This window comes from Pseudoalteromonas sp. Angola-30 (assembly GCF_028599215.1).
Taxonomy (GTDB): domain Bacteria; phylum Pseudomonadota; class Gammaproteobacteria; order Enterobacterales; family Alteromonadaceae; genus Pseudoalteromonas; species Pseudoalteromonas atlantica.
In genome coordinates this window covers 1-48,766 of sequence record NZ_JAQREI010000025.1, presented here as the reverse complement: position 1 = coordinate 48,766, position 48,766 = coordinate 1, and the positions used below count along the sequence as shown (strand labels likewise).

Below are 48,766 nucleotides of genomic sequence, written 5' to 3'. Positions count from 1 at the left end.
GCATCACCCCATGCACATACCACTGCGGAGTGGTAGTTCAGTTGGTTAGAATACCGGCCTGTCACGCCGGGGGTCGCGGGTTCGAGTCCCGTCCACTCCGCCACTTGTTATTTCCTCAATAGCAAGCTTATAAAATCTTTGGTTAAATCACTTTATAAATTACCCTTTGGCTATCAGCTATCAGCTATCAGCTATCAGCTATCAGCTATCAGCTATCAGCTATCAGCTAAATAATCGACTACTTAATGCTAACCTGCTAATATTCCTGCCTATTCTTTAATATTCAGCTTCTTATATCTGCATGAATAGCCAAGAATCTAGTCTCACTTTAAAAAAGGAAGCACTAAAATGAGCACACTAGGTCAACAAGTAAAGCAGCTAAGAAATAATAAAAAATTGAGCCAACCTGAATTTGCCCAGCAAGTAGGGATAGAGCAAAATCATACCCAAACTACCTCAAGATGCGAGTTTCAGTTGGAATTAAAAGCGATTTAGGCAAGGCATTGATTGCAATTAATAGTGGTTCTATTGTTAAAATCAATAACGCAGTATCAATCGCTTTTAAACCAACCCTTTGGGCGTTTCACAGGCACTTACTCTCATCGTTGTTACTTCTTAAAAGGGACTGCCATTGTTGCAAAGTAACGCCTTGATATTAAGCCCCTGTGAGACGCTGAATTCTGCATCTTGAGGTGGTTTGGGTATATATCAAAACTTGAAAACGATAAATCAATTCCCTCGAATGAAATATTTAGAGCCTTATTGATTGCATTAGATCTTTCAATTGATGAGTTTATGAAGCCGCTTGTATCAAGTCATGATAAAACCAGGCTTATGCAGATACCGGATGTTGAGCAGTGGTATAAAAATAAAGCTGTGAGCATTTCAGTAACTCAGCGTAAATTGATTTATTTAGCAATGTTTTTAATTTCGTTTGGGTGTGCACTATTTTATGCAGGCCATAAAAATTATGTGTTTAACGAACATTTTTATGAGTATCGCTCAATTGGAATTATTAAAAATGATGAACCACTCAATGTTTTCAATCATTGGAAAGATTATATAATAGATCCCAGTGCTGAAAAGCGTACAGCAAAACTTAAAGAGATGCTTGCTAGGCGTGTTGAACTTTTTAAATTAATGGATGAGTATATCGGTGAATCATTTGTCGAAGAAGTGACGGGTGGTAAACGTGTTTATACAACAGATGCTGTCCCACGCTACATATCACATGCAGGTAATACCTGGCTTGAGTTTATTGGATTATTTGCAGCTGTTTTAGGTTTAGCTCTGGCGGTATTAGAACCAAAATTAACGCGTCACGCATAAAAAGCTGTATGCGAACAAGCACACAGCTTTTATCTTAAATTTAGCCCATAGTCGTATGGGCTTAAGCGCTATTTTAGATAGGTGTCTAAAAATTTTAAGTAAGCGTTAGAGGCTGTTATACGGTTTTCTTTTTTAGTAAAACCATGCCCTTCATCATCAAACAATACATACTCTACTGGCACGTCATTGGCTTTGACTGCGGCAACGAGCTCATCGCTTTCAACTTGTAAAACGCGCGGATCGTTAGCGCCTTGTATTACCATTAAAGGTTTTGTAATGTTTTTAGCATGAAATAATGGCGATATAGCACGATGACGCTCACCGTCTGTCGCAGGATCGCCCATTTCATCGTATAAGGCTTTTTTAAAACTCTCCCACCATGGTGGAATTGAGTTAAGTGTTCTTACCCAGTTAGTCACCCCAAAAATATTAATACCGACTTTGAATTCTTCTGGTTCAAAGGCAAGTGCAGCTGCGGTCATAAACCCGCCGTAACTACCTCCCATAATGCCAATTTTTTCGCTATCGACCCAATCTAAACTTTGAAGATGCTTTTTACCGTACACAATATCTTGTAAGTCATCTGTGCCGTGCTTTTTATCATCCAAATGAAAAAATGTTTTACCGTATCCTGAACTACCACGGTTGTTAACGGCAAAAATAGCATAGCCATGATTAATTAAGTGCTGCTGTGTCGCGCTGTAACCAGTACGGCTTTGTCCACCAGGGCCACCATGCACCCAAATTAGTGCTGGCACTTTATTAGTGCTACTTGCTTGTTTGGGCTTGTACAAAACACCAGGTACCTCTAGCCCATCAAAACTTTTAAAGCGTACAATTGTGCTTTGTACTAAATTACTTTGATTTATTTCTTTGCTAAGTGAATTAGTTAGTTGTTTGGCGCTAATACCACCGACTTGCCATACAAATAAATTACTTGGGGATGTGTCAGAGTTCAAATAAAACGCCATGGTTTTCTCGTCACTTGAGAAATTTACACTGCGTAAATTACCATTGGGTAGGGTGGGCATAGCGACTTGTTTACCTGTACGAGTATCTAAAATAGTTACTTTAGTACTGGCATCGGCATTTACTCCACTTACTTGGTAGCGTCCAGATTTAGAAAAATAGATAAAGTTTACGTCCCATTCGTCTTCTAAAGCCGGGCTATGTTTCTCTGTCGCTAACTCATAGCGCCACACTTGTGAAAACTCACCTTTTGCGTCTGTAGAGTAGTATAAATATTTACCGTCAGTAGAGAAGGTTTCAGGTGTATATTGTGCGGGATCATCATGCTTAGATATAAGTTGTGGTTTAAGGGATCTTTTATAAGTGTCGAGAATGTATGTATCACTGTCTTTATTGGTATTATTTTTAGATAAAGCAATAAAGCGTCCATCAGGGCTAATGGCGCCAACATCTAATCCGAGTTCATTTTGATAAACAGGAGACATTTCATAGGTTTCACTATCTACGCGATATAAATCCATAAATTTGGCATCACGCTGATTGCTGGTGATAAAAAACTGGCTGCCATCTTTGGTAAAACCTGCAAAGCCAGCTCGTGTTTCAGCGCCAGGGGTTAAATCTTTGATTGAACCGTCAACTTCACGCACGTAGACATGATATCGCTCGTTACCGCCTGAGTCTTTGGTAAATAATACGCGCTCATCATTAGGGAAGTAGCGTACAGGGTAGGTACTGTCTTCAAAATTGGTTAAGCGTTCTTTACTGCCTGTTCTAACATCGACCTCATATAAACTATAAATACCGCTTTCATCGCTACTAACGAGAATTTTTTCACCAGAAGGTGAAAAACTACTACCTATAAAGGATGTAGTATCAAAAAAAGTGTTTGCACTGTATGTCTGTATCGCTTGTGCTGCTGAGGTTTGTTCAGCAATAACATGTGTTGTATTGCTCGATTGGCTACAGCCAGCGAGTGCAATTGCACATGCTAGTACGCCAAACTTAAGTGTTTTTTTCATTAATACAGTCCTTGAATTATTATTAGCGTATTTGAGTGTTGCTCGTACATTTTTTAAACGCAAGCTTTGGAGCTTATTCAAGGCTTAATAAAGTGTTACAAAGCGTGTATTAGATGAGTGATTAGTAAGTTTTATAATATATTGGTAGGTTTTATATTTTTTGATACTGATCGAGCTTAAAGTATTGCTTTAAGCTAATTAAAATTGAGTACAAAAAAGCCAGCGCTAGAGCGCTGGCTTTTGCTATTCAGATGCTTAGCTTGGTTGATTAAGCTGCATCTGCCTTTTTGTCTTCGCTTTTACGTGCGGCTTTGCCTGCTAATAAATCAGCTGGGTCAAAGTCATCAACGTTAATCACATCTAAGCGGGCTTTTTCAACAGCGGCTAATTTATCAGCTTCTGCTTGGCTTAATATGCCAGCTTCAAGGCCCATTTGCGCTACTTTATCAAGTTGGAAGAATGGCAGTTTAAGGCCTTTTTCTTTACATACTCGTTCAAATAACGGCTCTACAGCCAGTACGTCTTTAAGTGTTTGCTCTTGACGGCCAACTAGGTTTAGTGGCTCATCTTTTAAGTAAACATAACTTGCTAAACGGTTACGCGTTTCGCTAGGTACTTGAAGTAGTTGTGCTAGTTTATGCTCAAGTTTGTCGGTAGGTTTACGAACCGGGCGACCAAACGGGAATAACAATACTTTTAATACACCACGTAATGGGGCAGACGGCATGTTATTAATTAAATCAGCAAGGGCACGTTGGCAGTGGTAAAGATGATCCTGACAGCTCCATTTTACTAGGGCTAAATCTTCTTGTTTACGGCCTTCGTCGTTATAGCGTTTAAGCGTTGCAGACACTAAATATAAGTAGCTTAGTAAGTCACCTAAACGTGCTGAAATGCGCTCTTTACGTTTAAGCGAGCCACCAAATACCGCCATGCTAATGTCAGACATAAGCGCAAGCGATGCACTAAAGCGTGATGCTATACGGTAAAACTCTGCGGTGTCGTCTTTGTACGGTACGCTAGTAAAACGTGCACCAGTAAGCGCAAGCCACTTAGTACGTACAAGGTTCGACATTGTAAAGCCAATGTGGCCCATTAGCGCTTTATCAAATACGTTAAGCGCTTCTTCGCGGTCTTCAATTTCACAAGCACCAAGCTCGGTTAGTACAAATGGATGACAGCGAATTGCACCTTGACCATAAATAATCATATTACGGGTCAAGATGTTGGCACCTTCTACTGTTATAGCAATAGGGGCACCTTGATAGCCACGACCTAAATAGTTATTTGGCCCAAGCATTATCCCTTTACCGCCAAGTACGTCCATTGCATGAATGGTCGACTCGCGCATTTGCTCGGTTAGGTGGTATTTAATAATAGCTGAAACAACCGATGGCTTTTCACCTAAATCTACCGCACCCGTTGACATACTAACCGCTGCATCTGAGCTGTAAGCGTAACCTGCAAGTTTAGCCAGTGACTCTTCAACACCTTCCATTTTACCAATTGGTAAACGGAACTGACGACGAATACGGCTATATGCACCTGTTGCTACGGCAATTGTTTTAATGCCACCGGCAGAGTTTGACGGCAATGTAATTGCACGGCCAACCGATAAACATTCAACCAGCATGCGCCAGCCTTGGCCAGCCATTTCTGGGCCACCAATAATGTAATCAAGGGGTACAAAAATATCTTTACCGCGAGTCGGGCCATTTTGAAATGGTACGTTAAGCGGGAAGTGGCGACGACCAATTTCAACACCTGGCGTGTTAGTTGGAATAAGTGCACAGGTAATGCCTGGCTCTTTGTTGTCGCTTAGTAAACCATCTGGATCTTGTAGTTTAAAGGCAAGACCAAGTACTGTAGCCACTGGTGCAAGAGTAATGTAACGCTTGTTCCAGGTAAGGCTGATACCTACTACTTCTTCACCGTTCCATTGCCCTTTACACACAACACCGTAATCAGGAATTGAGCTTGCGTCAGAGCCTGCTTCTGGCGAGGTTAATGCAAAACATGGAATTTCTTGGCCTTGGGCTAAGCGCGGTAAATAATGATTTTTTTGATCTTCAGTACCGTAGTGCTGTAGTAATTCACCTGGGCCTAACGAGTTAGGTACACCTACAATTGATGATAGTAAGGTCGATTTACTGGTTAACTTTTGCAGAACACATGATTGTGCAAACGCAGAAAACTCTAAACCGCCGTATTCTTTTTTGATGATCATGGCAAAGAATTTATTATCTTTTAGATATTGCCATACATCTTGCGGTAAATCGGTAAGCTCGTGTGTTGCTTCCCAATCATCTAGCATGCTACATACTACTTCTACAGGGCCATCAATAAAGGCTTGCTCTTCAATAGTCAGCTTTGGTACTGGGTATTGGTGTAGCTTTTTCCAATCTGGGTTACCACAAAATAAATCAGCTTCCCACCACGTAGTACCGGCATCGATTGCTGACTTTTCAGTGTCAGACATGCTTGGCGTTACTTTTTTAAAGGTAGTAAAAATCGGCTTGATTATATATTGCTGACGAATGCCAGTAACAGAAAGAGGAACTGCGATGATCAAAAAGATCAACCAGCTAATTAAACCAAAAGCACCTGCAAAGGTACCAATTAATAATGTTGCGGCAGAAACACCAAGTGCTGTGTTCCAACTCGCTCTGTGGTAAACCGCGATGCTGAGCAGTGCGATTAAACCGAGTGTAAATATGAGTGTCATTGCTTATTCCTTAATAGAGGTCAGACCACCTCAGTTAGAGTAGCGCTAGTGAGCGTAAGTTTCAAGTACATTACAGCGTTAAATTAACGACAAACTAGCTATTATGCTTATCATTATTCCCTTTTTAAGGAACAAGCATGCACCACTGCTGTGTTTAATTCAATCGCAGCGATTATTTAAGCGCTAAAAATCAGTAAATCAGCTAGCCAAAAAAGTTTTTTTAAGTAAGTATGTCTGTTGTAGCGCACAGCAAAGTACAGCGCTATTTATACGTTTTTTTTAAGGGTTAGTTTATTAATGTGTGAATTACTTGGCATGTCAGCCAACGTACCTACGGATATTTGTTTTAGTTTTTCAGGTCTATTAGAGCGCGGTGGAAATACCGGCCCGCATAAAGATGGCTGGGGTATTACGTTTTACGAGGGTAAAGGGTGTAGAACCTTTAAAGATCCTGAGCCAAGCTATCAATCAGAAATCGCCAAGCTAGTAAAAGCTTACCCCATTAAAAGCGTGTCGGTAATTAGCCATATTCGCCAAGGAAACCGTGGCCGAGTGTGCCTTGAAAATACCCACCCGTTTACTCGTGAGCTTTGGGGGCGCGAAATTACCTATGCACATAATGGCCAGTTATCTAACTATCACGATTTAAAACCACAATATTATCGCCCTGTGGGCAACACCGACAGTGAGCTGGCGTTTTGTTGGTTGCTAGATAAAATTCGTGAAAAATACCCAAAACGCCCCTCTAATATGGCCTCTGTATTTAGATACGCGGCTAAGCTTTCGCATACGCTACGTGAAAAGGGCGTATTTAATATGTTATTGACCGATGGCGTATTTGTATTGGCGTACTGCACGAATAACTTACACTACATAACGCGCCGAGCACCATTTGGTAAAGCAACGTTAATTGATGCCGATATGGTAGTTGATTTTAACGAAGAAACCACCCCAAACGATGTAGTAACAGTAATAGCTACACGGCCATTAACCAACGACGAACGCTGGCAAAAAATGCAGCCAGGGGAGTTTGCGTTATTTAAAATGGGCGAACTAATTTAGTTAAATAGCCTAAAAGCAAACACAAAAAAACGCGATATAAAATCGCGTTTTTTTGTGTTTGCTATCACCGTGTTTACGGCGCTTCTGATCTTACTTCGCTGCTTTCGCTTACTGGAGTAGAAACAGGCTGGGTAACGGTAAATGAATTCATTTGTACTTCAAACTGCTCCATGCCTTTTTCGCCTTTCCACATACGTACTAGCATGTAGTCCATTTCTGGTGCAAACCAGGCAAGGGCTTGGCGTTTATCGTTATCGTATAAACGTTTTACTTTTATAGCTTCTACGTTACCAATTGGCAGCGAAATCATTTCTTTGCCAACCACTTCAAAGTTGTAGTCGCGGCGATTGCCTTTTTTATCAATAAGCGGAAACGAAAAATAAGTTTCGCCTTTTTTTAAGCCTTCGCGTACTTGTACTTGATACGAAATAGCATCTTGAAATTCGTCAGTCCATTCGCACTTTAGTGGGTATTCGCTAGTGCTGCTGGTGACCACTTTATTTTGTGTATCAAAGTCTATTTTATAATCTTTATCTGGGCCGGTGCCGGTACGCACCATATTGTAATGATGAGGAGTGACTTTGTTATCTAAAAAAGTAAATACAGAGGTTTCTTCTCGCTTGTCAGAGAAAATCATCCACTCAATATTGCTGTGGTAAGTAAGTTGATACGTTTGCTCGCCAACTTTTTTAAGTTCGCGTACTGCCTCGCCATGATTTTTACCTTTGCGTAAAATATCGTAGCTGGCTTGATACTCTGTTAGTTCGCCTGCAATTAGGCTAGTAGGAAGTAAAGCGCCCACACATAACAGCAGGGCACTTATTTTTTTATTGTGGGTAGTGCGCGCCGTGTGCAGGAAGTTGTTTTTCGTCAAGAACTGCATAATCTGCTTCCATAGTAAGTCTGTGTTCACTGAACCACTTGACCACCAAAGGATAAATTACATGCTCTTGTTCGTGCACGCGTTTAGCTAATGTTTCTGCTGTATCATCCTTGAGTACAGGTATTTGCGCCTGAAGAATAACGGGACCGCCGTCTAACTCTTCAGTTACAAAATGAACACTTACGCCATGAACATCGTCTTTTGCATCAATTGCTCTTTGGTGGGTATTCAGCCCCTGATACTTAGGCAACAAAGATGGATGAATGTTCAACATTTTTCCAACATATTTTTGCACTAAGCTAGGAGTAAGAATACGCATAAACCCAGCTAATACAACTAGATTTGGCATAAAAGAGTCAATAACGTTCATTAATTGCGCATCATAGGCCTCGCGCGAGTCAAAATCTTTGTGACTGAGCACTTTTGTAGCAATACCTGCTTGTTTTGCACGCTCAAGGCCGTAAGCGTCTGCTTTGTTACTTATAACAGCCGCTATGTGTCCGTTTATTTCGCCGCGTTCGCAGGCATCAATAATGGCTTGTAAATTAGAACCACTACCCGATATTAATACCACTAAGCGAATGGGTGCCATTACTTAGCACCACCTACAATTTCTACTTGCTCTTCGCCGGCAACAGCATCTTGAATTTCACCAAGGTGCCATGCGTTTTCGCCAAGCTCTTTTAAAATGCTTAAGCTTTGCTCTAGCGCATCGCCTGGTACTACTAATACCATGCCTACACCACAGTTAAATGTACGGTACATTTCGTGCGTAGTAATATTGCCGTTTTCTTGTAACCAGTTAAAAACGGTTGGCCACTGCCAGCTATCGCCTTTAACTACTGCTTTTGCAGAATCGGGTAATACACGCGGAATGTTTTCCCAAAAGCCGCCGCCAGTAATATGCGATAGGGCATGCACGTCTACTTGCTTAAATAACTCAAGTAAAGGTTTAACGTAAATACGGGTTGGCTCTAGTAAGTGCTCGCCTAGAGTTTTTCCGTCAATAACTTGGTTCGTATCGGCGTTTGATACTTCAAGTACTTTACGAATTAAAGAAAAGCCGTTTGAGTGCGGACCGCTAGAAGCAAGGGCAATAAGTTGATCGCCGGCTGCTACTTTTGTGCCATCAATAATTTTAGATTTTTCTACTACGCCGGTACAAAAACCGGCCATGTCGTAGTCTTCACCATCGTACATACCTGGCATTTCAGCTGTTTCGCCGCCAATCAGGGCACAGCCAGAAATCTCACAGCCTTTACCAATACCGGTTACTACATCGGCCGCTGTGTCTACATCTAGTTTACCTGTTGCATAGTAATCTAGAAAAAACAGGGGTTCAGCGCCTTGTACTATTAAATCGTTTACACACATTGCAACTAAATCAATACCTACAGTGTCGTGTTTTTTTAAGTCGATAGCTAAACGTAGTTTAGTACCTACACCGTCAGTACCTGCTACTAGTACTGGCTGTTTGTAACCTTCTGGAATTTCGCAAAGAGCGCCAAAACCACCAATTCCGCCCATTACTTCTGGACGACGCGTTTTTTTAACTACGCCTTTAATACGCTCAACAAGTGCATTACCAGCGTCGATATCTACGCCCGCGTCTTTATAGCTTAATGACTGTTTTTGTTCGCTCACAGGTTTTCCTCAAATAATTGCTTGGGGTTGCTTTTCGATAGCTTAGAAACGCGCGTATTTTACAACAATTGCAACTGCGCGGCTAGCTCAAATATAGTTTTGAAATAATTAACAAGGACACTTGTCCGCTATTAGTTTGTTAATTGCACAAAAAAAGCACCCTGGGTGCTTTTTAGTTATTTATGCTTTGGCAGTTAGTATTGCTCTAAGTGGAGCAGGATAACCTTCAATGGTTTTACTGGTATCGTTTGGGTCTAAAAAATCAACTAACGATTCGTTTTCCATCCAGTCGGTCCTGCGTTGCTCATCAAGCGTGGTAATTGCGCAATCTTTTATTTGCACATCTTTAAAGCCAACGCGTTCCATCCACAGTTTTAGTGCAGCAGTACTTGGAATAAACCAAACGTTGCGCATTTTTGCGTAGCGGTCGGTAGGTACCAGTACTGTGTTTTCATCGCCTTCAATTACTAACGTTTCTAGCACGAGTTCGCCACCTGGGCGAAGCTGCGCTTTTAACTGCGCTAAAAAATCGATAGGCGAGCGGCGGTGATACAGCACCCCCATAGAAAACACCGTATCAAACGCTTTAAGCTCGGGTAGTGCTTCTACACCTAATGGTAATAAATGCACGTTTTCATCTGGGTTGTAATGTTTAATGGCCTGAAACTGACACAAAAATAAATCAGAAGGGTCAATACCTACTACAAATTCAGCGCCTTCACCGCGCATACGCCATAAGTGATAGCCAGAGCCACAGCCTATATCTAATACTGTGCGGCCTTTTAATGGCTCAATATGGGGAAGCAGGCGGTCCCACTTCCAATCGCTGCGCCACTCTGTGTTTATTTCAATACCGTGTACAGTAAAGGGGCCTTTGCGCCATGGCATCATGCGTTTTAATAAATGCGTGGCTTGTTTTTGCTCGCCTTCGCTCATCTCCCCCGGTGCGCCAATTTCTACTTTAGTGGCGATATCAACGTGGGTTGTTTTTACTTCTGGCAAATTTTTAAGTACTTTTTGCCATTTTGGTAAATCGCCATGGCTTGCCTCGTTTTGCCAATGCTTTAATTGAGCGGGCAGGGTTTCTAGCCAGTGGCTAAGCGGGCTTTGTGCAATTGCTGCGTAAAATTGGTTAAACCATTGAGACATAAGTCACTCTCTTTATTTAATTGCTACCATTGAGCAAAAATTAAAACATTGATACCACACTTGCGTTTGGCTAAAACCAATGTCGCTTAAACGATTAAAGTGAGTGCTTAGCGTATCGGGGCGCATCACGTTTTCAATGGCAGTACGTTTTTGGCTTATTTCAAGCTCTGAGTAGCCATTGTGGCGTTTAAAGTCGTGGTGCAAATCAATTAATAAATTATCGCACTGCTCGTTTTCGGCTTTAATTTTTTCGCTAAGTAGCAGTACGCCACCGGGTTTTAAGTTAGCGTAAATTTTTTCAAGCACGGCTTGGCGCTGTAATGGCGGAATAAATTGCAAGGTAAAATTCATGGCCACTACCGACGCATTTTGAATCTCAAGCTCGTTAATATCGCCTAAAGTTACTGTAACAGGCACGTCTGACTTAAAGCCTTGTAAATGAACCTTACAACGCTCAACCATAGCTTGTGAGTTATCTACAGCAATAATGTGGCAGTTATCGGTGCGAATATTACGGCGCATACTTAGGGTAACCGCACCAAGCGAGCAGCCTAAATCGTAAAGGTTTGAATTACTTTGCGCATATTCACCGGCCAATTTACCCATAGTGCTTACAATGGTGGCGTACCCAGGCACAGAGCGCTGGATCATATCCGGAAAAACCTCAACCACATTTTGGTCAAAGCTAAAATCTTTTACTTGTTGCTCAGAGGCGTAAATACTGTCTTTTATACTCACTAAGGCAGTCTCTTTAAAAATAATGGCACTATTTTAACATTTTATACTGGATAGTCAGTGATAAATTCAGTAGCTTGGCTAGAATTATGAATAATAAGTATAAAAGAGAACGTTAAATGAGCAAAAGTAAGGTAATTAGCACAGACGATATATTAGCAACCCTATGTCATTCAGTGACGGGTGTTCTGTCATCAGCCAGCGGTAACGAAATTAGCTACTCGGCTATGGTGCAAAAAATAACGCGCACCTGTATGCGTCCAGACATTGGCTGTTTTGTATTATTTGATGGTGGCTTTACAGGGCTGGTAGTCACTAATTTTACAGCGCAAGCGGCAATGGAAATTTACGGCGATTACATGCGCAATATGGGCATGCCTGAAGAAGAAATTGCCCACAGTCATTTATCAGATGACGTTTCAAATGTAATGGGCGAGCTGATGAACCAAATTGTTGGTGACTTCACTTCTAAAGTGCGTGAGCAGTTACATACCTCTATTACGCAAAACCAGCCAAAAATGATGGCGATTAATAAACAAGTGCAAATATCGGTTGATACCACTATGGATCGTCCACAAGCACGCCGCGTAACCTTTACTACGCGCAACCAAAATATCTTTTACCTAGAGCTGGCAATGGATAAAACAGAGTTTATTAAACTACATGACTTTGACATTGTAGAAGCGATAGACCCTGATGACATTATCGAAAACGAAGCTAAGCAAAAGGCCGAAAAAGCAAAAGCTAAGTCAAAAGAAGCAGAACAAGATGATGCCGATGATGACTTTATGGCTGAGCTAGGGCTGTAATGTAGGTTGGGTTGAGCGAAGCGAAACCCAACGTGCTTTTGAGCTGTCAGTTTTAAGCTATCAGCGGTCAGTAGAAAAGTTACTAAAGAGAACGCGATTTTAAATCGCGTTTTTTTATTGAGAACTTTGATTACGAGTTAGGTTGTATTTATTTTTCGCTGACCGCTGACCGCTGACCGCTGACCGCTGACCGCTGACCGCTGACCGCTGACCGTTCATGAATACGGATTCTCTCCCATCGCTACCACCACACAAAAAATCCGTAAATCTAACTCTAACTGATGGTATTGCGGCTCCATGTGGCAGCACAGTTTATAAAAGCTTTTGTTGTGATCTTTTTCTTTAAAGTGGGCGAGTTCGTGTACGACTAGTGCTTTTAACAGTGGCTCGGGTGCGCGCAGTAAATCGCTGTTTATGGCTAAATCGTGCTTACGGGTTTTACCTTGCATGCGGTAGGTGTGGGTACCGAGTGCGTTGGTAACCATATCACCTTGTTTTCTAAATGCAGCGCGGCCAAACGGTGGGGCGTTTTTTAAATACTGCTTTTTTAAATCAGTGGCGTAGCTGTAAAGTAGTTTGTCGGTGGTGATGGTGTGCGCATGTGGGTATTTTTTAAGTAAGTAGTCACATACCTTGTTGTTATTTATAAGGCTTAATACTTGCTCAACAATGTTAGCTGGGTAGCCGGTAAAGTAACGTGCGTATTCACTCATTTTTATTCTCTATTTAAAAAAGCGTTGGCTGGTGGGCTTCTTTTTCGCCGCTGAATGGATTTAATACCGGGTGATTATACCCTAGGTCTTCACAAAACTGCCTAGCGAGTCGTGGAGATTCACGGTTATCGGCAGTATGAAAAAACACATACGGGGATTTACCCTCATCAAGCCATTGTTTTACTTTATTGAGCCACGGTTTATAAAAGGGTTTATAGTCGTTTTGTAAATCGGCTATTACAAAGCGCGCCATCGGCTGCGAGCCAGTAGCTATTGCATGTACCGGTAAGTGGGGCTTTTTTTGTTGTGCATCTATTAAAGCCTCGGTGGTGGGCTTTACTGCAAAAAGCGCACGGGTATCCATAGAAATACGGTTTATATTATTTGCCATTAATAGCTGATTAAGGGCAATTTCGGCCTCACCTTTTTTAAAAAAATCACTATGGCGTACTTCTACGCCGTAATTTAGCTCTTTGGGGAGCAAGCTAATAAATTGCGTTAATTTAGGTAAATCGTTTGGACCAAACGCTTTGGGTAATTGCAGCATTATTTGCCCTGTTTTTTCAAGTATTGGGGCAAATAACGTAAGCCAGTCATTAAGTTCTGTTTGAACATTACTAAGCGCAAGCTCGTGGCTAAAGCGACGATGAAACTTAAACGTAAATTTAAAGTCCTCGGGTACGCTTTGAGCCCAGCGTAAAACAGTGCTTGGCGCTGGGTCTGCGTAAAAGCTGGTATTGCCTTCAACTGAGTTAAAATGCTGGGCATATTGGTTTAGCATATCGGCATTTTTACATTGGCGGGTAAATAAGTTGCCTTTCCAGGCGCTGCTCGACCACTGAGGGCATCCAATATATAACATAAAAAGGGTGGCTTAATGACTTCGTGGCGTAAGTGTACCAAATACATACGGTGCTTGCTGCAAATTAACATTACAAAGCTAAACACACGCTCTAGGGCGTGTTGATCTTTGTAGATTGAAATTTGTTCAATCTAGGGGCGATTAAATCGCGGCGCGAGGTTTGTAACCTAGTGGGCTCGATAACTGCTCCTGCGTTATTCTAATGACTTACATCCCTGTAAGAATAAGTAAAAATCGAGCAAAGCTTCCGCGTCCTGCTCACGCCCCTTACCTACATCCATGTAGGCAACAAAGAGTTAATCGTCCCTAGAAAGAACCCAAAGGGCAGCGCATGTTTGGCATTTATGCTGCGTTATCGCCTTTTTATGGGGAATAACCACACTACATAGACTCTGCCTTGCCTAAAAGCCAAACATACTGCTGCAAATTAACATTACAAAGCTAAACACACGCCCTAGCATCTTGATACTACTTGGGTATAATGCAGGGCTTAATTTGATTATTTTTAGATTGCTAGCGGCTTTATTTGTATTGTGGTGACCAGTTTTTTAAATCACACGCCTTAAAACAAATAAATATAACCGTTTAAGCCTTTTATCTGACAGGAAAACTATGCGCTCTATATATTGCGGACAGCTAAATAAAACTCACGTAGATCAAGAAGTTGAACTATGTGGCTGGATCAACAAACGACGTGACCTTGGTGGACTTATCTTTGTCGATTTACGCGATAGAGAAGGGTTAGTACAAGTTGTATTCGATCCAGAAGTTGAAGGATTAATGGATAACGCTAACAAACTTCGCCAAGAGTTTTGTGTGCAGTTAAAAGGGGTTGTACGTGCGCGCCCAGAAAGCCAAGTAAATAAAGACATGGCAACAGGCGAAGTGGAAATTTTAGGTACTGAGCTAACTATTATTAATCGCTCTGAGCCGCTACCGCTTGATTTTAATCAAACCAATTCAGAAGAGCGCCGCTTAAAGTACCGCTACTTAGATTTACGCCGCCTTGAAATGAGCGACCGTATTAAACTGCGCGCTAAAGCAAGCAGCTTTGTTCGTCGCTTTTTAGATGACAATGGCTTTTTAGACATTGAAACACCTGTACTTACAAAAGCAACACCAGAAGGTGCACGCGATTACTTAGTACCGAGTCGTGTTCATAAAGGTAGCTTTTATGCATTACCACAGTCACCACAGTTGTTTAAGCAATTGTTGATGATGTCGGGTTTTGACCGTTACTACCAAATTGTTAAATGTTTCCGTGATGAAGATTTACGTGCCGATCGTCAACCTGAATTTACCCAAATAGATTTAGAAACCTCGTTCATGAGCTCTGATCAAGTACGTGGTATGACTGAAAAAATGATCCGTGAAATGTGGCAATCATTACTAAACGTTGATTTAGGCGATTTCCCAATTATGCCTTACTCTGAGGCAATGAGCCTTTACGGTTCTGATAAGCCAGACTTACGTAACCCAATGAAGCTTGTTGATGTAGCTGATTTAGTAAAAGACGTAGAGTTTAACGTATTTTCAGGCCCAGCTAATGACGAAAAAGGCCGCGTTGCTGTATTAACAGTACCGGGTGGCGCTAAGCTTTCGCGTAAGCAACTTGACGATTACACTAAGTTTATTGGCATTTACGGCGCTAAAGGTATGGCGTGGATGAAAGTAAACGACCGTGATGCAGGCGCTGAAGGCGTTCAATCTCCAGTTGCTAAGTTTTTAAACGAAGAGGTAATTACCCAGTTACTTGAGCGTACTAACGCACAAACGGGCGACATTATTTTATTTGGTGCCGATAAACGCAACGTTGTAAACGAAGCAATGGGCGCGCTTCGCTTGAAGATTGGTGTTGATTTAGAAATCACTAACCTTGATAGCTGGGCGCCACTTTGGGTTGTTGACTTCCCAATGTTTGAAGAAGATGACGAAGGCACGTTACATGCTGTGCATCATCCATTCACAGCACCAAAAGATATTAGCGCAGAAGAGCTTGAAGCAAACCCTGCCGCGGCTATTTCAGATGCTTACGACATGGTATTAAACGGCTACGAAGTAGGTGGCGGTTCGGTACGTATTCATAATGCTGATATGCAAGAAGCAGCATTTAGAATTTTAGGTATTGATGCGCAAGAGCAACAAGACAAGTTTGGCTTTTTACTTGATGCCCTTAAATACGGCACACCACCACATGCTGGTTTAGCCTTTGGTCTTGACCGTTTAGTTATGCTTTTATGTGGTACCGATAACATTCGTGACGTTATTGCGTTCCCTAAAACCACTCAAGCATCGTGCTTATTAACCGATGCACCTAGCAAAGCTAATAGCGACTCGTTAACTGAGCTTGCAATCAGTGTGGTAGAAAAAGCAATTCCTAGCGAAGAGTAATACCGCGCGCAACAAATGCGCTTAGCTAGATTTAAAAACCCTTAGGAGTATGCCTAGGGGTTTTTTTATGGTTAAATTTAAACCAGTTCATACCAATCGTGTTAAGTTATTAGTCTATTTAGCACGCTAGAATAGTTAAATATGTAAGTTGCTTGGTATCAAATATTATTCAATAGAGAGGGAATTCTTATGTCGTTTAATCTCACATTATTTGGTGAATTTTTAGCTTTTTTTATTTTGTTTTGCATTCCAATTTTTGCGCTTATTAGCTACAAAATAGGTAAACGCAAAAGCACCATGCCGGGCGTTTTAGCTTTTGTGGGCGGATGCTTAGCGGTATTTCCACTCTTTGGCTTAATTTTTATCGCCTTATTAGCGCTTAAACAAGATTTGCCAAAAATCAGCCCTTATGCCCATTAAACAACCCTAAATACGGACGCGTAGTCACAGTGCTAATTTCTAATAATAGCTATTATTGCGATCAGCAATTTAGTGCCTTACAGCTAGCAAAACACACACTCGAAAACACAGAGTTTGAAGCATGTACGTTTATAGATTGCGACTTATCTCAGGGGCAATTTAAAGCGTGTCGATTTATAGAGTGCAGCTTTGAGCATTGCAATTTATCGAGCATTGAATGGGGATACAGCTCGCTTGAAAATGTAAGCTTTAGCCATTGTAAGTTAAACAGCGTGCAATGGAGCAATGCTGATTGGGGAGCGCTAAGTATTGATGCGCCGGTGAGCTTTAATTATTGTGAACTTAGTAACAGCTCTTTTTATGAATTAACTTTAAAATCACTAAAATTAATTCACTGCTTTGCAAAAAATGTTGATCTTAGACATGCCAATTTAAAGCAAAGTACATTTACAGGAAGTAATTTTCGCGATAGTGAGTTTTTTCAAACCACTTTAACTGAGTGTGACTTTGTAGGGGCTACAGAATTTAATATAGATTTAAACAGTAATACGTTAGCGGGGGCTAAGTTTGAGCGCTTTGAAGCCCTTAATTTACTTACAAGCCTTAACATTGAGCTTTGCGATTAATATGTGAGGAGCGTTTAGAAGCTGCATATTGCAAGCCTCTAAACAATGAATAACCTTTAATAAGATTAAACAGTGGCCTGTAGCTTGGTATTAACAGCTAGGGCCATTTTTATTACGTGCGTTTGCCAATGTGCGGGCAATTTCAAGCAGTGCAGGGGTGATGTCATCAGCGCCGTCTTTGATTAATTTGGTTACATCGCCTGATGAATATAAGCTATCGCGCGGCGACTTAATACCAAGTTCGCGCACAAAGTCTTTTGTTTTACCTGTGCTGCCTGTTTCAATAAATTTAAAAATAATACGCTCGTTGTTACTTTTTGGCTCGGCCTGTAACACGGCGATTTCTTCTTTGTAGGTTTCTATTCGACTTTGCAAAATGTCGATACGTTGTTCAATAGTGCTGTATGATTTCATGGGGTACTTTTCTAAATTAACTAAAAATAATACCCGTATTATCGCATACATTAGCAATGGCGCGCGCTAACCTTTATAGTAAAAGTTATTTTTATTTAAAAACAATAATTTATATAAGTTACAACATGCATAAAACAATAAAAAAGTTACTAACATTAAGTGCATTTAGCCTAACCGCGAGTTTAATATCACCATTAAGCTTTGCTGATGATGTAATAGTGGATCAAAGCCGCAATCGCACCATCCCTATAAATATCACATACCCCAATGAGAGTAATCAATGCAGCGTACACGCAAAGTGCCCTGTAGCATTTATAAATGCAGGCTACGGCATTAGCCACAATGACTACACGTTTGCGAGTAAGCTATTTAATGCACAGGGTTATTTAAGCATTGCAGTCGCACATGAGCTAAAAACCGACCCTGCGCTTAATCGCATACAGCCTTATTTAACCACCCGCATGGAAAACTGGCATCGCGGTGTGGTTACCCTTAAATTTTTAGTTAATCAGCTAAGTGCTCAATACCCTGAGTATAACTTTTCTCAGCTCACGTTATTTGGCCACTCTAACGGCGGCGATATATCTGCTTTATATGCTTCAATTTACCCGAATGAAGTAAGCCAAATAATTACCCTCGATCACCGCCGCATGTTGATCCCACGTAATAAAAACATACGCGTGCTTACACTGCGTGGTAGTGATTACCCAGCCGATGCGAATGTTTTATTAAATGAAACAGAGCTAAAAAGCTTCCCTGTTAGCCAAGTAATGATTGAAAAATCGCGCCACAACGATATGCACGACGGCGGGCCAAAATGGCTGGTACAGAGAATGAGTAAAGAAGTAGGGGCGTTTTTAGATAATTAGCCAAGATATATAATCAAGCCAACTTTAAGCTGGCTTGATATATAAAGGTTTAAGCTGACGCAGAATTTTGAGTGGCATTAAACAAAGTATGTATATTATTGCAGGTTACCCTTGCGGCGTAGCAAACTGTTTTATTGGCCGTTCCTTTATTTCCATATCTTTTGTAGGAATAGCTAGGAGTGAATATTTCGTTCTTATGGTAATGTTATCAACAAACTTACCGTTAATGTACAAGTTGACGAACGGTGTAATTGTACTCACTAAGTATTTTTTTTCGGGGTTTAAAGCAAACCTCTCTTCCATGCCTTTTAGCTCAATAAACTTTACTTCAAGCGGTTCGAACTCTATCGAGGATAATTTTTTGTGTGCACGCCGGCGCCCTTGTATAGGTTGTTCAGGGACCTTTGCATTGGGGTTTTCTGCTCTTATTGAGAAGTATTCATCCACTTCATATATGAACATTGAGTTTAAGTCGATACCTTGTTCATTGAAAGCAAGAGAGCTTAATTTAACTTGATAAGGCGAAGTATTTGCCAACCTTATACTAGTTATACATTTAGTATCTATATGACAAAATGTATAAGAAGATGCAGCAATAGGACCTTCGATAACTTCTTCAGAGTTGGCAAAAGTAGAGTAACTAATTAAAAGAAATATAATATTGATCAAAGTTTTCATTGGGCTGTTCGCACTGCATTTTCAAAAAGATATGCCGAATATAGCAATATATCTCTGTCTTCATTAGTTTGATAAATCTGTGCCTTTTGAGCGATGAAATTAAGATCCTTTATAGCAGTTCTCGCGTTATATGCTGTATCTTCAGAAGTCCAAACTGCGTGACTAAACTCATGAACAATAGTATCTACTTTTCTATCAGTACCTACGCTAAAAAAAGCTCTTACCAAACCCTATAATTCCATATCTGTCATAATAAGTAGCATCGCCAAACCCTGCGCATTTATAAAGCTTATGAGGATTTAAAAGCATGGAGCCGATAAGGTTTATTACTTTACGCGCTTGGCGGATTAAAAATGTTCGTGTTGCTTCAAAATTAATTGAATTAACAAAACCATATTGTTTCATAATTGATTCGAATTTTTCTTTTTTCTTTTTATCTAAGTTAGCAGGGTTGTGCAATATATTAATAAAAGTTGTTAATGCTTTTGGGATAATTAGCATAGCCAATTCAATTTGTTTTAGCTCAGATAAAGTTAACTCGATACCTGTTTTGTTTGTATAATTTAACTAACAAACTATTAGAACTGTACCTATTATTCAACCTCTATATTTTATCTCAGATTGTGAGATTGCTTTATTGAACATCTAAAATAGCGCAGCCACAGCTGCGCTATTTTTGTTTTAGTTACTCAACTAATTCACTTACTACAATTGGGCTGTTATGTAGGGTTTTATGCACTGGGCATTTGTCGGCTATTTCTAGCAGACGCTGGCGCTGTGCTTCGGTTAAGTCGCCGCGTAGGGTAATTTTACGGGTAATGGCCTCTAGGTTTTGGGTACATTCGCCGTTGTCGCAATCTTTGTAATAGTCGCGGGTGTGTTCAAGCTCTACTTTTATATGATCAAGCGGCAGCTTTTTTAAGGTTGCATACATACGCAGTGTCATTGAGGTACACGCGCCTAGGCCTGCGAGTATATGGTCGTAAGGATCGGGGCCTAAATTACTGCCACCTACTTTTAATGGCTCATCGGCAAGCCATGTATGATCTTTAGTACTTACGTGCTGAGTAAATATATGATCTTTTTCTTCAACCAGTACTTTGCCGTTTTCTAATTTTGCGCTGTAGTTGCTTTGCTCATATTTAACGTAGCGGTTTGCCCAATTAGCAATAAGCGTAGCAGCGTACTCGGCATCGTTTTTATTACTCAGTAAGTGGTCGGCGTTATCGAGGCTAATAAAGCTTTTTGGGTGTTTGGCTGATGCATAAATTTTCTCGGCTTCTGAAATATTAACCGTGGCATCAACAGGGGAGTGCATAACTAAAAGTGCGCGTTTTAATTTACCTATATGGCTACGGTCGTACTTTGCTATGTCCTCTACAAATTGTTTTTTTATGGTAAATTCGCGCCCAGCTAAGCTAACTTTAGCTTCACCTGCGGCGTTTATTTCGTCTAAATGGGCTTCAAAGTTATGTGCAACGTGTTGCGCATCTGAAGGAGCGCCAATTGTTGTAATAGCCGATACCTCAGGAATATGCTCTGCAGCAGCCAGTACGGCAGCGCCGCCTAAGCTGTGGCCAATTAATAACTGCGGCGCATCAAAGTGCGTACGCAGGTGATCGGCTGCGGCCACTAAATCTTGAATATTTGATGAGAAGTTACTGTTTGCAAAGTCGCCGTCGCTATTGCCAAGGCCGGTAAAGTCAAAGCGCAGTACGGCAATACCCTGTTGGGTAAGGGCGCGGCTTATGCGCGTAGCGGCAGCAATATCTTTACCACAGGTAAAGCAGTGTGCAAATAAAGCATAAAACTTTACATCGCCGGCTGGGCGTTCAAGCTGGCCTGCAAGTTCTAAATCGCCGCTTTTAAAAGATACTTTTTGTCGCATAGAAGAGCCTTAGTGTTTCATTAAAATACGTTACAATAATAGATAAGATATAAGCACTAACTAGTGTAATTTCAATGTTTATTATGCTTTGATCTTGATCTAGCAAACTGCTTACTATTTCATCGTGAGGACATTTGTCCTTATGTTTTTTGGGTGGTTTGTCTATCCTCGCACAGCGCTATAATGAAGGTTTTGCTACTTTATATTGGCTAATTAGCTATATTTTAAAGCAGCTCACTTCTAACAACCTATTCACTGGAACGTACAATGCAATTACCTACTGTTGATTATAAAGCTCCCGATGCGGCTGCTCACTTTGTTGAATCGTTAAGAAACACCGGTTTTGGTGTATTAAAAAATCACCCAATCCCGCAATCTTTAGTTGAGTCTATTTACGAAAAATGGCAAGACTTTTTTAATTCAGAGCAAAAGCACGACTTTTTATTTTCTAAAGAAACGCAAGACGGTTATTTCCCGCCTTCTGTATCTGAGGTAGCTAAAGGCTTTACAGTAAAAGACATTAAAGAGTACTTTCATGTTTACCCTAAAGGTCGCGTGCCTGCAGAGCTTGAAGCCGACGTGCGTGAGTACTACCGCTTAGCTAACGAATTTGCAGCAACGCTTTTAAGCTGGGTTCAAGCAGAGGCACCAGCCGATGTACGTGCTAAGTTTTCTATCGATTTAAAAGACATGATTGCTGATTCTGAGCAAACATTGTTACGCATTTTACATTACCCGCCAATGACAGGTGATGAAGAGCCAGGTGCAATTCGCGCTGCAGCACATGGTGACATTAACTTATTAACTGTGTTACCTGCATCGAACGAGCCAGGCCTGCAAGTTCAAAAAACTGATGGCGGTTGGCTAGATGTGCCATGTGACTTTGGTAGCTTAATTATTAATATTGGTGACATGTTACAAGAAGCGTCGGGCGGGTACTTCCCATCGACTATTCACCGTGTAATTAACCCAACAGGTAAAGCGTCGACTAAGTCGCGTATTTCTTTACCACTGTTTTTACACCCACGTCCTGATGTTGTGCTTTCTGAGCGTTACACGGCAGACAGCTACCTACAAGAGCGTTTACGCGAGTTAGGTGTTAAATAACGTTATATTTATTGAGTTAAATATAAACCAAAAGCGGCTTTTAGCCGCTTTTGTTGTTTTTAAGCAAGGTTATACCAATCCGCAATAATGTTGAATCATTTTTAGGGGCTAAACGTGTCGCTATCTGCGTTAAAAAATTCTCATTTATGACTATATGGATGCAGAAGGTAGAGCAATGCAGGAGCAATTGCCGAGAACAACTAAATAACGAATTTATTGTCTAGCTATCAACACGTTTATCTATTCTCAAAATAGATCACTTAATTAAGCGGGTTGGTATTAATTTTTTGGGTAAGTTTGTTTCATTATTAAAACCGACTCAGCAATTATTTGCTCAAGTATAGCTAAATCGATATTTTCCAATTTTGTCACGTACAAACAGCTTTTACCTAGGCTATGTTTACCAAGCTTATTTAATAATGCCGCTATTTTGGGGTGATCAAAGCCAGGCATAATATAAATAGAAAGCTTAGTTTTGCGTGGTGAAAACCCTGTGATTGGCCATTCACCTGTGCGGCCGGAGTCGTACCTATAGCTGTATTGGTCAAACCCTATAATATCTTTACCCCATACAACAGGCTTTGCCCCTGTGACTTTTTCAAACAGGGTTAGTAAGGTTTGTGTGTCTTCAATACGCTTTGAATCTATACTTTCTAGGCATTGCTTAAGTGTTATTTGGTTTGCTTTAGTTTTTAATGTCATAGCGTTGATTTGTATTGTTATTAGCTACTCTAAGGTTAGCACTTAATTTGCTAAGTGAATATTTCCATGCATTTCTAAGTTAGTTGCGTATAATGCGCCCTTGGCCGGTTTGGCCTTTATTTTATTGAGAGATTTTATGAGTTTTGATGGTTTAGGTTTATCACAGTCTTTAGTTAACGCGGTTTTAGAAAAGGGCTATGAAACGCCAACGCCTATTCAGGCTCAAGCAATTCCTGCAATTATTGAACGTCGCGATGTGATGGCGGCTGCACAAACAGGCACAGGTAAAACCGCTGGTTTTACTTTACCGCTAATTGAGCTGCTATCTAAAGGCAGTAAAGCAAAAAGTAACCACGTACGTGCCCTTATTTTAGCGCCCACGCGTGAGCTGGCTTTGCAGGTAAGCGAAAACGTTGAAGAATACGCTAAGCACTCTGATGTAAGTTCGTTTGTAGTGTACGGCGGCGTAAAAATAAACCCACAAATGCAGCGCCTTCGTAAAGGGGTTGATATTTTAGTGGCCACGCCTGGGCGTTTAATCGATTTACATAATCAAAACGCGGTTAAGTTTGATAATGTTGAAGTGCTGGTACTTGATGAAGCGGACCGCATGCTTGATATGGGCTTTATTCACGACATTAAACGCCTGATTGCCAAAATGCCGCCTAAACGCCAAAACTTAATGTTTTCGGCAACGTTTTCAGATGATATACGTGCATTAGCAAAAGGGTTAATTAACGACCCTGTTGAAATATCAGTTGCGGCAAAAAACACCACTGCTAAAAGCGTAACGCAAAGCGTTTACGCTGTTGATAAATCGCGCAAAACCGCATTACTTAGCCATTTAATTCGTAGCAACGATTGGAAACAAGTATTAGTGTTTAGCCGTACCAAGCACGGTGCAAACCGTTTAGTTAAACAGCTTGAGCGCGACGACATAGTAGGCGCCGCTATTCATGGTAATAAATCACAAGGCGCTCGTGTTAAAGCATTAGATGGCTTTAAAAGTGGTGAAGTACGCGTACTAGTAGCGACTGATATTGTGGCACGTGGCCTTGATATTGTTGAGCTTCCGCATGTGGTTAACTACGACTTACCAAACGTATACGAAGATTACGTTCACCGTATTGGCCGTACCGGTCGTGCTGGTGCATCAGGGCATGCTATTTCGTTTGTAACAGCCGATGACGCCGCTGATTTATACGGTATTGAACGTTTTATTGGTGAGCTAATCCCTCGCGCTGAAGAGCCTGGATTTGAACCAACTAGCCCAGTACCTGAGCGCGCATTAGATGCTCGCCCAATTAAACCTAAAAAGCCTAAAAAAGCAAAGCAGCCGTTTAACAAGCCTAAGTCTGATAAGCCGAACAGCAAAAAACCAAACAATGGGGGAAGCGGTACCGGCCCTCGTCGTGGTGGTTCTAAAAAACCAGCAGCCAAAACCGATGACAACGCACAAAGCCCATGGGCAAAGCGCCAATCGGTAGGTGGTAATGGCCAGCGCCGTCGTCGCCCAAATAACGATTAATCATTATTAAAGATTGTATTGGCCTTTAATTAAACGCCGATAAAAAAACGCGCTACCTTTTTAATAGAAGTAGCGCGTTTTTTATTATTTGTAATTTATACTTACCTGATCAACGAATTAACGCCTAAACCCACAAACAAGGTAACGCTAACGCTTAGTAAGGTGCCTAGCATAACGTACTCGGTGAGCTTTTTATCTTTACTGGCACTTAAATCGCCAAACCTAAATACCGACTTGGCAGCTAGCAAAAAGCCAAGCCCAGCAAATTGGTCAAGTAATATAAAGCTGAGCATAAGTACTCGCTCTATCATGCCAATGCTTTGTCCGGCCAACGGTAAGCTGCCCTCACTTGAAAAGTTAGCGGTGAGCCTTTCAAGCATCATTCTTATAAATACGGCACTTGGGCTTAATATAATTAAATATCCGCATACAACCCAAAGCACTTTAGGGTTTGTGGCAAGTGCGCTTACGTACGCGATTAAACTTTGGTTATCAGTTATATAAATACACAGCGCTATTATTACGGCTATATGCGCGATTTGGTCGAGTAAAAAGGGCACAACCCCTTTGTTAGAATACGACTTAGCAATATCTATTAGGTAGTGGCTAAGCATAATTGCAGCTGTTGAAAGTAACACGGTGCTTAGTTGTTGCCAGCCATAGCTATATTCCCAAAGCGCTAAAATAACGGCGCTAACCACACCGTGTACTAATACATGCAGGTAGAGCTTTTGAGCTTTAAAGTGGTGGGTGTTTCTATCGTTTACCCAGCTCATTGGTTGTAAAAAAAAGTCACTGACTAGGTGGCCTATAATTAATGCCGCTAATAATAACGAAAACCCCATTACTCACTTCCTTTTACAATCGTTGTTATGACCTGTTTAGCGTGTACTATAAATCGCTCTATAAGCTGATAATTTGCTAAATTAAGCAATTTAGTGACATTTTCGCGACTGGTGTTAAGCTCTTTTGCCAGTGCTGCATGACTGTTATCGGCCTGGGTTAAATACACGTAAAGCGCATTGGCTTGTTTTTGCGTTATTTTGCTAAGTAAGGTATCAACAAAGGCAAGGTTAAGACTAAAGCCCTCATCTAGGGTGTGCTTTGCTACCTGTAAGGTAAAGCGATGGTTGGCTATTTTATCAAGGCCTTGCCCTGAGAGCACAAAGGCCGAGCCGGTGGCTGTTTTTATATCGCTGCGTGGGTTGTCTACCTCACCTAAGGCCATACTTTGGCGTAGCTCGTAACCTGCCGACTTTAAATGCAAATAAATGATAATAGCGGTTTTAATTAACTGCTCGCTTTGATTTATTTGTAACTGAAAAGCATCACCTCGGTATATGGTCCACAGTGAGGTATTATCACTAATTGCACGCAAACTTTGCTCTAGCTGATAAAGCATGGCATCGTATTGCTGCTTAGGTATTTTTTGCGATTTAATTATATCGCCGCTGATCACACCAATCATAAAAATCCAAAAAGTAACTTAATGCAGTTACATAGAATCAGGTAACCAAATTTGGTTACATTTAGTTAAGTAACCAATTTAGGTTACTTAAAACAAAATTGCAAGGTTCACTCGTTAATGGCGTTTTATTTCAGCTGCGCTGAGCTGTGAGCACTTAAGGAAACAAATGACTTTACAAAACGATCAGCAAATCAGTAAGCCACGTGTCGGTATTTTTGTTGATGTACAAAACATTTATTACACGTGCCGCGAAAGTTACCGTAAAAACTTTGACTACAATGCATTTTGGGCGCACATGAAGCAGCAGTATTCTATAGATTGTGCATTTGCGTATGCCATTCACCGCGGTGATGAAAAACAAAACCAGTTTCAAAATATATTGCGTGCTATTGGCTTTGAGGTAAAACTAAAGCCGTTTATTCAGCGCCGTGACGGCAGCGCAAAAGGGGATTGGGATGTAGGCATAACAATAGATATGCTAGAGCAAGGCAAAAACCTCGATAAAGTTATTTTGCTCTCTGGTGATGGCGACTTTGCGTTATTGCTAGGGCATTTAAAAAATCAATACAATGTACCGTGCGATGTGTACGGCGCCGATAAGTTAACCGCAGAGGTGCTTAAGCAAAGTGCAGAACAGTTTCATTTAATTGATGATAGCTTGCTACTCTAAAGCATAAAATATAGCGGCTAAGTGCCTGCAACATGAGAGTTTTTAATAAAGAGCCTATATAGCTAATATAGGCTTTTTTTATTGCTGTAATAAATTGGGTTTGCTCAGCGGTTATGGTAATTTTACGCCATACCATGTTATTGAGGACTCACATGCTTTATTACAGCGACATGCCATTAGACCGCGGGTCTAATTTTCGTAAAAACGCGGCGTGGTTAAACGCACAAATGTCGGCACAAAGTAAGTGGCTTTTGGTGAATAATAACCACACTTTGTTTTATAAAGACGCAGCTCAAGTGTGCTACTTAACGTATCAGCAAATTGCCCATTTAGATTTATCAAACGCTATTTATATAGGCTCAAATACCGAGCAACAGGGTGTGTTTGCGTTAGATGTTTCAGCCATACACGATGACGAACTCAAGTGTGTTATAGGCGACGCACAGTTTTTTGATATACGCCAATATGGCCCTCACGTTGATATACAAGATGGCTCTATCGCCGCACTTGCGCGTGGCTTATGTTATTGGCATGCGACGCATAGTTTTTGTGGGCGTTGTGGCAGTAAAAATACATTAGTAGAGGCAGGGCATTCACGCCTATGTGAAAACGAGCACTGTAAGCATCCTACATTTCCACGCACTGACCCTGCGGTAATTATGGTGGTTACTAAAGTATTTGAAGATGGAATAGAGCGTTGTTTATTGGGTCGCCAAGCAATATGGCAACAAGGCATGTATTCGTCATTGGCAGGCTTTGTAGATCCAGGTGAAACACTAGAGCAAGCTGTAGCGCGCGAAGTTAAAGAAGAAGCAGGCATTGACGTTGATAATGTACGTTATATTGCCTCACAACCTTGGCCATTTCCTTCCTCTATTATGTTGGGTTTTATTGCTCAGGCTAAAACTGAGCAAATAAACGTAGATAAAGACGAATTAGACGATGCCAAATGGTTTACGCGCGAAGAAGTTAAGGCGTTTGGCAATATGGGCGATGAAGGCGATCATTATAAACTCCCTCGGGTCGATTCAATTTCGCGTTTTTTAATTGAACAATGGCTTTCAAATAAGGCTTAAGGATTGGTAATGTCGACAAGCAAAAATAAAAATACCCAGTTAGTATCAACGGGGCGTAAAAAAGCCTACACCCATGGTGTGGTAAACCCCGTAGTACAACGCGCTTCTACAATTGTATTTGACAGCGTGGCCGAATTAAAAGAGGCCGCTAAAACTCGCGGTGATAAAACATTATTTTATGGCCGCCGTGGCACAACTACACATTTTGCACTGCAAGAGGCGATAACCGAGCTTGAAGGCGGCGAAGGCTGCGCACTTTATCCATGCGGCGCTGCGGCAATAAGCCAAGCGTTATTGTCGTTTGTAAAAGCGGGCGATCATATTTTAATGGTTGATAACGTGTATGAACCTACGCGTGATTTTTGCGATAAAATTTTAGCGGGACTAGGTGTTACCACCACTTATTACCCACCCACGATTGGCGCAGGTATTGAGGCGTATATTCAGCCAAACACAAAAGTGCTGTTTTTAGAATCGCCTGGCTCTATAACCATGGAAATACAAGATGTACCTGCCATGGTAAAAGTAGCCAATGAGCATAATATTATGACCATGCTTGATAACACCTACGGCAATGGCTTGCATTACCGCCCACTTGAACACGGTGTAGATATTAGTATTCAAGCAGCAACTAAGTACATTGTTGGCCACTCTGATGTAATGATGGGTGTAGCAGTGGCAAATAAAAAGTACTGGCCAACCCTACGTGAGCAGTCGTACTTATTAGGGCAATGCACCAGCGCAGATGATGCCTATTTAGCGCTTAGAGGCTTACGTACTATGGCAGTGCGTTTAAATCAGCACGAAAAGGCGGCTATAGAGGTGGCAAAATGGCTTGAGCAACATGAGTTAGTTGATCATATTCGCCATCCTGCATTTGCAAGCTGCCCTGGGCATGAATTTTTTAAGCGCGACTTTGATGGCAGCAATGGATTGTTTTCATTTGTAATGAAAACCGGAAACCAAAAAGCCATTGATGCGTTTTTAGATAGCCTTGAGCACATTAAAATGGGCTTTTCGTGGGGCGGCTTTGAAAGTTTAGTCACCGCCAATTTAACCATGAAAGGTTTACGTTCGAACACTGGCTGGGATTTAGGCCCTGTTATTCGCTTGCATATTGGCCTTGAAGACATTGATGATTTAATTAATGACTTAAGCCAAGCGCTTGAGGTATACCAACAGCATTTATAAAAATAGGCTAAATAAACAAAATTTGGCCTGTTACATTTAAACGGTTTGTTACAAAGCTCACTTATGGTGAGCTTTTTTTTGCTGGTAATTCAAGGTGTTTACACTTACTGTTGTTACATTACGCTTTATTTTAAAGCATGAGCAACGTCATTAAGGAAAGCCAATGGCAACATCATTATTAGTGAACATAGGGCGATTAACCCAAATAGCGGGTTTTGAGCTAGTACGTATGTTTTTAACCAAGCGCGGCTTAATTGCAATGGCCGCCTTTGCCCTTGTTTGGTTACTTATTTTACGCTACCCGATAGGCCAAGCCGTCAGCATTATTAGTGCGCCCAATTTTGAACAAATGGCACGCGATATTTCAGGCAGTATTGGTTTAAGTAAGTTGCTTGATTGGCCTGAGGCCGAATTTGCTATGTACTGGCTAATCGCTTTGTATAGCTTTCCGCTGTTTGCTATTTTTATATCAAGCGATCAAACCGTTGGCGATAGAGAGCGCGGCACATTACGGTTTTTATCATTGCGCTCTACACGGTTTGAAATTTTATTTGGCCGTTTTTTAGGTCAGCTTGGCGTGTTAGCGTGTTTATTAGCTATTACCCTAGTGGCAACCCTTGGCGTACTTGGTTACAGAGAGCCTAGCCTATTAATGGGGGGGTTAAGCCGTGCGGTTTCTATATTTATAATAATGGTGGTGGTACTTAGCCCGTTTGTGGCATTAATGAGTTTGATTAACACGTTTGCTCGCTCGTCTCGTTTAGCAATTGTGTTAGCCATTTTATATTTTGCTGGTGGCGGCATTATTGTGGGTATATTGGCGTGGCAAGTACCGGCTTTAAATGCGCTCGATTACCTTTTCCCTGGGGTTAATTCTGAGCTTTTAGCTGGGCAAAACCTACCTTTATTAAGTGCCTTAGGTGTGCCGCTTATTCAAAGTGCTGTATTTATAGCGATTGCGCATCGAATATTTACAAGGAGTTCGCTATGAGCGTATTAATAAAAGCCAGCGGCTTGAGTAAATCGTATGGCGCAAAGCAAGCACTTAACAACGTAAGCTTTGAAATTCAAAAAGGCGCACCTGTGGCGTTAGTGGGTCCTAATGGCGCCGGTAAAACCACATTATTTAGTTTATTGTGCGGCTATATTAACCCAAGCCACGGTGAGCTCAGTATTTTAGGGCATAAGCCTGGTAGTGCAGCGTTGTTCAACCAAGTGAGTGCATTACCGCAAGATGCGCAGTTAGATCCGCGTTTTAATATAGATAAGCAACTGGCGTTTTATGGCAAGCTTCAAGGCATGGGCGCTAAACAAAGCCACAATGAAGCGCTGCGGGTACTTGATTTGGTAGGCTTAAAAGAAGTCGCTAAACAGCGTGCGGGCGATTTATCTCACGGTATGCGCAAACGGGTAACGATAGCGCAAGCGCTGATTGGCTCGCCGAAAATAGTGATGCTTGATGAAGCCACAGCAGGGCTTGACCCTATTCATGCCAGAGAGGTGCGAGAGCTGGTATCGAGCTTAAGCGATGAAGCCACTTTTATTTTAAGTTCGCACGATTTAACCGAACTTGAGCGATTATGCTCCCAAGTGCTCCACCTAGATAAGGGCATTTTGAGCGAGCACCAAACAAAAGACAACAATACGCATACTCACTTTTATACCTTAATGCTCAACGAGGCGTATCAAAATGTGGAGCAGCAACTGCAGGCGTTAGCAGGTGTAAGCCGTGTGTATATGAGCCAACATAAAGAATACGTGATTGAGTACCAGCCAACCGGTGAGCCACTTGATATTGCTTTATTAAACTTTTGCCATCAACAAAACTGGCAATATAGGCAGTTAGTAAATGGTCACACCTTAGAAAATCAAATATTTACACAGGAGAAAGCATAATGGGACTACTCAGTGGTTTAATGGGAAATGCAAGCGAAGTAGATGATTCTGATTTAGAAAAAGTACTTGCCAATACCCTAATAGATGGCGAACAAGTAGAAAAAGCCTATAAGGTGATTCGCGATATGTTTATTTTTACTAATAAGCGTTTAATTTTAATTGATAAGCAAGGTATGACCGGCTCTAAAATGGAAATGGTGAGTATTGCTTATTCTAAAATTACTAAGTTTAGTAAAGAAAGTGCAGGGCACTTTGATTTAGATGCAGAGCTTAAAATTTGGATTGGTTCAGACCCAACGCCTATTAGTAAAGAGTTTAAATCGGGCGATAATATTAACGAAGTTTATCGTGTAATAAGTCAGCATGCGCTTTAGTTTGCTGAACATGTTTTAAGTAGTTGTTGACTATATGTTGCAACTACTTTAAATTTACAGTTTCTTACACCTACTTACAATTAACTTAATAAATACAACTGCTTAATTAAGTTTTCATTCAGTTTCTCAGCGTTAGCATGTCCCCACTTTAGTCAATGAGCTAAAGCATAAAAAGCAATGCACAAAGGGAAGTCTTACAATGAAAAAATTAGCAGTTATTATTTCAAGCATTTTATTATCTAGCACTGCGGCTGCTGCAGACAGCTACAATTCAATCAGTAATTTAAGCTACAAAGATAGCGATAACAACGACACCGTTGCTGTAGACTCTATTTATTACCTATCTCCTAAAAAAACATTAGGTCCGTACGATCAGTTTGAGTACATTAATAAACAAACTAACGTTTACGGCGGTTATGCTGATGACGACTTTGGCGATGTTACTAACATTGGTGGCGAATACTTTATTAATGAGTTTGTTGTTGGCGCATCTTACGAAAACCTTGACCCAGATTCGGGCTCTAACGGTGAGCTTTACAAGTTAACTGGTGGCTACTTCTTTAACCCTGATTTATTAGCAAAAGTAACGCTTGTTGAAAACAAAGACGGCGATGACTTTGCTTTGTTTGATTTAGCATACAACCACATGCTAAACAGCACAGACTACGTAGGTGTAACACTTACATCTGATGACGACTTTGATTACCGCGCTGTTGCAGCTAAGTACTTTATTGACTTACAGCAAGGTAACTTTTTAACGTTTGAAGGTAAATACGAGAGCATTGAAGATGCAGAAAACCAGTGGGTAGCAGAAACTAACTACTACTTCTCAAAAGCAACCTCGGTATTTGCTAACTACAACAAGCAAGATACATACAGCTTTGGTGCTCAGCACTTCATCAATAAAAACATTGGTCTTAAAGTAGGTTACGAGAACAATGCAGATGACTCTGATAACGATGCATACTTTGCAAACATGCGTTTTCAGTTTTAATTAAGCCCTGTACTTAATTAAAAGCATAAAAAGCCCGCTGCTGTAGTGGGCTTTGTTGTTTTTAACTTAAATTAACCGTGGTAAAAGTTTTACCAGGTGCAATTACGGTCTTTGTTCTGCTCATCTAAATAGCATCTTTTAAATTAAAAATAATAATGTTTTTGAAAAATGAGAAAAATATAATGAGGGATAGTTATATTGATGAGGTTTATCGAATAGTTAAGTTGTATTCAATTTAGCGACAGTTTGTACCTTATTTATTACTTTTGAAGTTTAAATGCTGAGATATAATTCTACTGTAGATTTAAGGTGTGCTTTATATTTACATTTGTACGGAATGATTAACAATTTAAGTGGTTGATATTGTGTTTAATTTGTTCTCTCATTCATTTTTTGTTCATTATTTGTTGTTAGGATGCGGCCCGACTTTGGCTACACGGCCCAAGCATAGAAAATAACATTTATAGGGAATTTAAAATGAAAAAATTAGCCGTTATCATTTCGAGTATTTTATTATCAAGCGCTGCATCTACTGCAATGGCAGCCGATACTTACCAATCTATCAGCCACGTAGGATACATGGACATTGATGGAGATGACACGGTAAGTGTTGACTCAACTTATTACTTTTCTCCAAAAGCGACGTTAGGTCCTTACGATCAATTTGAGTACATCAATAAGCAAACAAATGTTTATGGTGCATACAGTGATAATGATTTTTTAGACGTTACTAGCGTTGGCGGTGAGTATTTTGTAGAAGATTTTGTACTAGGTGCGCAGTACAATAATTTCGATAGTGATTTTGGCTCAAGCACGGATGTAATTGAACTTTCAGCTGGTTACTTCTTTAATCCAAACCTTGTATTAAAAGCAACGTTTGTAGATGTTGAAGATGCTGACAATCAGTTTGTGTTTGACCTAGCATATAACCACGAATTAAACAGCACTGATTATATCGGCTTTACAGTAACAGCAGATGACGAGTTTGATTACCGTGCAGTAGCAGCTAAGTACTTTGTTGATTTACAGCAAGGTAACTACTTAACTGTTGAAGGTAAATTTGAAGATGTTGATGGCGGTTCTAGTAGCTGGGAATTAGCATCTAACTACTATTTCAGTAAAGCAACATCGGTGTTTGTTACAGTTAATAAGAACGATGACTACGCTTTTGGTGCTCAACACTTTTTCAATAACAATGTTGGTTTAGAAGCAGGTTACGGTAATAACTGGGATGATTCTGATTACGATGCTTACTTTGCAAATGTAAGCTTACAGTTCTAATTTAACCAAAAGTTAGTTACTGAACAAAAAGCCCGCTACTGTAGCGGGCTTTGTTATTTCAACTTAAATTAACCGTGGTAAAAGTTTTACCAGCCGCAATTACGACCTTTGTTCTGCTCATCTAAATAGCGTTGCAGCGGTGCAAAGTAATCAAGCATAGCGGTTGCATCCATTTGCGGCTTGCCTGTGATGGTTTCAAGGGCTTCTTGCCATGGACGAGAAGAGCCCATTTCTAGCATTGCGTTTAGCTTATCCCCTGCTTCTTTTGAATTATAAATAGAGCAGCGGTGAATGGCTTTATCGTTACCGGCTATTTCACATAAGCTGCGGTGAAATTCAAACTGTAAAATATGGGCTAAAAAGTAACGTGTATAAGGAGTGTTGCCTGGTACGTGGTATTTAGCACCTGGATCAAAGTCATCTTCGCTACGTGCAATAGGCGCTTTCACACCTTGGTATTTTTCACGTAGCTCCCACCACGCTTTATTATAATCTTGTGGCTTTACTTGGCCCGAAAATACCTGCCAGCGCCATTGATCAACCATTAAGCTAAAGGGCACAAAGGCGACTTTATCTAGCGCCATTTTCATTAGTAAGCCAATGTCTTTTGACTCATCAGGTACTTGCTCGAGTAAACCAATTTCTTTTAAGTAACCGGGTGTAACCGATAAAGCAATGGTGTCGCCAATGGCTTCGTGAAAACCATCGTTGGCACTTTCTTGATAAAATAAAGGCTGTTTATTATAAGCGCGCTGATAAAAGTTGTGGCCTAGCTCATGGTGAATAACAGAAAATTCTTCGCCGGTGCGTTGAATACACATTTTAATGCGTAAGTCGTCTTTGCTATCTATATTCCAAGCAGAGGCATGACACTGCACGTCTCTGTCTTTTGGTTTTACAAATAACGAACGCTCGTAAAAGGTCTCGGGCAATGGCTCAAACCCCATTGAGGTAAAAAAGGTTTCAGCACCTTTAACCATTTTTAGCTCGTCGTAATTATTTTTAGCTAATAGCTCGGTAACATCGTAACCCGGATCGGCGTTTTCTGGCGCGACCACATCGTAAATGTTACCCCACGCTTGTGCCCACATGTTTCCTAATAAATGCGCAGGAATAGGCTCATCTTGGGCTACTTTGTCGGTGCCGTATTTTTCGCCTAATTTAGCGCGTACATGGCAATGCAGTGAGTTATAAAGTGGCTTTACTTGCCCCCAAATGCGGTCAAGCTCGGTTGTAAAGTCATCAGCTGGCATATCGTACTTGCTGCGCCACATTGCGCCGGTATCAGCATAACCTAGCTCTTTAGCCCCTTCGTTTGTAAGGGTTACTTGCTGCTCGTAAAGTGGGCGCATTGGCTTTGAAATTTGACGCCACCCTTGCCATAAATCAAGTAGCTCGTTGTAATCACGGCTGGTGGCCATTTTTGCGGTCATATCACCAAGGCTTAAACAGCTGCCATCGTCTTTACAGTATTTACCTTTACCGTATAAACCACCTAGCTCTGCCACAATAGTTGAAAGTTGGGCTGTTTTTTCGGCGTCCTGAGGAGCGGGTAAAGTAAGCGCAAGTTTAAGTTTATTAAGCTTGCGGCGTGCATCGTAATCAAGCGCTAAGTCGTCAAATTGGGCTGCCTGATTGGCTAAACGTACGACCGACTCGGTCATTTTACGATTAACTTCGGCAGATAACGCCGAGGTGTCGTGTGTTATAAAGTTTGCGTAAATCCACTCAGCGCGGCTCGACTCTAGGTAAAGCTCACTTAGCTCTTGCTCGGCTTTGGCAATAAATGCATTGGCATCTTGTTTTGTAAGAGGCTTCTCGGTCTGTGCTGAATCACTAGTGTCTATGGCTATTTCTGCTTCGCAGGCGGTTAGCGCTAATGTACTTGCGACTATGAGGGCGCTCATACTTAATTTAAAGCGTGGCGTGTTCATTGTATTCCTTTGGTTTATTGTTATTAAGAAAGTGATAATAGCAGCGATGTTTAAAACAATAAAATTAATACGTTAAGGCGTGTGGTGCATCGCGCAATGATTGTATTTAAACTAAGATGGGTCATAATTAAGTTACTATTTTCATTCAATGTAAAAGGAATGTGCTCATGTCAGTATTTATAATATTGCTGGTCGTGGTGGTGGTTATTTTTGCAGTCAAAGATATTCGCCTCAACCTGATCAGCCGTCCTACGTTTAAAATGTTTAAAAAGGTACTTCCGCCGCTCTCGCAAACTGAGCGAGAGGCAATGGAAGCCGGCGATGTATGGTGGGATGGTGAGCTATTTAGTGGTAATCCAGATTGGCAAAAACTGCATAACTTTCCAAGGCCTGAACTTAGCGATAAAGAAAATGACTTTATGGATAATCAGGTGAACACGCTACTGGCGATGCTAGATGATTACCAAATTGTACAAAAAGATAAAGACTTGCCAAAAGAAGTCTGGGATTACTTAAAAACAGAGGGCTTTTTTGCGCTGATCATTCCTGAAAAATTTGGTGGACGTGAGTTCTCTGCCATTGCTAATTCAACCATAGTGTCAAAAATTGCCACAAAAAGCTTAACTGCGGCGGTTACTGTTATGGTGCCTAATAGCTTAGGCCCAGGCGAGCTGTTACTGCATTATGGCACAAAAGAGCAACAAGACCGTTGGCTACCAAGCCTTGCAAGTGGTAAAGATGTGCCGTGTTTTGCACTTACCGGCCCAGAAGCTGGCTCTGATGCCGGCAGTATTCCCGACTCTGGCGTAGTGTGTAAAGGGCAGCATAATGGTGAAGAAGTTATAGGCCTGCGTTTAAATTGGTCTAAGCGTTATATTACGCTTGCGCCGGTGGCAACCGTACTTGGCCTTGCCTTTAAAATGTATGACCCAGATGGGATATTAGGCGATGAAAAAGAGCTAGGGATTACCTGTGCGCTAATTCCTACAGATCACGAAGGGGTAGAAACGGGTGAGCGCCATTATCCATTAAACATGGCATTTATGAACGGAACTACCTACGGTAAAGATGTTTTTATTCCGCTAGATTGGATTATTGGCGGTGAGCAGGGCGCAGGGCGAGGCTGGCGCATGTTGGTTGAGTGTTTAAGTGCTGGACGCGGTATTTCTTTACCTGCACTAAGCACCGCAACAGGGCATTTAGCCTCTAAAATGACCTCTGCTTACTCTGTGGTACGCCAACAGTTTGGTGTATCAATTGGCCAATTTGAAGGTGTACAAGAAGCCTTAGCCCGTATTGGCGGGTTAACGTATACGTTAGAGTCTGCGCGTTTAATGACCGCAGGCGCAATAGATTTAAAACTTAGCCCATCGGTTGTTACCGCCATTGCAAAATACCATATGACCGAAATGGGGCGTACGGTAATGAACGATGCAATGGACATTCATTCTGGTAAAGGTATTCAAGTTGGGCCTAATAACTATTTAGCCCATGGTTATATGGGGATCCCGGTATCGATTACTGTTGAAGGGGCAAACATTTTAACCCGTAACTTAATGATTTTTGGCCAAGGTGCCACCCGTTGTCATCCGTTTGTGTTAAAAGAAATGGAAGCTGCCGCAATGGAAGACGACGATGCAGCACTTGATCAATTTGATAGTTTATTGATGAAGCACATTTTATTTGCTGCCAGTAACGCCGGCATGGCTTTTGTACATGGTCTTACGCGAAGCTGTTTGGCAAAAGCGCCCGTGTGCGGTGCAACCGCTGTGTATTACAAGCAGCTAAGCAGAATGAGCCGAGGGCTTGCTTTTACTACAGATGTAGCCATGTTGGTACTTGGTGGCGAGCTAAAGCGTAAAGAGATGATTTCGGCGCGTTTAGGTGATGTGCTTAGCCATTTATATTTAGCATCTACTGTATTAAAACGCTTTGAAGATGAAGGGCGCCAACAGGCTGATTTACCTTTTGTGAAATACGCTATTGAAAATTCTCTTTATGAGATAGGCCAAGCGTTTGATGGCTTTTTCAAAAACTTTTCAAATCCGGTGGTTAACTTTTTACTTAAACGCATTGTGTTTCCACTGGGGAATCACTACCACAAGCCAAGTGATGAAACAGCCCAAAGTATTTGCGAGCATATGACGCAACCTGGGGTGTTTAGAAACCGTTTAACGCACTTATGTTATGTAGATGAAAATGCGGGCACAGGCGTGATGGAAAATGCATTTTTAGCTATGCACGATATGCAAACACAGTTTAAAGAATTAAAACACTGGCAACGCAGTGGTAAGGTCCCTGCAACACTCGACATAGAAGGCGCAATAAATTACGCACTAGAGAATGAGCTCCTTGCGCAAGCAGATGCCGATGCAATGCACCATACCAATAAACTAAGAAAACAAGCAATTGCCGTTGATAACTTTAAACCCGGTGAATTATAACGCTTAAGATAAGCGCTAAACGCAAAAAGGCCTTACATGTGTAAGGCCTTTTTTGTGGTGTACAAGTTAGCGTGCGTAAGGGTCTGCAACTATTTTATCTATATACCATTTCCCTTTTTTACGAAGCATTTTAACGCTGCGCATATCATCGACTTTATCGCCATTAAAGTAGCCTGTAAAAATGAGGTTTATTTTGGCGTTATCGCCATATTGTTCGCGTACGCTCATGTTGGTCATATCGACTTCAATTATTACTTCATCGTATTGCAGGTTTACTAAGTTTCGGGCAAATTGCTTAGCGGTGCCATAGGATTTCATAATTCGGCTGAGATTAGGGGTGGCCATTGTGCTGGCTTTTTGTAAATCTTTTTGATTATACAATGCATCAAAGTAAGCGGTGGCTGTATCGCCCGGTGAGTCGCCCAGAGTTTGTACGCTATCGCCACAGGCGGCTAAAAATAAGCATACGATAAAACTTAAATAAGCTGTTATTTTTTTCATGTTGAATGTTTTTAATTAGTTTTTTTAAAGTGTGTGGTTAATTAAACAAGATGTAAAGCAGCACTGGGGAATAAATAGAAAATTGAATCATAAATAATAAAAAAGGATGCCATAAGCATCCTTTTAAGTATCTCAAGGAGAGAAATTTACTGTACTAATTCTTGCTCGCTAAATTCTTCAGCAAACATTGGGCTAGACAGGTAACGCTCTGTGGCACTTGGTAAAATCACCACAATATTTTTATCAGCGTTTTCTGGCTTTTCAGCAAGGCGTTTAGCGGCAACAACAGCTGCGCCTGATGAAATACCCACTAAAATACCTTCTTTTTTCATTAGCTCATGAGCCATTGCAATAGCATCTTCGTTTGATACTTGCTCAGCACCATCAATCACACTTAAATCAAGGTTTCCAGGAATAAACCCTGCGCCAATACCTTGAATTTTATGTGGACCTGGTTTTACTTCTTCGCCTGCAAGCGTTTGGCTAATAACAGGTGAGTTAGTTGGCTCAACTGCAATCGCTTTAACATCTAGGCCTTTTTCGTTTTTAAGGTAACGGCTAACACCTGTAATAGTACCGCCAGTGCCTACGCCTGCTACAAAAAAGTCTACTTTACCATCAAGCGCTTCAAAAATTTCTGGGCCGGTTGTTTCAAAGTGAATTTTAGGGTTAGCTGGGTTTTCAAACTGTTGTAATAAAATGTATTTTTCTGGATCTGTTGCTTGAATTTCTTTTGCTTTTTCAATTGCGCCATTCATACCTTTAGCGCCATCTGTAAGCACTAAGTTAGCGCCTAATGCTTTTAATAGTTTGCGGCGCTCTAGGCTCATTGTATTTGGCATGGTAAGTGTTAATTTGTAACCACGTGCTGCGGCAACAAATGCAAGGGCAATACCTGTATTACCCGATGTAGGTTCAATTAGTTCTTTACCTTCAACAAGCTGACCTGATTTTTCAGCTTCCCAAATCATTGATGCACCAATACGACATTTAATACTAAAGCTAGGATTACGCGATTCTACTTTAGCGTAAACGTTTCCGCCTGTTACGCGATTAAGTTTTACCAGTGGTGTATTACCAATGCTTAGTGAGTTATCTTCAAAAATAGTAGACATAATGTTCCTTTGGATACAATCTGATCAATGTGTTAATAGCCTTTGCTATTAACTATATAAATACACTTTACTGCGAGTTTAAAAAAACTAAAGTAAAGTTTGGCTATAACATATATCTATTGGGCTTATAACCAGCCGAAATAAAAATTAGTTATTATTGTTGCTTTAGTTATTAAAGATGCGGGCTCATTTTTAAATTTAAAGAGTAAATTTCGCCACGTAGTTAAAAAATGCTCAGAGTAGGCTAATTATTGCGATGTTTTTGTGTGTTATTTGCGCACATGAATATAACTTGAATACTTTTATCACACAATGCGCCTAAAACATGTTAAAAACACTCTATCTATATTCAACTAAGCAATCACAATGAAGTTAATCTTAAAATTAATTGCCGGTATTGTGGCCGGTATTTTGGTCGGGCTTTATGTGCCTCTCACTGGTGTTGAGCTTTTATTTACTGTTAAAGAGCTTATTGGCCAACTTATTTCTTTTACCATCCCATTAATTATTTTATTTTTTATTGCTTCGGGCATTGCGGGCTTGCCTAAAGGGTCTGGCCATTTATTAGGTAAAACTGTTGGCTTTGCTTATAGCTCTACAGTAATTGCAGGTACGCTTGCCTTTTTACTAGTAAGTGCGGTTATTCCACTGCTAAGTGGCAATATTACGTTTGAAGCCGAAGTTGCCACTGAAATTGGCAGTTTTATTGATTTAGAAATTCCACCGCTGATGGGTGTAATGACAGCGCTTGTGACTGCATTTGTGTTTGGTATTGGCATGAGCCAACTTGAATTAGAAACACTTAAAAAAGTGTCTGATCAGGGTCGCGATGTAATCGATGCTTTATTATCTAAAGTAATTATTCCGGCATTACCATTTTACATTGCAGGTGTATTTGCAGAAATGACCGTAGCAGGGACCGTGGTAGATACATTGCAAACCTTTGGTGTTGTGCTTATTGCAGCACTTGTTATGCATTGGCTGTGGCTAACCGTATTATATGTTTCTACGGGGATATTACTTAAACGTAACCCGTTGGAGCTCGTTAAAAATATGCTTCCTGCTTATTTTACAGCGCTGGGGACAATGTCGAGCGCGGCAACCATTCCGGTGTCTTTGCAATCAAGCAAAGCAAATGACGTAAAAGAAGATGTAGCAAACTTTACAGTGCCACTGTGCGCTACTATCCATTTATCGGGTTCTACCATTACGATTGTGACGTGTGCAATGGCCGTTATGTTTTTATCGCCAAGCATGGAAGTACCTTCTTTAATGGGGATGCTGCCGTTTATTATGATGTTAGGGGTAGTAATGATTGCAGCGCCAGGTGCACCTGGTGGAGCAGTAATGTCGGCGCTCGGTTTATTAACCAGTATGCTTGGCTTTAACGAAGGCGCTGTTGCACTTATGATTGCACTTTACCTTGCGCAAGATAGCTTTGGTACAGCGTGTAATGTTACAGGCGATGGTATTATTGCCCTATGGGTAGACCGTTTTAGCGAAAAAACAGCGTCATAAAAAACTAAAGTACTGGTTTTTAGCAGTAATAAAATAATGCTAAAAGATGAGTACACCTAAAGCGAAGCAATAATATTAGTTATTGTTTCGCTTTAACTGTGGTAATGTGGCAAATTAGATTGTTTGTCGCGTATTGTTAGGTTAATGAGGGTATTACATTGATTAATGTGCTTTTAGTTGATGACCATGAGCTGGTACGAACTGGTATAAAACGTATATTAGATGATGTACGTGGTTTTAAAGTGGTAGGCGAAGCTAAAGATGGAGAGGCTGCGGTACAGTTTTGTCGCCAGCACGCACCTAATATTGTATTAATGGATATGAACATGCCTGGCATGGGTGGCTTAGAGGCCACAAAAAAGATTTGTCGCTATTGCCCAGATGTAAAAATTATTGTGCTTACGGTTAATTGCGAAGACCCGTTTCCATCAAAAGTGATGCAAATTGGCGCGCATGGCTTTTTAACCAAAGGTGCAGGCTCTGATGAAATGGTTCGTGCTATACGATCTGTTCATGCAGGTCAGCGTTATATCGCCCCAGAAATTGCACAACAAATAGCCCTTGCGCAAGTAACAGGGCGTACCGATGAAAACCCTTTTCAAAGCTTATCTGAGCGCGAGCTACAAATTATGCTAATGATCACCAAAGGTGAAAAAGCTCAAGATATTGCCGAGCGCTTAAATTTAAGCTCAAAAACAGTAAACAGCTACCGTTACCGTATGTTTGAAAAATTAAACGTAGGAGGCGACGTTGAGCTTACTCATTTGGCTATTCGCCATAAAATGATTGATATAGACGTATCTCATTAATTTTTTAATTTATGTCTGAATTCGATCACGCCCAATTTTTAAAAACGCTATCAAGTGAACCGGGTGTATACCGTATGCTTGATAGTGAACAACAAGTTATTTATGTCGGTAAAGCTAAAAACTTAAAAAAACGGGTAAGTAGCTACTTTAGATCTAATCTAACCGACAGTAAAACCCGTGTGCTAGTGAGTAATATTTGCGATATTGAAGTTACGCTCACAAACACCGAAACCGAAGCCCTGCTGCTTGAAAACAACCTTATAAAAAAATATCAGCCGCGTTATAACATTTTATTACGTGATGATAAGTCATACCCCTATATATTACTTACCAGTCATAAACATCCGCGTTTAGCCTTTCATAGAGGCAGTCGCAAGGTAAAAGGCGAGTACTTTGGGCCTTTCCCAAGTGCTGGCGCAGTGTCGGAAAGTTTGCGTTTAATGCAAAAAATATTTCCTGTACGTCAGTGCGAAGATGCCTATTACCGTGCCAGAAGCCGCCCGTGTTTACAGTATCAGCTAAAGCGCTGCTCAGCACCGTGTGTTAATAAAGTGACAGAGCAAGAGTACGGCGAACAAGTTGATTATGTACGTAAGTTTTTAACAGGTAAGTCGCACGAAGTAATAGCCGATTTAATAAAAAAAATGGAAGCGGCGAGTAAAGACCTTAACTTTGAGCTCGCAGCTAAAGTGCGTGACCAAATTATGCTACTGCGCAAAATGCAGGAGCAGCAGTCTATTTCAGGTAATTTTGCTGAAATGGATGTGGTAGGTTTTGCGCACTTAAATGGATTAAATGGGATTCATTTATTAATGATCCGCGATCATAAAGTGCTAGGCAGTAAAACCTATTTTCCAAAAGTACCTAAAGATTCGGGGCAAGAGGAAATACTCACTTCGTTTTTAGGGCAATATTATTTAGCGCCTGGTGCGACAGGGCGCATAGCAAAAGAAATTATTTTACCGTTCGAGATTGAAGAAAGTAGCGCATTGAGTGAAGCGCTTACGCAAATTAGTGAGCGCAAAGTATCGCTTAAAGTGGTTACCCGCGGAGAGCGAGCACAATACCTTCAGCTTGCTAATAAAAACGCATTAAACAGCATTACCGTTAAACAAAGTACGCAAGACTCCATAAACAAACGTTATGCACAATTAAAAGTGACCCTAGGCTTAGATGATATAAACAGAATGGAATGTTTTGATATCAGCCATACCATGGGGGAGAACACAGTAGCCAGTTGTGTAGTATTTGATTCGCAAGGGCCAAATAACAAAGAGTACAGGCGCTACAACGTAACGGGTATAACCGGCGGTGATGATTACGCGGCAATGGAGTTTGCACTGAACAAACGCTACAACAAAGTGGTAGATGAAGACAAAATCCCTGACGTTATATTCATTGACGGTGGTAAAGGGCAACTAGGCCGTGCAGAGCAGTATTTTGCCACGTGGCCACATGCTAAAATGCCGCTGTTAGTAGGTGTAGCAAAAGGCACAAGCAGAAAGCCAGGCCTTGAAACCTTATTAATTGATGGCGGGCGAAAAACGATTCCTATGGATTCGGATGCGCCAGCACTTCATTTAATTCAGCATATTCGCGATGAGTCGCACCGATTTGCCATTGCAGGGCACCGTAATAAGCGCCAAAAACAGCGCACGCAATCATTATTAGAAGAGATCAATGGAGTAGGTTCTAAGCGCCGCCAAACATTATTAAAATATTTAGGGGGCATGCAAGGGGTAAAAGCTGCTAATATAGAACAGTTAAAGAAAGTTCCTGGGATCAGTCCTGACATGGCTGAGAAGATATTTAACCATTTGCATGACAAGGGCTAGCCCTTCATGCGAATATAGAAAAAAAGACATATCCAAGTAGTTATGTGGAATATTCCAAACACACTCACAACCTTTAGACTTTTTCTTATCCCCATATTTTTGGTGATATTTTACTTGCCTTATAGCTGGGCGTTTTTTGCTGCCGCTTTTATTTTTTGGCTTGCATCAATCACCGATATACTTGATGGCTATTTAGCACGAAAGCTAGAGCAATCTACGCCTTTTGGTGCGTTTTTAGACCCTGTAGCCGATAAGGTTATGGTGTGTGCTGCACTTGTTGCGCTCTCTGATCATTATCAGTCTATGTATATGACTATTCCGGCCCTTATTATTATTAGCCGTGAAATAGTGATATCTGCATTACGTGAGTGGATGGCCGAACAAGGCAAACGTGGAAACGTTGCAGTATCAAATATGGGCAAAATAAAAACCGCGGCGCAAATGCTGGCGATTATTGGCCTAATTTGGCAATACGATACGTGGATGATCTATTTAAGTTTTGCTTTATTGTATATAGCCACCTATTTAACACTGAGCTCTATGGTGCAATATTTAATGGCTGCATGGAGTGAATTGACCAAAAATTGATTGTAAACGTCTAATAACGCACCGTTTTAGATAAAAAATAATCAAACAGTTCAAAAGTGGCATTTTTTGTGTTGACGCGTTTAATAATCTCTGTAGAATGCGTCCGTGTTGAGAGGGCATAGCCCCTAAGATAAAGAAAACCAAAGTTACTTAGTTAGCAGCGTAAACATCGCAAGATGTTGAATAACGCAGATAATTAAATAATAATGCGGCACTAGCTCAGTTGGTAGAGCGCGACCTTGCCAAGGTCGAGGTCACGAGTTCGAGCCTCGTGTGCCGCTCCAAGTTTTCATTAGGTTGTCCAACGGTTTGGCGGAATGGCAGAGTGGCCATGCAGCGGATTGCAAATCCGTCCACCTCGGTTCGACTCCGGGTTCCGCCTCCATTCAACACTCCACATGCTTTAAATAGCAAACTCGATGCCCGAGTGGTGGAATTGGTAGACACAAGGGATTTAAAATCCCTCGACTAACAAGTCGTGCCGGTTCAAGTCCGGCCTCGGGCACCACTTTTACTAAAGTCCTTTTAGTAAATTAAATATTCCCTATTTTAAATAAATACCCATCTTTTATATAATATAACAATCACTTTGTTTATGTTTTTGCCTATTCCTTAAAAATTAATAGCAATTGGCTTAATCAAGTGACTAATTTGAGGTAGACAATCGTGCTTAAAGCAGAGCATACGCATTGTTACACGTTAGCGTTAGTTGATTAAACCTACATTACTTTTCCCATATCCCTTTGCTGCTGCCGTCTAAATCCAATTCAGTTCATTAAAGCAATTTACATACATGCGCGACTACCTGATGATATAAACTTGATAGCTAAAGGTGCAACTAATAGCACTTGGTTGTTATGCGCTGATATGTGCGCTCTATTTATTTAAAACAACGTGTTTTAGAGGTGTATTGCCAAAGCTAAACAGTTTGATAATTAAATACGTTCGTTAATGTATTAGCTGAAGTGTAGGTAGGGGAGGAAATAAAGTGCAAAGCAAAGCGACACAAAGCCGCTTTGCTAAAGTACATAATGCTATAACTTTGTTTGTGCTTTATAAATGGGGTATTCGCTCATTAAACCTTGAATAAGCGCCACGCACATTAAAATAAGCACAATTGAGAAAGGTAACGCAGTGGTTACTACTCCAGATTGCAGAGCCTGCAAGGCTTGAGAGCCTCCTACCCATAGTAATACGGCGGCTATTGCCCCTTCAATCGATGCCCAAAATATACGTTGTGGTACCGGCGCATCAATTTTTCCGCCAGCGGTTATGCCATCTATTACAAGTGAGCCAGAATCAGAAGAGGTAATAAAAAATACTAAAACAAGCACAATTGAGATCACACTAATAAGGCCACTAAGCGGAAGCTGCTCATAAACCTGAAATAGCGTTACAGAGATATCGGTTAACCCGTTTTGCCCAAGTGGGCCTACTTTATCAATAATTTGTGAAATCGCTAAATTACCAAATACCCCCATCCACACTAAGCTTAACAGTGTTGGCAGGCCAATGACGACTAATAAAAATTCTCGCACGGTACGGCCTCTAGAAACGCGGGCAATAAACATTCCTACAAACGGCGACCACGATATCCACCATGCCCAATAAAATACTGTCCAGGCATGCATCCAGTCTTCATCTTCACGGCCAAACGGATTACTAAGCGGAACCATATGTTCTACATATGCACCAAAGGTAAACCATATTGCTGTAATTGAGTCACTAAAAGTAAGCGATATTATGGCTACAAGTAAAATAAATGCACATATAAGATTGATGTTACTAAGTACTTTCACACCCCCTTCAATGCCTTTAATAACAGAAACAATAGCAATACAGGTAACGAGTGCTATAACTGTAATTTGAAAAGCGGTACCGTAGTCAGTGCCCATTAAATAATTAATACCACTTGTTGCTTGCTGTGCCCCTAAACCAAGAGACGTTGCTAAACCAAAAAGCGTAGAGAGTACAGCAAGTATATCAATAACGTGACCAAGCCAGCCCCATGCACGATCGCCAAATAAGGGATAAAACACGGAGCGTATAGATAACGGAAGGCCTTTATTGTAAGCAAAAAACGCTAAGCTAAGTGCAACAATGGCATAAATTGCCCAACCATGTAAGCCCCAGTGATACATGGTGGCACCCATGGCTAAAGAGTGCGCTTCTGGGGTATTTGGCTCTGCGTTCAATGGCATTAAGTACCAATCAGTATAATAGGCTGCGGGCTCTGCAACACCCCAAAACAGTAAACCTATCCCCATTCCTGCGGCAAATAGCATTGCCAGCCATGAGAGATAACCATGTTCAGGTTTTGAATCAACACCCCCTAAGCGAATTTTACCAAGAGGGGAGAGCGCAAGTGCAAAGCAAAATAATACGAAACCATTAGCAATCAACATGAAGTAGCTATCAAATTTATTGATAATGGCATCTTTAGTTGAGGTAAGTGCTTCCCTGACCACTTCAGGGTCAAGCAATAAGGTAAGGGCAACAAATAGTATGACTAAAAATGCGCTTATTCCAAACACTGGGTTATGAACATCAAACCCCCATTTTTGTACGTTATCTTGACCTACCTGATAATCGGTAGTGTCAATACTGTATTTGTTCAATTGGTCATCCATCATGACTCCTTTATATTATAGATAACAAACTTCAATTTTATAGTACGTAAGTAAATCAAAAAGCGCCTATTACTGATATTTAATTATGGTATATATCTCTGAAATACATTAATAAATTTTTATATAGTTTGAAAGGCAAAAAAAAGCGAGCTAATGCTCGCTTAATAATTATTTAATTTAGCGTTACTTCCACGCGTTAGGATCAACCTCTTTGGCAAGCTTAGGGTGCTTGTCTTTGTCAAACGTAGGTAATACACCTTGCTTGTTTTGCGCGTTGTAATCTTTTGATAACCACACAACAACGCCTGAAAGCATAAACAGTGCAACCACGTTTACAATAGCCATTAGGCCCATAGAAATGTCAGCAAGTGTCCAAATAATACCTAGTTCACCAATGGCACCAAACATAACCATGCCTAATACAAGTAATCTAAATATAAACATTCCTTTAGTAGAGTTGTGCTCTAAAAACATTAGGTTTGTTTCGGCATATGAGTAATTCGCGACAATAGAGGTAAATGCAAAAAACAAAATGGCAATGGCAATAAAGTAAGTACCCCAGTCACCTACGTGCTCTTGTAGTGCGGCTTGCGTTAACTCTATTCCTAATACACCCGATTCAGGCACAAGTTGATTAGACAGTAAGATTAATGAGGCAGTGGCTGTACAGATCACAATAGTATCTATAAATACACCTAGCATTTGCACATACCCTTGCGAGGCTGGGTGCGGTGGATAAGGTGTTGCCGTTGCTGCGGCATTGGCTGCGCTACCCATACCGGCTTCGTTCGAAAACAAACCGCGCTTAATACCTTGGATCATAGCTTGCGTTACACCATAGCCAATTGCACCGGCGCCTGCTTGCTCTAAACCAAAAGCACTTTTTATTATAAGTACAATAACATCAGGTAGGGCAGTAAAGTTAATCGCACATACATATATAGCAACTAGCAAATAGGCAAGCGCCATAAATGGAACAACCATTTCGGCAAAACGTGATATTGTTTTTAATCCACCAAAAATAATGATGCCAGAGCCAATTACAAGTGCAATGCCTACTATATACTTAGGTACATCAAACGCTACTTCAAATGCGGCAGCAATAGAGTTTGACTGTACAGCATTAAATACCAGGCCAAAGGCTAAAATTAAGCATAATGAAAACAACACACCCATCCAGCGTTTGCCTAAACCACGCTCCATATAATAAGCAGGGCCGCCTCTAAAGTTGCCATCAGCGTCTTTAGTTTTATAAGCTTGCGCTAACGTACTTTCTGCAAAGCTAGTTGCCATACCTATTAAAGCAATCAGCCACATCCAAAATATAGCGCCAGGGCCACCTAAATAAAGTGCTACGGCAACACCGGCCATATTACCTGTTCCAACACGCGCCGCTAAAGAAGTACAAAAAGCCTGAAAAGAAGAAATCTCATCTCCATCACATTTACGTGAGCCAAACATAACTTTAAACATATGAGGGAATTGTACAAATTGAATAAAGCCTAACCGAATGGTAAAAAAGACACCTGCTGCTATTAATAAGTAGACGAGAACTTGGCCCCAAAGTAAGGCACTTATACTATTTATTATATCTGTCATGAATACTACCTAAGTACATGAGTTGAAAAAGTGCTGGCAACTTACCATAACAAATCAAAAGAGTTTAGTTTTAAAAGCAAAAAAGCAGTCTTATCCACAGGTTTTTGTGGGTAACATGTGTTTTTAATGTGGGGTTCTTATGGGTATAAATTAAATGCAATTTTATTCAATTAAACGCTTGCGTATAAAACGTTTCTCCCTATAATGCGACCCCACTGAGACGGCAGAGCAGGCAACGCTTAGCGAGGCAAGCAAACCACTTAGTGAGTCGAGTAAAACTTAGTTTTAAAAACTTTCAAGTTTAACAAAATTAAGTGTTGA

44 protein-coding genes and 4 tRNA genes are annotated in these 48,766 nt (G+C 40.9%); 27 read left to right on the top strand and 21 right to left on the bottom strand.

The window, feature by feature from the left end; translation table 11 throughout:
- The first annotated feature begins 26 nt into the window (after nucleotides 1–26).
- The 3 genes from PSH54_RS19735 (at nucleotide 27) to PSH54_RS19725 (ending at nucleotide 1,329) form a co-directional block, all read left to right on the top strand.
- Nucleotides 27–103, top strand: a tRNA-Asp gene (locus PSH54_RS19735).
- Between the two features lie 245 nt (nucleotides 104–348).
- Nucleotides 349–495, top strand: coding sequence for a helix-turn-helix domain-containing protein (locus tag PSH54_RS19730; RefSeq protein ID WP_223230549.1), 147 nt, complete (start codon nucleotides 349–351; stop codon nucleotides 493–495).
- Between the two features lie 267 nt (nucleotides 496–762).
- The gene (locus PSH54_RS19725) at nucleotides 763–1,329 is read left to right on the top strand and encodes a transcriptional regulator (protein WP_273606928.1); all 567 of its coding nucleotides are present in this window, start codon (nucleotides 763–765) and stop codon (nucleotides 1,327–1,329) included.
- A 68-nt stretch (nucleotides 1,330–1,397) separates the two neighbouring features.
- Here PSH54_RS19725 and PSH54_RS19720 read toward each other — a convergent pair whose 3' ends face one another.
- Both PSH54_RS19720 and fadE read right to left on the bottom strand, forming a co-directional pair.
- Nucleotides 1,398–3,317 carry an alpha/beta hydrolase family protein gene (locus PSH54_RS19720; protein ID WP_273606927.1) on the bottom strand — a complete coding sequence of 640 codons (1,920 nt, stop codon included), beginning with the start codon at nucleotides 3,315–3,317 and terminating at the stop codon, nucleotides 1,398–1,400.
- Nucleotides 3,318–3,585: 268 nt separating this feature from the next.
- Nucleotides 3,586–6,042 (bottom strand): acyl-CoA dehydrogenase FadE, encoded by a 2,457-nt coding sequence (fadE, locus tag PSH54_RS19715; RefSeq protein WP_273606926.1) that lies wholly within the window; start codon nucleotides 6,040–6,042, stop codon nucleotides 3,586–3,588.
- A 297-nt stretch (nucleotides 6,043–6,339) separates the two neighbouring features.
- Between fadE and PSH54_RS19710 the strand changes: the two genes are divergently transcribed.
- Nucleotides 6,340–7,104 carry a class II glutamine amidotransferase gene (locus tag PSH54_RS19710; protein WP_004587229.1) on the top strand — a complete coding sequence of 255 codons (765 nt, stop codon included), beginning with the start codon at nucleotides 6,340–6,342 and terminating at the stop codon, nucleotides 7,102–7,104.
- Between the two features lie 73 nt (nucleotides 7,105–7,177).
- On the opposite strand, the gene PSH54_RS19705 is transcribed toward PSH54_RS19710, so the two are convergent.
- The 5 genes from PSH54_RS19705 to cmoA all read right to left on the bottom strand — a co-directional run bounded on the left by PSH54_RS19705 (nucleotide 7,178) and on the right by cmoA (nucleotide 11,518).
- Complete coding sequence (locus PSH54_RS19705) at nucleotides 7,178–7,915, bottom strand: DUF3108 domain-containing protein (RefSeq protein WP_029772580.1); 738 nt, start codon at nucleotides 7,913–7,915, stop codon at nucleotides 7,178–7,180.
- A gap of 16 nt (nucleotides 7,916–7,931) precedes the next feature.
- Nucleotides 7,932–8,579: a phosphoribosylglycinamide formyltransferase gene (gene purN / locus PSH54_RS19700; RefSeq protein WP_273606925.1), complete on the bottom strand. Its 648-nt coding sequence runs from the start codon at nucleotides 8,577–8,579 to the stop codon at nucleotides 7,932–7,934.
- The gene (gene purM, locus PSH54_RS19695) at nucleotides 8,579–9,631 is read right to left on the bottom strand and encodes a phosphoribosylformylglycinamidine cyclo-ligase (RefSeq protein ID WP_029772582.1); all 1,053 of its coding nucleotides are present in this window, start codon (nucleotides 9,629–9,631) and stop codon (nucleotides 8,579–8,581) included. Before purM ends, purN begins: the two co-directional genes overlap by 1 nt.
- A gap of 180 nt (nucleotides 9,632–9,811) precedes the next feature.
- Nucleotides 9,812–10,780, bottom strand: a complete 969-nt coding sequence (gene cmoB, locus PSH54_RS19690) for a tRNA 5-methoxyuridine(34)/uridine 5-oxyacetic acid(34) synthase CmoB (RefSeq protein WP_054982276.1) — start codon at nucleotides 10,778–10,780, stop codon at nucleotides 9,812–9,814.
- A 12-nt stretch (nucleotides 10,781–10,792) separates the two neighbouring features.
- Nucleotides 10,793–11,518, bottom strand: coding sequence for a carboxy-S-adenosyl-L-methionine synthase CmoA (gene cmoA, locus PSH54_RS19685; protein ID WP_004588942.1), 726 nt, complete (start codon nucleotides 11,516–11,518; stop codon nucleotides 10,793–10,795).
- A gap of 116 nt (nucleotides 11,519–11,634) precedes the next feature.
- Between cmoA and PSH54_RS19680 the strand changes: the two genes are divergently transcribed.
- Entirely contained in the window at nucleotides 11,635–12,324 is a 690-nt protein-coding gene (locus PSH54_RS19680; RefSeq protein WP_004588943.1) for a DUF3334 family protein, read from the top strand.
- Nucleotides 12,325–12,539: 215 nt separating this feature from the next.
- On the opposite strand, the gene PSH54_RS19675 is transcribed toward PSH54_RS19680, so the two are convergent.
- Together PSH54_RS19675 and PSH54_RS19670 are read right to left on the bottom strand one after the other, a co-directional pair.
- Entirely contained in the window at nucleotides 12,540–13,037 is a 498-nt protein-coding gene (locus PSH54_RS19675) for a M48 metallopeptidase family protein (protein ID WP_273606924.1), read from the bottom strand.
- Nucleotides 13,038–13,050: 13 nt separating this feature from the next.
- On the bottom strand, nucleotides 13,051–13,899 hold the full coding sequence (locus tag PSH54_RS19670; protein ID WP_273606923.1) for a DUF72 domain-containing protein: 849 nt from the start codon (nucleotides 13,897–13,899) through the stop codon (nucleotides 13,051–13,053).
- A 612-nt stretch (nucleotides 13,900–14,511) separates the two neighbouring features.
- Between PSH54_RS19670 and aspS the strand changes: the two genes are divergently transcribed.
- The 3 genes from aspS (at nucleotide 14,512) to PSH54_RS19655 (ending at nucleotide 17,336) form a co-directional block, all read left to right on the top strand.
- The gene (gene aspS, locus PSH54_RS19665) at nucleotides 14,512–16,290 is read left to right on the top strand and encodes an aspartate--tRNA ligase (RefSeq protein WP_029772588.1); all 1,779 of its coding nucleotides are present in this window, start codon (nucleotides 14,512–14,514) and stop codon (nucleotides 16,288–16,290) included.
- A 189-nt stretch (nucleotides 16,291–16,479) separates the two neighbouring features.
- Nucleotides 16,480–16,710, top strand: coding sequence for a hypothetical protein (locus PSH54_RS19660; protein WP_273606922.1), 231 nt, complete (start codon nucleotides 16,480–16,482; stop codon nucleotides 16,708–16,710).
- 29 nt (nucleotides 16,711–16,739) lie between these two features.
- Nucleotides 16,740–17,336, top strand: coding sequence for a pentapeptide repeat-containing protein (locus PSH54_RS19655; protein WP_273606921.1), 597 nt, complete (start codon nucleotides 16,740–16,742; stop codon nucleotides 17,334–17,336).
- 90 nt (nucleotides 17,337–17,426) lie between these two features.
- Here PSH54_RS19655 and PSH54_RS19650 read toward each other — a convergent pair whose 3' ends face one another.
- Entirely contained in the window at nucleotides 17,427–17,750 is a 324-nt protein-coding gene (locus PSH54_RS19650; protein WP_029772590.1) for a hypothetical protein, read from the bottom strand.
- Between the two features lie 125 nt (nucleotides 17,751–17,875).
- Here PSH54_RS19650 and PSH54_RS19645 point away from each other — a divergent pair, with 125 nt between their 5' ends.
- The gene (locus tag PSH54_RS19645) at nucleotides 17,876–18,619 is read left to right on the top strand and encodes an alpha/beta hydrolase (RefSeq protein WP_273606920.1); all 744 of its coding nucleotides are present in this window, start codon (nucleotides 17,876–17,878) and stop codon (nucleotides 18,617–18,619) included.
- Nucleotides 18,620–18,724: 105 nt separating this feature from the next.
- Here the strand turns inward: PSH54_RS19645 and PSH54_RS19640 are convergent, their stop codons facing one another.
- The 3 genes from PSH54_RS19640 to PSH54_RS19630 all read right to left on the bottom strand — a co-directional run bounded on the left by PSH54_RS19640 (nucleotide 18,725) and on the right by PSH54_RS19630 (nucleotide 21,185).
- Nucleotides 18,725–19,297, bottom strand: coding sequence for a hypothetical protein (locus tag PSH54_RS19640; RefSeq protein WP_273606919.1), 573 nt, complete (start codon nucleotides 19,295–19,297; stop codon nucleotides 18,725–18,727).
- 207 nt (nucleotides 19,298–19,504) lie between these two features.
- Nucleotides 19,505–19,798 carry a hypothetical protein gene (locus PSH54_RS19635; protein ID WP_248444353.1) on the bottom strand — a complete coding sequence of 98 codons (294 nt, stop codon included), beginning with the start codon at nucleotides 19,796–19,798 and terminating at the stop codon, nucleotides 19,505–19,507.
- Between the two features lie 184 nt (nucleotides 19,799–19,982).
- The gene (locus PSH54_RS19630) at nucleotides 19,983–21,185 is read right to left on the bottom strand and encodes a bifunctional alpha/beta hydrolase/OsmC family protein (protein WP_024033663.1); all 1,203 of its coding nucleotides are present in this window, start codon (nucleotides 21,183–21,185) and stop codon (nucleotides 19,983–19,985) included.
- A 267-nt stretch (nucleotides 21,186–21,452) separates the two neighbouring features.
- On the opposite strand from PSH54_RS19630, the gene PSH54_RS19625 reads away from it, so the two are divergent.
- Nucleotides 21,453–22,292, top strand: a complete 840-nt coding sequence (locus tag PSH54_RS19625) for an isopenicillin N synthase family dioxygenase (protein WP_004589526.1) — start codon at nucleotides 21,453–21,455, stop codon at nucleotides 22,290–22,292.
- A 279-nt stretch (nucleotides 22,293–22,571) separates the two neighbouring features.
- On the opposite strand, the gene PSH54_RS19620 is transcribed toward PSH54_RS19625, so the two are convergent.
- Nucleotides 22,572–22,994 (bottom strand): DUF1801 domain-containing protein, encoded by a 423-nt coding sequence (locus PSH54_RS19620; protein WP_024033661.1) that lies wholly within the window; start codon nucleotides 22,992–22,994, stop codon nucleotides 22,572–22,574.
- A 136-nt stretch (nucleotides 22,995–23,130) separates the two neighbouring features.
- On the opposite strand from PSH54_RS19620, the gene PSH54_RS19615 reads away from it, so the two are divergent.
- Nucleotides 23,131–24,522 (top strand): DEAD/DEAH box helicase, encoded by a 1,392-nt coding sequence (locus PSH54_RS19615; RefSeq protein ID WP_154945833.1) that lies wholly within the window; start codon nucleotides 23,131–23,133, stop codon nucleotides 24,520–24,522.
- A gap of 101 nt (nucleotides 24,523–24,623) precedes the next feature.
- Here PSH54_RS19615 and PSH54_RS19610 read toward each other — a convergent pair whose 3' ends face one another.
- Complete coding sequence (locus PSH54_RS19610; RefSeq protein WP_273606918.1) at nucleotides 24,624–25,367, bottom strand: DUF3307 domain-containing protein; 744 nt, start codon at nucleotides 25,365–25,367, stop codon at nucleotides 24,624–24,626.
- Entirely contained in the window at nucleotides 25,367–25,990 is a 624-nt protein-coding gene (locus tag PSH54_RS19605; RefSeq protein WP_273606917.1) for a hypothetical protein, read from the bottom strand. The genes PSH54_RS19610 and PSH54_RS19605 overlap by 1 nt, the downstream gene beginning before the upstream one ends.
- A gap of 166 nt (nucleotides 25,991–26,156) precedes the next feature.
- Between PSH54_RS19605 and PSH54_RS19600 the strand changes: the two genes are divergently transcribed.
- The 8 genes from PSH54_RS19600 (at nucleotide 26,157) to PSH54_RS19565 (ending at nucleotide 33,472) form a co-directional block, all read left to right on the top strand.
- Nucleotides 26,157–26,660 carry a LabA-like NYN domain-containing protein gene (locus PSH54_RS19600; RefSeq protein ID WP_004589523.1) on the top strand — a complete coding sequence of 168 codons (504 nt, stop codon included), beginning with the start codon at nucleotides 26,157–26,159 and terminating at the stop codon, nucleotides 26,658–26,660.
- Between the two features lie 152 nt (nucleotides 26,661–26,812).
- Nucleotides 26,813–27,736 carry an NAD(+) diphosphatase gene (gene nudC / locus PSH54_RS19595; RefSeq protein WP_273606916.1) on the top strand — a complete coding sequence of 308 codons (924 nt, stop codon included), beginning with the start codon at nucleotides 26,813–26,815 and terminating at the stop codon, nucleotides 27,734–27,736.
- A gap of 9 nt (nucleotides 27,737–27,745) precedes the next feature.
- On the top strand, nucleotides 27,746–28,927 hold the full coding sequence (locus PSH54_RS19590) for a cystathionine beta-lyase (RefSeq protein ID WP_054983889.1): 1,182 nt from the start codon (nucleotides 27,746–27,748) through the stop codon (nucleotides 28,925–28,927).
- A 163-nt stretch (nucleotides 28,928–29,090) separates the two neighbouring features.
- Nucleotides 29,091–29,918, top strand: coding sequence for an ABC transporter permease (locus PSH54_RS19585; protein WP_273606915.1), 828 nt, complete (start codon nucleotides 29,091–29,093; stop codon nucleotides 29,916–29,918).
- Nucleotides 29,915–30,823, top strand: coding sequence for an ABC transporter ATP-binding protein (locus PSH54_RS19580; protein ID WP_024033654.1), 909 nt, complete (start codon nucleotides 29,915–29,917; stop codon nucleotides 30,821–30,823). Before PSH54_RS19585 ends, PSH54_RS19580 begins: the two co-directional genes overlap by 4 nt.
- Nucleotides 30,823–31,197: a PH domain-containing protein gene (locus PSH54_RS19575; protein ID WP_004589518.1), complete on the top strand. Its 375-nt coding sequence runs from the start codon at nucleotides 30,823–30,825 to the stop codon at nucleotides 31,195–31,197. Before PSH54_RS19580 ends, PSH54_RS19575 begins: the two co-directional genes overlap by 1 nt.
- A gap of 199 nt (nucleotides 31,198–31,396) precedes the next feature.
- Nucleotides 31,397–32,191 (top strand): putative porin, encoded by a 795-nt coding sequence (locus PSH54_RS19570; protein ID WP_004589517.1) that lies wholly within the window; start codon nucleotides 31,397–31,399, stop codon nucleotides 32,189–32,191.
- 477 nt (nucleotides 32,192–32,668) lie between these two features.
- Nucleotides 32,669–33,472 carry a putative porin gene (locus PSH54_RS19565; protein WP_273606914.1) on the top strand — a complete coding sequence of 268 codons (804 nt, stop codon included), beginning with the start codon at nucleotides 32,669–32,671 and terminating at the stop codon, nucleotides 33,470–33,472.
- A gap of 86 nt (nucleotides 33,473–33,558) precedes the next feature.
- Here PSH54_RS19565 and PSH54_RS19560 read toward each other — a convergent pair whose 3' ends face one another.
- A complete protein-coding gene (locus PSH54_RS19560; RefSeq protein WP_273606913.1) occupies nucleotides 33,559–35,406 on the bottom strand; it encodes a M2 family metallopeptidase in 1,848 nt (615 codons plus the stop codon).
- A gap of 167 nt (nucleotides 35,407–35,573) precedes the next feature.
- On the opposite strand from PSH54_RS19560, the gene PSH54_RS19555 reads away from it, so the two are divergent.
- On the top strand, nucleotides 35,574–37,850 hold the full coding sequence (locus PSH54_RS19555) for an acyl-CoA dehydrogenase (protein WP_096041942.1): 2,277 nt from the start codon (nucleotides 35,574–35,576) through the stop codon (nucleotides 37,848–37,850).
- A gap of 66 nt (nucleotides 37,851–37,916) precedes the next feature.
- On the opposite strand, the gene PSH54_RS19550 is transcribed toward PSH54_RS19555, so the two are convergent.
- Together PSH54_RS19550 and cysK are read right to left on the bottom strand one after the other, a co-directional pair.
- Nucleotides 37,917–38,351 carry a hypothetical protein gene (locus PSH54_RS19550; RefSeq protein ID WP_273606912.1) on the bottom strand — a complete coding sequence of 145 codons (435 nt, stop codon included), beginning with the start codon at nucleotides 38,349–38,351 and terminating at the stop codon, nucleotides 37,917–37,919.
- 146 nt (nucleotides 38,352–38,497) lie between these two features.
- Nucleotides 38,498–39,466: a cysteine synthase A gene (gene cysK / locus PSH54_RS19545; RefSeq protein WP_004589513.1), complete on the bottom strand. Its 969-nt coding sequence runs from the start codon at nucleotides 39,464–39,466 to the stop codon at nucleotides 38,498–38,500.
- A gap of 366 nt (nucleotides 39,467–39,832) precedes the next feature.
- On the opposite strand from cysK, the gene PSH54_RS19540 reads away from it, so the two are divergent.
- From PSH54_RS19540 to PSH54_RS19510, 7 genes are all read left to right on the top strand, one after another.
- On the top strand, nucleotides 39,833–40,984 hold the full coding sequence (locus PSH54_RS19540) for a dicarboxylate/amino acid:cation symporter (RefSeq protein ID WP_273606911.1): 1,152 nt from the start codon (nucleotides 39,833–39,835) through the stop codon (nucleotides 40,982–40,984).
- A gap of 158 nt (nucleotides 40,985–41,142) precedes the next feature.
- Nucleotides 41,143–41,793, top strand: coding sequence for a UvrY/SirA/GacA family response regulator transcription factor (gene uvrY, locus PSH54_RS19535; RefSeq protein WP_004589511.1), 651 nt, complete (start codon nucleotides 41,143–41,145; stop codon nucleotides 41,791–41,793).
- A gap of 11 nt (nucleotides 41,794–41,804) precedes the next feature.
- Complete coding sequence (uvrC, locus tag PSH54_RS19530; RefSeq protein ID WP_273606910.1) at nucleotides 41,805–43,628, top strand: excinuclease ABC subunit UvrC; 1,824 nt, start codon at nucleotides 41,805–41,807, stop codon at nucleotides 43,626–43,628.
- 42 nt (nucleotides 43,629–43,670) lie between these two features.
- Complete coding sequence (gene pgsA / locus PSH54_RS19525) at nucleotides 43,671–44,216, top strand: CDP-diacylglycerol--glycerol-3-phosphate 3-phosphatidyltransferase (protein ID WP_024033647.1); 546 nt, start codon at nucleotides 43,671–43,673, stop codon at nucleotides 44,214–44,216.
- Nucleotides 44,217–44,424: 208 nt separating this feature from the next.
- Nucleotides 44,425–44,500 (top strand) — tRNA-Gly (locus PSH54_RS19520).
- Nucleotides 44,501–44,527: 27 nt separating this feature from the next.
- A tRNA-Cys gene (locus tag PSH54_RS19515) sits at nucleotides 44,528–44,601 on the top strand.
- 36 nt (nucleotides 44,602–44,637) lie between these two features.
- A tRNA-Leu gene (locus tag PSH54_RS19510) sits at nucleotides 44,638–44,724 on the top strand.
- A 526-nt stretch (nucleotides 44,725–45,250) separates the two neighbouring features.
- On the opposite strand, the gene PSH54_RS19505 is transcribed toward PSH54_RS19510, so the two are convergent.
- Nucleotides 45,251–46,846 (bottom strand): BCCT family transporter, encoded by a 1,596-nt coding sequence (locus PSH54_RS19505; protein ID WP_273606929.1) that lies wholly within the window; start codon nucleotides 46,844–46,846, stop codon nucleotides 45,251–45,253.
- A gap of 183 nt (nucleotides 46,847–47,029) precedes the next feature.
- Entirely contained in the window at nucleotides 47,030–48,445 is a 1,416-nt protein-coding gene (locus tag PSH54_RS19500; protein ID WP_273606909.1) for an alanine/glycine:cation symporter family protein, read from the bottom strand.
- Nucleotides 48,446–48,766 lie beyond the last annotated feature (321 nt).

Bases quoted from the DNA above. Each gene is read 5' to 3' on its own strand.
- PSH54_RS19730 (WP_223230549.1), top strand. From the start codon at position 349: ATGAGCACACTAGGTCAACAAGTAAAGCAGCTAAGAAATAATAAAAAA.
- PSH54_RS19720 (WP_273606927.1), bottom strand. From the start codon at position 3,317: ATGAAAAAAACACTTAAGTTTGGCGTACTAGCATGTGCAATTGCACTC.
- fadE (WP_273606926.1), bottom strand. From the start codon at position 6,042: ATGACACTCATATTTACACTCGGTTTAATCGCACTGCTCAGCATCGCG.
- PSH54_RS19710 (WP_004587229.1), top strand. From the start codon at position 6,340: ATGTGTGAATTACTTGGCATGTCAGCCAACGTACCTACGGATATTTGT.
- purN (WP_273606925.1), bottom strand. From the start codon at position 8,579: ATGGCACCCATTCGCTTAGTGGTATTAATATCGGGTAGTGGTTCTAAT.
- cmoB (WP_054982276.1), bottom strand. From the start codon at position 10,780: ATGTCTCAATGGTTTAACCAATTTTACGCAGCAATTGCACAAAGCCCG.
- PSH54_RS19680 (WP_004588943.1), top strand. From the start codon at position 11,635: ATGAGCAAAAGTAAGGTAATTAGCACAGACGATATATTAGCAACCCTA.
- PSH54_RS19675 (WP_273606924.1), bottom strand. From the start codon at position 13,037: ATGAGTGAATACGCACGTTACTTTACCGGCTACCCAGCTAACATTGTT.
- PSH54_RS19670 (WP_273606923.1), bottom strand. From the start codon at position 13,899: ATGTTATATATTGGATGCCCTCAGTGGTCGAGCAGCGCCTGGAAAGGC.
- aspS (WP_029772588.1), top strand. From the start codon at position 14,512: ATGCGCTCTATATATTGCGGACAGCTAAATAAAACTCACGTAGATCAA.
- PSH54_RS19660 (WP_273606922.1), top strand. From the start codon at position 16,480: ATGTCGTTTAATCTCACATTATTTGGTGAATTTTTAGCTTTTTTTATT.
- PSH54_RS19650 (WP_029772590.1), bottom strand. From the start codon at position 17,750: ATGAAATCATACAGCACTATTGAACAACGTATCGACATTTTGCAAAGT.
- PSH54_RS19645 (WP_273606920.1), top strand. From the start codon at position 17,876: ATGCATAAAACAATAAAAAAGTTACTAACATTAAGTGCATTTAGCCTA.
- PSH54_RS19640 (WP_273606919.1), bottom strand. From the start codon at position 19,297: ATGAAAACTTTGATCAATATTATATTTCTTTTAATTAGTTACTCTACT.
- PSH54_RS19635 (WP_248444353.1), bottom strand. From the start codon at position 19,798: ATGCTAATTATCCCAAAAGCATTAACAACTTTTATTAATATATTGCAC.
- PSH54_RS19630 (WP_024033663.1), bottom strand. From the start codon at position 21,185: ATGCGACAAAAAGTATCTTTTAAAAGCGGCGATTTAGAACTTGCAGGC.
- PSH54_RS19625 (WP_004589526.1), top strand. From the start codon at position 21,453: ATGCAATTACCTACTGTTGATTATAAAGCTCCCGATGCGGCTGCTCAC.
- PSH54_RS19620 (WP_024033661.1), bottom strand. From the start codon at position 22,994: ATGACATTAAAAACTAAAGCAAACCAAATAACACTTAAGCAATGCCTA.
- PSH54_RS19615 (WP_154945833.1), top strand. From the start codon at position 23,131: ATGAGTTTTGATGGTTTAGGTTTATCACAGTCTTTAGTTAACGCGGTT.
- PSH54_RS19610 (WP_273606918.1), bottom strand. From the start codon at position 25,367: ATGGGGTTTTCGTTATTATTAGCGGCATTAATTATAGGCCACCTAGTC.
- PSH54_RS19605 (WP_273606917.1), bottom strand. From the start codon at position 25,990: ATGATTGGTGTGATCAGCGGCGATATAATTAAATCGCAAAAAATACCT.
- PSH54_RS19600 (WP_004589523.1), top strand. From the start codon at position 26,157: ATGACTTTACAAAACGATCAGCAAATCAGTAAGCCACGTGTCGGTATT.
- nudC (WP_273606916.1), top strand. From the start codon at position 26,813: ATGCTTTATTACAGCGACATGCCATTAGACCGCGGGTCTAATTTTCGT.
- PSH54_RS19590 (WP_054983889.1), top strand. From the start codon at position 27,746: ATGTCGACAAGCAAAAATAAAAATACCCAGTTAGTATCAACGGGGCGT.
- PSH54_RS19585 (WP_273606915.1), top strand. From the start codon at position 29,091: ATGGCAACATCATTATTAGTGAACATAGGGCGATTAACCCAAATAGCG.
- PSH54_RS19580 (WP_024033654.1), top strand. From the start codon at position 29,915: ATGAGCGTATTAATAAAAGCCAGCGGCTTGAGTAAATCGTATGGCGCA.
- PSH54_RS19575 (WP_004589518.1), top strand. From the start codon at position 30,823: ATGGGACTACTCAGTGGTTTAATGGGAAATGCAAGCGAAGTAGATGAT.
- PSH54_RS19570 (WP_004589517.1), top strand. From the start codon at position 31,397: ATGAAAAAATTAGCAGTTATTATTTCAAGCATTTTATTATCTAGCACT.
- PSH54_RS19565 (WP_273606914.1), top strand. From the start codon at position 32,669: ATGAAAAAATTAGCCGTTATCATTTCGAGTATTTTATTATCAAGCGCT.
- PSH54_RS19560 (WP_273606913.1), bottom strand. From the start codon at position 35,406: ATGAACACGCCACGCTTTAAATTAAGTATGAGCGCCCTCATAGTCGCA.
- PSH54_RS19555 (WP_096041942.1), top strand. From the start codon at position 35,574: ATGTCAGTATTTATAATATTGCTGGTCGTGGTGGTGGTTATTTTTGCA.
- PSH54_RS19550 (WP_273606912.1), bottom strand. From the start codon at position 38,351: ATGAAAAAAATAACAGCTTATTTAAGTTTTATCGTATGCTTATTTTTA.
- cysK (WP_004589513.1), bottom strand. From the start codon at position 39,466: ATGTCTACTATTTTTGAAGATAACTCACTAAGCATTGGTAATACACCA.
- PSH54_RS19540 (WP_273606911.1), top strand. From the start codon at position 39,833: ATGAAGTTAATCTTAAAATTAATTGCCGGTATTGTGGCCGGTATTTTG.
- uvrC (WP_273606910.1), top strand. From the start codon at position 41,805: ATGTCTGAATTCGATCACGCCCAATTTTTAAAAACGCTATCAAGTGAA.
- pgsA (WP_024033647.1), top strand. From the start codon at position 43,671: ATGTGGAATATTCCAAACACACTCACAACCTTTAGACTTTTTCTTATC.
- PSH54_RS19505 (WP_273606929.1), bottom strand. From the start codon at position 46,846: ATGGATGACCAATTGAACAAATACAGTATTGACACTACCGATTATCAG.
- PSH54_RS19500 (WP_273606909.1), bottom strand. From the start codon at position 48,445: ATGACAGATATAATAAATAGTATAAGTGCCTTACTTTGGGGCCAAGTT.